Origin of the sequence: Brucella cytisi (assembly GCF_038433355.1) — a bacterium.
Taxonomy (GTDB): domain Bacteria; phylum Pseudomonadota; class Alphaproteobacteria; order Rhizobiales; family Rhizobiaceae; genus Brucella; species Brucella cytisi.
The window spans coordinates 115,344-173,014 of sequence record NZ_JBCAUP010000001.1 but is presented as its reverse complement, the minus strand read 5'-3'; the positions used below and the strand labels follow the sequence as shown (position 1 = coordinate 173,014).

The following is a 57,671-nucleotide window of genomic DNA, read 5'->3' as shown; positions in this document are numbered from 1 at the left end:
CCACTTCAACGATATACTGGAGTTGATCGCTGCTACGCTGCTTTTCAATTGAGAGCGTTTCGCGTTCTTTTTCGAGCTCAACCAGTTTGCCGAGTTCCAGCGTCACATCAAGCTGCGACGAAACGAAGTGATGAAGTTCGCCATTCTCGGTTTTGACCGGGGAGATATGAAGTCGGTTCCAGAACGGCTCGCCAGATTTCTTATAATTGAGAATATCGATCTCAACGGACTGTTCGGCTTCCAATGCCGTATGGATGATCTCGACATGTTTCGGGTCTGTGCCAGGGCCTTGAAGAAAGCGGCAGTTTTTCCCGATGATCTCGTCGGCCTCGTAACCAGTGAGGTTCTGGAAGGCCTCGTTTGCAAAGATGATCGGATTGTCCGGCAGACGCGGATTTGTGATGAGCATTGGCATGGGCGTCAGTTCAACCGCTGCCGTGAAGGGATTCGCTTCCTGGGAGAAAGATGCTCCCAAAACTTTCACGGACGGCTGTGCTCTTATTGCCAATGCAAACCCCACTCGCTGAAAACGCTTACAAGCTGTCCTAATTCACGCAAGTTATCTCATTGTCGCTTAATTTGCGAACAAAAATAATGGAATAGCTCGAACGAAAACATTGGCTCTTTCGTTAAATCATTGATGGAATGGCCATGCATTGCGACGTGAAAATAAGGCATGAACATAATTTACCGACAATATTCAGCGTGCATTCATAAACGGAAAGCAATGATGGCATCATAGAAATGGAGAAGCACAGGATGAACACCTTCAAAAAGATGATGGCTGGCCTCGTCGGTGCAAGCTTTCTGATCGGCGCAATGGTTCCGGTCTCGGCTGCACCTGTGATGCCAACTGCGCCTGCGGCAAGTAATGAGAATGTTCAGCAGGTCCGCGATGACCGCTGGCGCCGCGGGCCAGGACATGGAAACTGGGGTGGACACCGACCTGGGTATCGTCCGGGCTGGCATGGCCGTCCTCATCGTCCGGGACCTGGCTATTGGAATGGACACCGCGGTTATCGGCACTACCGTCATGGCTATCGTCGCAGCAATGACGGGTGGTGGTATCCGCTCGCAGCTTTCGGCGCTGGCGCAATCATCGGTGGTGCGATCGCAGCTCCGCCACCCCCACCGGTCTATCGCGCGCCTGCTTACGGTTACAGCAACTCGCATGTCCAGTGGTGTTATAATCGTTATCGGTCCTATCGGGCTTCCGACAACACTTTCCAGCCGTATAACGGTCCTCGTCAGCAGTGTTATTCGCCATACTGACAGTGGAAATTTGTTAAACTCAATGAAGCCGCCCTTCATGGGCGGCTTTGTTTTTGTGGACTAAGTTTATCAACTGTATCCGTGAGTAATTGTCATCCATATCTGTGCATTCTAAAAGGCGGCGGGATAAGATTCCGGGGTGCATTTGTTGAATCGCTTTCGGTCTCCCCATTTCATAACGAAGCGCTAAAGGAGACGGGATGCGCCAGATTTTACCCAAGGCTTTGGCCGGTATAGTTATACTCGGCATACTGAGCGTAGTACTTGGTTCCTGGTACACGATTGACGAAGGTGAGCGCGGCGTTGTTTTGCGCTATGGGGCGGTTTCCGGTGTTGCACAACCGGGGCTGGGCTTCAAAATTCCGGTGATCGATTCGATTGTGCGAATATCGGTGCAATCCAAGGCTGCGATCTATAACAGCATGGAAGCCTATAGCCGCGATCAGCAACCAGCTACGATGAACCTGTCGGTCAATTATCGTATTCCGCCAGACCGTGTGGAGGAAGTCTACGCGACCTACGGCGGTGAAGACGGCCTATTGTCCCGCCTTGTCGAGCGACGCGTTTTTGAGGAAAGCAAGACTGTTTTCGGCAAATTCAATGCTGTGGAAGCCATTCAGGAGCGTAGCCGACTCAATCAGGAAATTGCGGAGGCAATTCAGAGCAGTGTACGCGGTCCGGTTATTATCGACACGGTGCAGATCGAGAATATCGATTTTTCGGACTCCTATGAGCAGTCCATCGAACAGCGTATGTTGGCCGAAGTTGAAGTGCAGCGTCTCCGCCAGAATGCAGAGCGCGAAAAGGTACAGGCTGAAATCACCGTGACGCAGGCAAAGGCGCAGGCAGACGCACGCCGTGCCGAAGCTCAGGCTCAGGCCGATGCCGTTCGTCTGCAGGCTGAAGCCGACGCAGAAGCGATACGTGTAAAGGGCGAGGCGGAAGCAACCGCGATCAAGGCACGTGGCGATGCACTGCGTGACAATCCGGGTCTTGTCGCACTGACGCAAGCAGAACGATGGGACGGTCAGCTGCCAAGCACGATGCTACCGAATGGAGCAATACCCATGCTGAACCTGAGCAATTCCCAGACGCAGCAGAAATCACCTGACTATTGATATAGTTGCAGAGCGACCAGCTGGGTCGTGACTGTCACGTTTGACGCACATCCCGAAAAGCGTTTCATCCTTTTTGGGATGTGTTCTACCCTCCGCGCTGGTCATAACCTTCGACGCTTTCTCCATCCATTTTCTGGCGCAGGTGCTGCTTTAGCCTCATGATCTTGTCTGCGTCCCATCCGGTCACGTCGGTGACTTCCAGCCACGCATTGACATAGTGTTCCGGAGCATAAACATGCCCGTGTCCTATCGGCGTGGCGGTTCCAAAAGCCATATCTAGTGCCAATTGCAGCATGGTCACGACAGGATACCACCGCAGTTCCGGTGAAACATCCGGTCCGCGCGGTGCCTGCATCCAGTCAGGTTGACGATAGAACGATAGACTGTCGAAGAATGTCACCGGATCGCTGGCATATTGCAGATACACCACCCGCAACGGCCCCCAGCGGGTTCCATTTCCCAGCGCTTCACCATTCTGATTCATGAAACGGGCAAAGGAGCCGTCTCGGAACACTGGTAGCCATTCTGGAGTTCCAGGGTTTCTTCGTCGGGTCATGGCTTTCCAGTCCCTGCTCGGGAAAGGTGGCCCGCTCCACAAGGCACCGTTGATTGGATCGTCAAGCATTTCGAAAAGCTCGGCTGAGACTTCAGAATTCATCGCCCCAAGGCTCAAGCCATAGAGATACAGACGTGGGCGCTGATCGTGCGGAAGTCTTTTCCAGTAATTATAGACGGTTATGAACAGAGCTCGGGACGCTTCTGCTCCGTATTCGGGTTGGAACAACAACGACAAGGGACTGGAAAGATAGGAATATTGCATGGCAACGCTGGCCACATCGCCATTGTGCAGAAACTCCAGTCCGTCCATGGCTGCTGGATCTACCCACCCTGTACCGGTTGGAGTGATGACGACCAGCACAGAACGTTCAAAACCGTTCTGACGCTTCAGTTCCTCAAGTGCCAGTTCGGCTCGTTGTTCAGGCGTATCGGCTACTTGCAGACCTGCATAGACCCGTATCGGGTCTATAGCCATTTCGCCAGTCAAGGCAGCAATATCGGCAGATCCGGGACCCGAGGAAACGAACTCACGTCCAGCTCGCCCAAGCTCGTTCCAATGCAAAAGCGAAGCGGCGCTGCCAGTCTCGTTCGGTGATGTCGGTTGTGGGCGATCCGGTTCGATCAGAGCGTCAAACTCGCGAAACGAACGATCCAGAACCTTGAAAGTGGACTGGATGAGCAGGCCGTTGGCGATGGTCCAGATGAGCACAACAGTGATCGTAACGCCCAGGACATTGGCTAACCGGCGAGGCATAATGAGTTGTACTTTAGCGGAGACGAATTTCCCCAATAGAATGAGAAGGCGAACCAGAATTAGCAGAACCAGAAATGTCAGCACAGCTAACGCGGAGACACTCATTGGATAGGCGCTGGGCACCGGCTCCATATCCATGACTGCACGAACTGAGTTCTGCCAGCCCGCGGCAAAATAGAGTGCTACGACGGCCACGGCGAGACAAACCAAACCCACCACAAGATTGGCCCGACTGCGCAGGCGATTCCGAGGTTCAGGCAATTCCAGATAATGCCATAGCCAGCGCCACAATACGCCGATGCCATAACCGGCTCCGAAGGCGACACCTCCGAGAATTCCCTGCATGACGTAGGTTCGCGGGATAAGGCTGGGGGTGAGGGCTGCGGCGAAAAACAGTGTTCCGAGCGCGATACCCACGCCGGACAAGGAACGTCGGAAATGAGAAAATGCCTTGGTGGCCAGAGACATGAAGCACCACGCAGATTAAGTCATCGGAATGAAACTAGCTGTAGCAAGAGCGGGCGGCAAGGCCCGGCACGGAGAAGCAGGAGCTGAATAGCCCTGGTTAGGCACCTCGCGATTCAGAATCGCCCTTCTGCTCAGGGTGTTAAGTATCCAAACGAGCATGAAAAGCGCCTGTTTACCGGCATATGGAAGAGGCGGTCTGGCATGGAGTATCCCAGACCTGTGATTTTTTTGAATTTATGTTGAAGAAACCTGATTTTATGGTGTTGACCAATCCGTAAGCCGCCCTTATGTTCCGCCGCACTTCCGGGGGCGATTTGCTCCTACAGGGAGCGCGTAGCTCAGCCGGTAGAGCAACTGACTTTTAATCAGTAGGTCCAGGGTTCGAATCCCTGCGCGCTCACCACTTTCTCTTCAAATTGGTTCATTTCACCTTTGTCGCAGTGACTTTGCATTGCAAGAATGCCATGAGCGATCATGACCTTGCGTAGAAGAATTGTTGGCGATCGGTCGGATACCGCCCTTTGGGTTGTATCGCTGACCTTTGTTATTCTTCTGCAAGGGCTAGTAACGGCATACGCGCAGGCTTCCATGGCGGCGTGGAGCGCTGGTCCCTCGTCCGTGATCTGTTCAGTCCATAGGACGCAGGCAGATGCAAACGCTCCCCTTAAAGATCTCGCCAGACATTGCTGCTCGACCCTATGTCAGGCCGCATGTGCCATTGGGACAGGATTGACAGAACAGCCGGTCACCGTGTCTTTCGATTCGATTGTTGCGAAAGACACGGTCGCTTTTCCTCTCGCGGTTCGCGCACCTCCTGGTCAGTTTGTTACGGCTGCTCAAGCCAGAGGGCCTCCCGCTTCGCACGATCTTTGAAAACGACGCCGCCGCCCCGCGACGGCAATTTCATATCGTTTGGAGATATCGATGCAAAATCATGATTTTATCGCGGCAGCCCAGGCTGGCTGCCCACGCACTGCGCTGTGCTTCGACTGCTTTTCAAGGAGGGTTCCATGACGGATACGCTTCTTGAAGGAAAAGCTGGGGTACAAGCACGGCCGAATACCACTAGTTCTGCGAACTCCGGCTTCCAGGCCTTCATCACACGGCTTCATTTCTATCTCGGCCTGTTTGTTGGTCCTTTTATCTTGATTGCAGCTGTGACGGGCACGCTTTATGTGCTGACGCCTCAGCTTGAAAACTACATCTACCGCGACCAGTTGCGTACCGCATCACTTGGAACCTTGCAGCCATTGGCGGACCAGGTGAAGGCGGCCGAAGCCTTTATAGGCGAGGGCCCAAAACTTTTTGCCGTGAGGCCTTCAATTGCGCCCGGCTGGAATACACGGGTCATGTTCACCCAGCCTGGATTGGGAGAATCTGAAAGCCGGGCAATCTTCATCGATCCCGTCACGCTGGCCGTAAAGGGCGACCTCGTTGCCTATGGCACAAGTGGGACCTTGCCGTTTCGCGCGGGGATCGACTACCTACACCGCAATCTGATGCTTGGGGATTTTGGGCGTTACTACAGTGAACTCGCTGCATCCTGGCTGTGGATCGCGGCTCTAGGCGGCACTCTGCTTTGGTGGTGGAATCGGAAGATCCGGCGAAAACAAAAACAAACGAAAAATCTCCACCTGAAGACCCGCCGCTTTCACAGTCAGGTCGGTATCTGGATAGCTGTCGGTCTTTTGTTCCTTTCGGCAACCGGCATGACCTGGTCGCAATTGGCGGGGGAAAGGATTGATCAGTTCAGAGCGGCGGTTGGCTGGATTACGCCTTCAGTTTCGACAGTTCTGAATAAGGCGACAGAATCTAGCCAAGAGAGTGCGCATCAGGACCATGGCGGCATGCCGATGCCGTCCGGAACAGGAGATGTGCAGGATCATGTCAGACAGCTGGATAGTGTTTATCTGGCTGCACAACAGGCAGGCCTCGATTCGCCGATGCTTGAAATCCGACTGCCCCGTTCATCGGATCAAGGCTGGCTGGTGCGTGAATATGACCGTTCCTGGCCGACACAAGTGGATACGGTTGCTCTCGATCCCCGAAATATGGAGGTTATCAGTCGAGCTGACTTCGAGAGTTTTCCGCTTATCGCAAAATTGATCCGCTGGGGTATCGATCTCCATATGGGTGTCCTGTTCGGGGTAACTAATCAGATCGTGATGGCTGCGCTCGGCCTCTCGCTGATTGTGATGATTGTCTATGGCTATCGCATCTGGTGGCAGCGTCGCCCGCCTGCCGGATCAATGCCCAGAACGTTGATTGCAAGCTGGAGACGTCTCACTGCCGCGCAACAGATTGGGATCGTAATCGCTGCTGTATTTGTAGGTTGGACGCTGCCATTGGTCGGTATCAGTCTGATTGCATTCTTGCTGGTTGATTCCGTGCGCTGGTGGTTTGGCGGTCAAAAACCTGCCGGGCGCTAGATCAAAAGCTGGCGCCCGTCTTCCGGGCGCCAGCTCTGGCTTAATTATCAACTGGCCGGTCGTGGCGGCAATCCGGCACGGACGCGCATCTTTTCCAGAAGACTGGCGGCAATTGGCTCATAATTTTCATCAAAATGATGACCGCCGGCCAGTTTCATGACTTCCATCCCTTTGAGCTCGGCAGCTGTGCAGGCGGTATCGTCTTCTTCTTCGCCATAGACGCAAACAACCCGATCAAGCGGGATTGTCGAGATAGCAGGAACGACATCCTTGTCGCCATCCATTCCGAGCCAGCCTTCAATCGAAACCTGGAAGGTCGTCGTCGACTCGACACCAAGAAGCCCGATCATTTTCGTCCGGTCCTGTATGGGAGGGTCGAGATATTTCCAGGCAAAGGGGAATGTATCGGCGCCGAATGAGTAGCCCAGAACTGCAACCGGCAATTTGTTCGTCGGGTCGGCCTTCTTGATCATGGCCGTCGTGTCATTGGCTGTTTCTTCCGGCGTTCGTTCCGACCAGAAATAGCGAAGCGAATCCACACCGATCACGTGAACGCCATGAGCCTGCAGCCATTCACCAATGGATTTGTCGAGATCTCGCCAGCCACCATCACCCGAATAGAAAACGGCAACCATATCGGCTTTGCCGCCTTTGGCGGGAAGATCGACGATAGGCAGGGCTTCGTTCTTGGCATCCTGATCCGCCATGGCGACGACATTGTCGACAGCCATTTTCAGCCGAGCAGGAAATTCCGGAGCGGATTGAAGCACGGCGACATTTTCCTGGCGGGCTGTAACCGGATTGTTGACCGGCGATCCGCTGGGACCGACCACAAGGGCAGGGGCGGGAATTGCCGCGTTGAAGCCATAGATGAAGCCGCCATCGGGCGCCTTGGTCGCTTCGGCTTTCTCGGTGCAGGAAGGCAGACGGGTCTTGGCTGGGACCGGATCAAGCGATACGGCGCCTGCAATCGTCGCATCGGGAGAATCCGAGGCTGCGGCATATGCGATGGTAGCGCCTTGTCCAACACCTGTCAGAACGGGATGAAAATAGACGCCCAAATCAAGTCCACGCAGAGCCTCCTTGGCAATGGCTTCGAAATCAGAGTCGAGATAGTTGCAATCGCCATCTTCCTTATCGAGTGCGGCGCGCCACGGGCTAAGCTCGACCGGCAGAACGATCATGTTCCGGGCAAGCATGGCGTCCATGAAGCTTTTCTCCCGGTCGCTCATACCTCCTTCGTCACTTAGTAAAATCGCAAGGCCGACGGGGTCGTTCTTAGGCATGTAGACCGGAATATTGGACAGTCTTTCAGCACTGGCGTGGATGACCGGTTCATCGGAATCGGTGATTTTCGTCCAGAGTCGGGCGAACTTGCCTGTATGTATTGCGCCATACGCGCCCACCGCAGCCACCAACGCCAGTCCAAGAAAAATGAAGAGAACGCGTCTTTTCGTCATTTGCGGATGAACTCCAGAGGACTGCCATTGATGAGGGTTGTGGCATCGAGAAGCGCGCGCGGCGTTTCCAGGCCACCCGGGCAAACCATGTAATGCGGGGTCCAGACTGGATCGAACTTTTCCTTGAAAGCTTTCAGTCCGTCAAAATGATAGAGATCGGCCCCACGCTTGTAGATGAAGGAGCCGAAACGGTTCCAGCGGGACGCCAGCCTGCTACCGCTCAGGCCGGAAAGCGGGGCAGCACCAAGATTGAACCACTTGTAACTTTCTTCCTTGCTGGCCATCAGCAGTTTTGCAAACAGCGCGTCCATCAGAAGCTTGTGTACATTGGGCATGTAACGCATGAGGTCGACGGTGATTTCATACTTGTCCGCACCACGCCACATATTGGCGAAAGCCACGATTTCTCCGTCACTTTTCAGCACTGCGACGTCGAAGCGTTTCATGTATTCGTCATCGAAGTACCCCAGCGAGAAGCCTTTCTCGCTGCCCGACTTGAAATCGAGCCACGCATCGGAAATCTCGCGCAGGCGTGGAATGAGTGGCGGTACGTCGGCCGCCGGAATGATTTCAAACGTAAGGCCGTCCTTGTCGATCTTGCGGTCGGCATAGCGGAATGGCTGGCGACGCGGACCATCGAGCGAGAAATTGGCGAGATCAACGCGGGCGACTTCGCCGAGCTTCAGGGCAATCAGTCCCATATCCAGAAACAGGGGCAGGCTTTGCGGGCCGACACCGTAGAATACGGTTCGCAGGGCAAGCTCGTCGGCCAGTGCGTGAAATGACCATGCAAGCTCCTTAGCCGTCTGTTCCTGGCCTATGGGTTCTCCAAGCGCAATCAGGCTGCCCCCTGATTGCGCATACATGATGAAGGCGCTCTTGTCTGGCGCGAGGAGGAATTGCTTGTCACCAAGCATTGCCAAAGCGGCATCCGTATGTGGCCATTGGGCAACGAGATCCGGCACGACATCAGGTATGGAATAATCCACCTTGCGTTTGCGGTGACCAGCCCGGTTGATAATCGAGTAAAGGCCCACTGCAGCGACCACGGCGAAGACAAGGACAGTCGCACGCAAAAACCGGGGCGCATTGCCGTTCCATGCGAAATCCCACCAGAGGTCATTGGAATATTCCACGTGACGATAGACGAAGAAGCCGAGCCATGTTGAGACAAGCACCGTCGTGCCGACGGTCGCGATCCAGTTCCAGCTTAAATCGAACGGTCCGGAAATCGGGCGGCGATAGAACGAATCCCGGAAGCCCCAAAGTGTGAATGCAGAAATGCAAAGGATGGTCGCTTCTTCCCAGTCAAGGCCTTTGGCGAGGGAAAAGACAGCGCCGCTGAGGAGGAGGATTAGTGCTGCTACCCACGCACGTGCAAGCCGCTTAGACAGACCGCGTGCAACGATCAGCAGCGCGACTCCGACGAGGCTGGCGGCAAGATGCGACATTTCCATGAAAGATTCAGGAACAATGTCGGAGAGCAATTTTACGCGGTAGCGGAGGTCTGGTGTCGCACCGGACACCAGAAGAATGATGCCGCCGAGAAAGATGATGCTGGCAGAAAGGCTCGGGATGAGTGGCTCGACCAGACGTTTGGCGAAGCGCGCCTGCTTGCCGAGCATATGGCGCCGCCGCATGACCTCCCATATGAGAATGCCTGCGGTCGCTACAACGAGCGGCATAACCGTATAGATAAGACGGTAGGCGAGAAGCCCCGCAATTGCATCCGGCTTCCCGCCTAGGCCGAGTCCAGCAATGATTGTCGCTTCAAATGCGCCTAGACCGCCCGGAGCATGACTGGCAATACCCAGCACGATGGCGATGACATAGACCAACGCGAAAACCGCAAAGCTTGGCACTGCGTCGGCAGGCATGAGCACATAGAGTGTAGCGGCAGCTGCGCCCACGTCCACAAGCCCGGCAAAGATCTGGGTCAGAGCGCCTTTTGAGTTCGGCAAGCGCAGACTGAACGAACCCACCGTAAAACTACGCTGTCCATAAGACAGCCAGTAGATCAGCCAGCCGATGCCACCCAGAATGGCGATACCGGCGACGATATCGATTCGGGAATCGATGGTGGAAAGCCAGGGAACATCCTGCGGGTCGATGAGAAGCGCTGCACCGACCATGATGATCAGTGCGAACCAGATCGCGAACCATGATGTCCCGACAATCTTGCCGATATCGGCAAGGCTAACACCCTCCGCAGCATAGATGCGATAACGCAATGCGCCGCCGGTCAGCAGGGAAAACCCAAGCGCGTTGGAGATTGCGTAGCCGGCAGCACCTGCGATGGCAGCGATGCGGCGCGGTATCTGGTTGGGCGCAATCGTATCGACAGCCACCACATCGTAGAGTGCGACGGCTGCGTAGCTCAGAACTGTGAAGAACACAGCTAAACCAAGTGTCGTCCACGAAATGTCGTGGAAGGCAGCGAGTGTTTCCGTGCGAGACGTATTCTGGAGCAGATTCTCCAGCACATAGATCGCCAGCAGCGCAATGGCGATGCCCGCTATTGGAAACAGAAAATGTTGGTATCGCTTGAGCCAGCCAGAATGTCTTGTCGACGTTGCAGGTGGTGTTGAAGGCACTTCATCATCAATAAGGCTCATAGGAACGTCGTCCAGTTGGAGCAATATATTATAAATCGCGCAATGATCTCGATTTAGGGCGAACTTGTGTTCGAGCGAGATGCCGCATTGAAAATATTCTAAGTAGAGCAGAATCTAGTCTATATAAGCCTGTGGTTTGGCCAGCCGCTTGATGAACTGAAAGAGGTGTTGGTGCTCGATATTTCATATATGACCGCAGCCGGAGCCGGTGCACTGTCGTTCCTGTCGCCCTGTGTTCTCCCGCTCGTGCCGCCTTATCTGTGTTATATGGCGGGCGTGAGCGTTGAAGATTTTCGCGCAGATAAGGCGACAGCCGTTGCCGCCGCGCCTTCAGCGCGCCGTTCGTTGGCATTTGCGGCAATTTGTTTTGTTCTCGGTTTCACAACTGTTTTTGTGGCGCTCGGCGCTGGAGCTTCGTCCATCGGCGCCTTCCTGCGCGCATGGCAGCAGGAGATCGCAATCGTTGCGGGCGTCGTCATCATATTGATGGGACTGAACTTTCTTGGCATCTTGCGTTTCTCGTTCCTGTCCCGCGAAGCTCGTTTTCAGGCACGCAACGCTCCGGCATCGCCGCTTGGAGCCTATGTCATGGGACTGGCATTCGCCTTCGGCTGGACGCCGTGCATCGGGCCTGTTCTTGGGCCGATTCTGACGCTTGCAGGCGGCAGCAGCACGGTTGGTGAGGGCGCGTTATTGCTGGCAACCTATTCGCTTGGCCTTGGCATTCCGTTTTTGATTGCCGCCCTTTTTTCCGGCGCATTCATGCGGTTTCTTTCACGTTTCCGCGTGCATCTCGGCAAGGTGGAGAAAGCAATGGGCGCGCTTCTGGTCGCTGCAGGTGTCCTGTTCCTGACCGGAGGCATGCAATCCTTCTCGTTCTGGCTGCTTGAGAATTTCCCCGCGCTCGGACGGTTAGGTTAAAGGTTTGGCAGCAGCCCGTAAGTTTTCATAGACGCTTTGATGTTAAGAGCGAAAATCATCTCAATTTTCTGGACGATACCATGACAGACCGTACCTGCCTTTCCATCGTACTTGCTGCTGGCGAAGGCACACGCATGAAATCTAACTTGCCCAAAGTACTGCATCAGGTGGCAGGCTTGCCGCTGGTCTCTCACGTGGTCAAGGCAGTTCAGGGCACCGGCAAAAGCGATGTTGCGCTGGTGGTGGGGCGTGGCGCCGACGATGTGCGGGCGGCAGTAGAAAAGAATGCAGGTCCGGTGTCGGCCTTCGAACAGAAGGAACGTCTCGGCACTGCGCATGCGGTTCTCGCTGCGCGTGAAGCAATAGAAAGCGGTTATGACGATCTGCTCATCGTGTTTGGTGACACGCCGTTGATTGAGGCGCAATCTCTGCAGAAAGCTCGCGAACGACTGGCCGAGGGTGCAGACGTTGTCGTTATCGGTTTCCGTCCGGACAATCCGCACGGCTACGGTCGCCTCATCGAGAAAGGCGACAAACTTGTCGCCATCATTGAGGAAAAGGACGCAACCGAAGAGCAGAAGCAGATCGGATTCTGCAATGGCGGGCTGATGGCGGTTCGTGGTCAACACGCCCTGGCGCTTCTGGATGCGGTGGACAATAGCAACGCCAAGGGCGAATATTATCTGACCGATATTGTCGCCATCGCCCACAGTAAGGGCATGAGCGTGACGGCCATCGAAGTGCCTGTTGATAATGTCATCGGCATCAACAATCGTGTTGAACTGGCAGAAGCCGAAGCCATCTGGCAGGATCGCAAGCGCCGCGAGATGATGCTTGCGGGCGTGACGCTTATTGCACCTGAAACTGTTTTCTTTTCGCATGATACGCTGATCGAAGCCGACGTCATTGTTGAGCCGAACGTGTTTTTTGGTCCTCGCGTGTATGTCGCGACGGGTGCCTTGATCCATTCCTTCTCGCATATGGAAGGTGCTGACGTTGGGCCGAAGGCCGAAATCGGGCCGTTTGCGCGGCTGCGCCCGGGTGCAAATCTTGGTGAGAAGACCAAGGTTGGCAACTTCTGCGAAGTGAAAAATGCCACCGTGCACAAAGGCGCGAAGATCAATCACCTAACCTATATCGGCGATGCGACTGTGGGAGCCTCCAGCAATATCGGCGCTGGCACGATCACCTGCAATTACGACGGCTACAACAAATACAAGACGGTGATCGGCGAAAACGCATTTATCGGGTCGAACAGCTCACTGGTCGCGCCGGTGGAAATCGGCGACAATGCTTATATCGCCTCAGGCAGCACGATTACCGACAATGTCCCTGCCGATGCGCTGGCTTTCGGTCGTGCCCGGCAGGAAACAAAAGAGGGACGGGCGAAGATCCTGCGAGAGAAGTACGCTGCCATCAAAGCGGCTAAAACCGCGACCAAATAAGTCGTCCAATTGTTTAATCGAACGGCAATCCCCTGGGTTGCCGTTCTGCGTTAGAATCTTTAAACCGCAAAACAACACGCCTGAACGTCGGATTTGGAGCAGCCTATGTGTGGAATTATCGGCATCATCGGAAATAACGAAGTCGCTCCGCTTCTTGTGGATGCACTGAAGCGACTTGAATATCGCGGCTATGATTCTGCCGGTATTGCCACACTACAGAATGGCAGGCTCGACCGGCGCCGTGCGGAAGGCAAGCTGGTCAATCTGGAAAAGCGCCTGGCCGGAGAGCCGCTTCCCGGCGTTATCGGTATCGGCCATACCCGTTGGGCTACGCACGGCAAGCCTGTGGAACGCAATGCGCATCCGCACATTACCGATCGTCTCGCGGTCGTCCACAACGGCATCATCGAGAACTTCGCCGAGCTTCGCACCATGCTTGAGGCGGAAGGCTACAAGTTCCAGACGGAAACCGATACCGAAGCGGTTGCGCATCTGGTGACCCGCGAACTGACAAAGGGCAAGTCTCCGGTTGAAGCCGTGCGCGACAGTCTGCCGATGCTGCATGGTGCCTTCGCACTCGCTTTCCTGTTTGAGGGTGACGAAGAACTCTTGATCGGAGCGCGCCAGGGGCCTCCACTCGCCGTCGGTTACGGTGAGGGCGAAATGTTCCTCGGTTCCGACGCTATCGCACTTTCGCCTTTCACGGATACTATCGCCTATCTCGAAGATGGCGACTGGGCCGTGCTGACGCGCAAGGGTGTGATCGTTTACGACGAAAACAACAGTGAAGTTGAGCGGCCGATCCAGAAGACGCAGACGGCGAATATGCTCGTCTCCAAGGGCAATCACCGTCACTTCATGCAGAAAGAGATGTTCGAGCAGCCGGAAGTCATTTCCCACACGCTCGCCAATTATCTCGACTTCACGACGGGCAAGGTTCGTCAGGAAGCCATTGATATCGATTTCAGCAAGATCGATCGCCTGACGATTTCTGCTTGCGGTACGGCCTACTATGCGGCTTCTGTTGGCAAATACTGGTTTGAGCAGATCGCGCGTCTGCCAGTTGACAGCGATATCGCTTCCGAATTCCGCTATCGCGAAATGCCTCTTTCGAGGGATTCGCTGGCGATGTTCGTGTCCCAGTCGGGCGAAACAGCTGATACGCTGGCGTCGCTACGCTACTGCAAGTCGCAAGGATTGAAGATTGCCGCCGTCGTGAATGTCACCGGCTCGACCATTGCGCGTGAATCCGATGCTGTCTTCCCGACGCTTGCGGGCCCAGAAATTGGCGTTGCTTCCACCAAGGCCTTTACCTGCCAGCTTTCGGCCATGGCCTCGCTGGTAATTGCGGCTGCAAAATCGCGTGGCGCAATCGATGATAAGCGGGAACAGGAACTGGTACGCCAGCTTTCCGAAGCGCCGCGTTTCATCAACCAGGTTCTGAAGCTTGAAGACCAGATCGCTGCGGTCTGCCATGAACTGGCCAAGGTCAATCATGTGCTTTATCTCGGTCGCGGCACGTCTTTCCCGCTGGCGATGGAAGGCGCGCTGAAGCTCAAGGAAATTTCTTATATCCACGCTGAAGGCTATGCCGCTGGCGAGTTGAAGCATGGCCCGATTGCGCTGATCGATGAAACCATGCCGGTTATCGTTATCGCGCCGTCTGATCGTCTCTATGAGAAGACGGTTTCCAACATGCAGGAAGTTGCAGCACGCGGCGGTCGCATCATTCTCATCACCGACAAGAAGGGCGCTAAAGCCGCAAGCATCGATACGATGGCAACCATCGTTCTGCCGGATGTGCCGGAATTCATCACGCCGCTCGTCTATGCGCTGCCGATCCAGATGCTGGCTTATCATACAGCCGTTCTGATGGGGACGGATGTCGATCAGCCACGCAATCTCGCAAAGTCGGTAACTGTCGAGTGAAATCAGCTTATTATAGCAAAATCTTGATAAGTTAATAGAAATGGCGGCTGATGGCCGCCATTTTGCTATCCTGCTCTCAGGAGCCTGATCGCTTCGTCGCGCCCGAAAAGATATAGCAACACGCGCAGTGCTTGTCCGCGTTCGTATTCCAGATCTGGATCGCTTGTCAGAATATAGCGCGCATCCTTGCGGGCGATTTCCAGAAGATCACCATGCGCTTCGATGGAAGCCAAGCGGAAGCCTGGAGTGCCGGATTGCCGCGTGCCGAGCAATTCGCCTTCGCCACGCAGTTTCAAATCTTCTTCCGCGATACGAAAACCGTCTTCCGTCTCGCGCATGACCTTCAGCCGGGCTTGTGCGATTTCGCCCAGCGGGCCTTTGTAAAGCAGCAGGCAGGTCGACGGTTTGTCGCCGCGCCCCACGCGACCGCGCAGCTGGTGCAGTTGCGACAGGCCGAAACGTTCGGCATGTTCGATAACAATGATCGTCGCATCGGGCACATCTACGCCGACTTCGATCACAGTGGTCGCGACCAGTACCCGCGTTTCGCCCTGCTTGAATGCCCGCATGGCTTCGTCTTTTTCAGCCCCGCTCATGCGGCCATGGACGAGACCGATGCGATCCCCAAAGACGGGTTTGAGGCTTTCGAAACGTTCCTCCGCCGAAGTCAGTTCAACGACTTCGGATTCTTCAACGAGCGGGCAAATCCAGTAGATTTTCTGTCCTTCTGCCACAGCTTTTCGGATGCGCTCGACAAGTTCACTCATACGCTCCATTGGCACAATGGCGGTCGTAATGGGCTGGCGTCCGGCAGGCTTCTCGGTCAGTTTCGACACGTCCATATCGCCAAAGGCGGTGAGGACGAGGGTACGCGGAATGGGCGTAGCCGTCATGACCAGCATATCCGGTGCAGAACCCTTTGCGGTCAGCATCAGGCGTTGGTGCACGCCGAAGCGATGCTGTTCATCGATGATGACCAGAACGAGGTCGTGATACTCGACCTTTTCCTGAAACAGCGCGTGTGTACCGATGACGATATCGATTTCGCCAGTTTTCAATCCTTCGAGAACTGCATTCCTGTCACGGCCCTTTTCGCGACCGGTCAGAAGGGCGGCTTTCAATCCCGCTTTCTCCGCAAGCGGCGTGATGGTTGCAAAATGCTGACGGGCGAGAACTTCCGTAGGCGCCATGAGTGCTGACTGTCCACCAGATTCTGCGGCGTGGGCCATGGAAAGCAATCCAACGACCGTCTTGCCGGAGCCGACATCGCCCTGCAAAAGCCGCAACATGCGCTCCGGCGATTTAAGATCTGTGATGATTTCGCGAACAGCCTGATCCTGCCCCTTGGTCAAGCGATAGGGCAGGTGGCGCATGATTTCGGCGACGATGCGTCCCGTGCCCTCCAATGGACGACCGGAAAGCCGCCGTGTTTTAGCGCGAACAAGGGCGAGTGCCAATTGTCCGGCCAGAAACTCGTCATATGCAAGCCTGCGCCGCGAAATGCTTTCAAGCGCGATATCCGACGGGTCTTCCGGCAGGTGAAGCGTGTTCAGCGATTGCTGGAAACTGGTGAAGCGCTCCCGCGCCAGCAACGGGCCGTCGATCCATTCCGGCAGCGGGGGCACGCGGGCCAGTGCTTCCTTGACGGCGCGCGCCAATGTCTTTGGCGACAGACCCGCGGTCAACGGATAGACCGGTTCGACCATCGGCAGATTGGCTGCATCTTCCAGGCTCGCAATATAGTCCGGGTGGACCATGGAGGCGCGACCGTTGAACCATTCCACCTTGCCCGAGACGATGACAGTCTCACCTTCAGGCAGCATTTTTTGCAACCACGGCAATTGCGCATGGAAGAAGGTCAGCGCGATTTCGCCGGTGTCGTCATGAGCGAAGACGCGATGCGGAACATTGCCACGCCCGGGTGGTGCAGGCTGATGCTGGTCTACGATGACTTCCAGCGTGACGATTGCACCTTCCTGAGCAAGCGCGATACCAGGCCGATTGCGTCGGTCGATCACGCTGTGCGGTGCCAGAAACAGGAGCTGACCGACCTTGGGCTCCGCGCCCGGTATGTCGGTGCCAAGCAGTTTGCCAAGCAGGGCGGCAACCTTCGGGCCAATGCCGGAAAGCGAACGAACGGAAGCAAAAAATGGATCGAGCATGGATGGGCGCATGGGCTTGAGCATTAACTGCTTCGTCCTGCGGTGCAAGGGCGGTGCACAATCTTTCTGTGCTCTTTTTGTTCTTGTTGGATAAACGGGTTCCCGTTTGCGGCGCAGATGCTATATACCAGCAGCAATTTGAATGATTGGAGCTTACCGAGGATGACTGGCAGCACATTGGCGACGGAAAATCTGGATGTACGGCGCCGCAAGCTTCTGTTTCGGGCGTGGCATCGCGGTATGCGCGAGATGGATTTGATCCTCGGGCAATATGCGGATGAATATATTGTCGGCTTCACCGATCCGCAGCTCAATGAGTTCGAGCATATTCTTGAAGTGCTTGACCGCGATCTTCTGAAATGGGTGACGGGTGAAAGCCCGATCCCGACCGATTACGACACGCCTCTGTTCCGCGATATTGTCGCGTTCCGCGACCGCATAGAATTCTGAGTTCAAGGTTCCCATGCCCGTTTTCAGCAAACTAGGTCTCAAGTCCTCCAGCGCGCTCGGGGCAAATCGTCATATCGTGATCGACGGCGTTGCCGACGGTTACGAGGCGTTCTGTCTTATTCGTCTGGCGGAAGAGATCGGCGAACGCGGGCCGATTATGTATATCGTGCGGGACGGGCAACGCATTGCCGATCTGGAGCAGGTCTTGAGTTTCGTGGCGCCGGATATGCCGGTTCTGCATCTGCCTGCTTGGGACTGCTTGCCTTATGACCGCGTATCGCCCGGCGCAGACGCATCGGCACGTCGGCTCGCCGCACTCAGTGCGCTGTCCCAGCTTAAAAAGGCACCGCATCCGGCCATCATTCTCACCACAGCCAATGCCGTTCTGCAAAAGCTGCCGCCGGAAACAGCGATCGCCGAACAGGTGATTTCGGCGCGTCCCGGCAACCAGCTGGATATGAACGATCTGGCATCCCGGCTGGAGCGCAACGGTTTCGAACGTGTTTCCACCGTGCGTGACATCGGCGAATTTGCCGTTCGTGGTGGTATTCTCGATCTTTATGCACCCGGCGCGGAAGAGCCGTTGCGGCTTGATTTCTTTGGCGACACACTGGAATCGATCCGCGCTTTCAATCCGGCTTCGCAGCGTACCACGGGCACACGCAAGGAGTTCGTGCTCCAGCCGATGAGCGAAATCACGCTTTCGCCGGACATGATCAGCCGTTTCCGCAAGAATTACGTCGCGATGTTCGGTGCGCCGCAGCGCGATGACGCGCTTTATCAGGCGATCAGTGAAGGTCGTCGCTTTGCGGGCATGGAACATTGGTTGCCGCTTTTCTACGACAAGCTTGATACCGTCTTCGACCATGCGGGCAATATGCCGGTGGTTTTCGATCATCTGGTGCATGAAGCGCTGACCGAGCGCCACACAATGGTTGTCGATCACTACGAAGCGCGGCTGAGGCAGGCCGAAGGCAAGGAGCCGGGCAGTGATGCCGTGCCTTACAAGCCGGTCAAGCCGGAAGCGCTTTATTTAACCCCGTCAGAGGTCGAGAAGCACGCTGAGGCCGGAGGTATGCGCATTGACCTGACGCCATTCGGTGCGCCGGAGGTTACGGGACGGACGATTATTCATGCCGATGTGCACAAGGGCCGCAGTTTTGCCGAGGAGCGCGCCGCTACCGACGTGAACCTGTTCGAAGCGGTGGTGAAGCATATTGCCGAACTGCGTGCAGCGGGCAAGAAAGTGCTGGTTGCTGCCTGGACCGAAGGTTCTCTCGACCGTCTTTTGCAGGTCCTTGATGAACATGGGCTGGAAAAGATCGAGTCGGTTGACCGGCTTTCTACCGTCAAAGCGCTATCGCGTGACAAGGTAACGGCGGCTGTGCTGGCCGTCGAGAGCGGATTCGACGCGGGCGATCTCGTCATCGTGGCCGAGCAGGATATTCTGGGCGACCGTCTTATCCGCCGTTCCAAGCGCCGCAAGCGCGATCAGGATTTCATCTCGGAAGTTGCCTCGCTAAACGCTGGCGATATTGTCGTCCATGTCGATCACGGTATCGGTCGCTTCATTGGCCTCAAGACCATTACCGCCGCAGGCGCTCCGCATGACTGTCTTGAAATCCATTATGCGGGTGATGACCGGCTGTTTCTGCCGGTCGAAAATATCGAGCTGCTCTCGCGCTATGGTTCAGAAGGCTCCGATGCGGTTCTCGACAAGCTTGGCGGTGGCGCATGGCAGATGCGCAAGGCCAAGCTCAAGAAACGCCTGCTTGAGATTGCCGGGCATCTGATCCAGATCGCTGCCGAACGGCAGATGCGCGGTGCGCCGGTGATGACGCCGCCAGATGGTCTCTATGCCGAATTTTCTGCTCGCTTCCCCTATGATGAAACCGACGACCAGCTGACGGCAATCGAGTCCGTGGCGGACGATCTGGCCGCTGGCAAGCCGATGGATCGCCTGATCTGCGGTGATGTCGGCTTCGGCAAGACGGAAGTAGCCCTGCGCGCTGCCTTCATTGCGGCAATGAGTGGCGTTCAAGTGGCGATAGTCGTGCCGACGACGCTCCTCTCGCGCCAGCATTTCAAGACCTTCTCGAAGCGCTTCCATGGCCTACCCATTAATCTTGCCCATGCTTCACGGCTCGTGGGCACGAAGGAACTTACGGCTGCGAAGAAGGGACTGGAAGACGGGACCGTCGATATTGTCGTCGGCACGCATGCGTTGCTCGGCAACTCGATCAAGTTCAAGAATCTCGGTCTGCTCATCATCGATGAAGAGCAGCATTTTGGCGTCAAGCACAAGGAGCGGCTGAAGGAACTGAAGTCGGACGTGCATGTGCTGACATTGTCCGCCACGCCGATCCCGCGCACTTTGCAGCTTGCGCTAACCGGCGTGCGCGAACTGTCGCTCATCACCACGCCACCCGTCGACCGTATGGCGGTGCGCACCTTCGTCTCACCGTTCGATCCGCTCGTCATTCGCGAGACCCTTTTGCGCGAACGCTATCGCGGCGGCCAGAGTTTCTACGTCTGCCCGCGCATTTCCGATCTTGGCGAGATAGAGGAGTTCCTGAAAACGCACGTGCCCGAACTGAAAGTGGCCGTGGCCCACGGCCAGATGGCGCCGGGCGTGCTGGATGACATCATGAACGCCTTCTATGACGGCCAGTATGATGTGCTTCTGTCCACGACCATTGTGGAATCCGGTCTCGATATTCCTACGGCCAACACGATGATCGTGCACCGCGCCGATATGTTCGGTCTGGCACAGCTCTACCAGCTGCGCGGTCGTGTTGGTCGCTCGAAGCAGCGCGCTTTCGCGCTGTTCACCCTTCCGGCAGGTAAGATGCTGACGCAGATGGCGGAACGTCGCCTTAAGGTTCTACAGTCGCTCGACACGCTGGGCGCAGGCTTCCAGCTTGCCAGCCACGATATGGATATTCGCGGGGCAGGCAATCTGCTCGGCGAGGAGCAATCAGGCCATATCAAGGAAGTTGGCTTCGAACTTTACCAGCAGATGCTGGAAGAGGCAGTGGCCACGCTCAAGGGTGTGGGTGAAGTTGAAGATAGCCAGTGGTCGCCACAGATTGCCATCGGCACGGCTGTGATGATCCCCGAAGCCTATGTGCCTGACTTGCAGCTGCGTCTTGGCCTTTATCGCCGTCTCGCCGATCTGGAAGAGCCACAGGATATTGACGCATTTGGTGCGGAACTCATCGACCGGTTTGGTCCGATGCCGGATGAAGTGCAGCACCTGCTCAAGATCGTCTACATCAAGGCACTCTGCCGCCGTGCGAATGTCGAGAAGCTCGATGCCGGTCCGAAGGGCGTGGTCATCCAGTTCCGTCATGCGACGTTCAACAACCCGGTCGGTCTGGTGAAATTGATCGGCGAGCAAGGGTCCATGGCCAAGATCAGGCCGGATCAGAGCATCGTTTTCATCCGCGACTGGCCGACACCGGAGAAACGTCTCAATGGTTCCGCCGTCATCATGACGCAACTGGCGAAGATCGCGGCGGGTTAACCCGCCGCTTCGCGTCTTTTAGCGATCTTCAGAAATCCCCGGCTCAAAGCCTTCAGCCGTCTGGCGAATAGCGTCAGCAAGGACATCTGCCGTCTGAGCGCCCATGACGGCATATTTCTGATCTATGATGAAGCATGGTACGCCGCGCACGCCGATGCGGCTGGCGGTATCGATCTCCTCACGAATCGTTGCCTTGTCTGCCTCACTTTGCAGGAGCCGGGCGACCACTTCGGCATCCATGCCGACGCTTGCCGCAGCATCAACCAGCACTTCGTGGTCGCCGATATCCTGTCCCTGCTCGAAATAGAGCGAGAACAACATACCGACCATCCGGTCCTGCGTATCGGGTGCAGCCTGTGCTGCCCAATGGATGACGCGATGGGCGTCGAGAGTATTTGGTGCGCGGGCGATGGCGTCGAAATCGAAGACGATGCCGTTTTCCTCTCCAAGCTGCGTCAGCTGCTTGTGGATGTCATCAATCTTTCCGCCGGTGCCGAATTTCTCGCGCATGTAGGTCTGGCGATCCTTTCCCTGCGGAGGCAGGGTAGGGTCGAGCTGAAAGGGACGCCAGCGAACTTCCGCCTCCACATCTGGCACCATGGCAAGTGCCGCCTCAAGGCGCTTGCGCCCCAGAAAGCACCAAGGGCAGACGACGTCGGACACGACATCGATAGTTATCTTTCTGGTGGCCATGGCAATGTCTCCATACGAGAACCAGAGGCGTGGCCTCCGGTTGAATATTCATCATATATTGGGTGCATGTAGGGCGAATTACATCAACGTTAAAGCCCGATCATGGCTTTGCGCGCCACCAAGTCGGTAGTTGATAGCCATAGAGCGAAGTCTTCTTTGGATGCTCGATGCGATCCCAGCGCGCTACCCACTGATAGGGCAGGTGGTAAAGCGGAATGTAGTAATCCCCGGAGATAAGCACACGATCAAGTGCGCGGACCGCACTCACGAAATCGGCGCGGCTTCTTGCCGCCAGCAGCGCTTCAATCATCGCATCTACTGCCGGATCGGCAACACCCGGATAGTTGAAACTTCCCTGAACGTCACGCGAAGCTGCTCCCCAGCGCATCCATTGTTCGTTACCAGGTGAAAGCGATCCGGTCAGCGCCCCGAGAATCATGTCGTAGTCGAATGTCTGGAGGCGCTGTTGATATTGGGCATCGTCCACCGTGCGTATTTCGATCGTGATGCCCAGTCGCGCGAGATTACGTTTGTAGGCCAGCGCGACTTTTTCCTCGTCGGGCGAGCGCGTCATGATCTCAAATTTGAGCGGTTTGCCGGAGAGATCGACGGCGAGGCCGTGTTCAAATTGGAAACCGGCTTCAGTCAGCAGATCATAGGCTTTCTTTGCAGGCGTCCGGTCATGACCGCTGCCGTCCGTTACCGGTGGGTGCCAATTACCGTTCATGACATCGTCGCGAACCGCTTCGGGGAATGGTTTCAGCAACTGCTTCTCTTGTTCATCGGCAGGCTTGCCGACGGAGGAAAGCTCCGATCCTTCCCAAAAACTCTGCGTGCGGCGGTACTGATCGGCGAAAAGGTTGCGGTTAGCCCATTCGAAGTCGAACAGCAATCCCAGAGCCTGCCGGACACGACGGTCGGCGAAAATCGGACGGCGCCTGTTGAACACGAAGCCGAACATGTTGGCTGGCGTGCCTTTTTCAAAGCTGTCCTTGATGACACGGCCCTGTTTTACAGCCGGGAAATCATAAAGCTTCTCCCATCGAGTAGGGTTTGCCTCGATGAAGACATCCAGCAGCCCCTTCTTGAAAGACTCAAACAGGGATGTCTCGTTTCGGTAATATTCGATCGTCAACGTATCGAAGTTATTGAGACCGCGCTGCGACGGCAGATCCTTGCCCCAATAGTCAGGGTTGCGCTTGTAGATAATACGCTGGCCGGGCTGCACGCCGGACACTAGATACGGGCCGCTGCCGACAGGCGGTTTCAGGGATGAATTGCCGAAGGTTTCGCGATCAATGGCGTGCTTTGGCAGCACGGGCATCGATGAGGCGATCAGCATCGGAAATTCGCGATCCGACTTGTCGTTGAAAGTAAAGCGAACGGAGCGCTCCCCCGTTTTTTCGATCTTCTCGACCCGACTCATCCGGTTGTTGTAGGGAGGGCGTCCCTTTTCCGTCAGAATGTCATAGGTGAAGAGAATGTCGTCCACCGTCACCGGCTGGCCGTCCGACCATTTTGCTTTCGGGTTCAGGGTGAATTCGACCCATTTGCGGTCCGGATCAACCACAACCTTTTCAGCAAGCAGGCCGTAAAGGGTGAAGGGTTCGTCCCGCGAGCGCTGCATGAGCGTTTCATAAACCAGATTTCCAAGGTCGACATCCCCGAACAGGCCGCGCGCTGTCGTACGCATGCTTTTCAGCACAAATGGGTTGAGACTGTCGAAAGTGCCGACAACGCCCATTGTGATGGCGCCGCCCTTCGGGGCGTCGGCATTTGCATAGGGGAAATGGGTGAAGTCAGCCGGCAGCGCCACATCTCCATGCATGGAGAGCGCATAGTCCGACTGTGCTTCGGCTATCGCCTGCGCCGGCAGCACGCCGACGACAGCTCCGGTAAGGCTCCCAAGAACCACTTTGCGGAGAAAGGCAATCAATCCGTTCAACTTCAATCGTCCATTGTAAATAAGTTTGATGGTCGCCGCCGGGAAGCGTCGATTCGGAACCGAAAACTAGCATGATCGTACATTAAGTGCGGAATTAGGGCGTGTCCGTCACGCGACAGTAGGGGCTAAAATAAAGATTTTGGCGGATTCCGGGCATGGAATGTCGAAACTCATCTGGATTCATACCCCTAGTCGTTGTAACACGGCTCCGGATTGGGCCCGGACAGGGTCCAAATGGGGGCTAAAATCCCCAAGGTCACGCTGTTGCCGCATTTTAAAACCAGTGACGGTCTATCGCTGACTTATAATACAGAACGGGAACTATAGATCAGAGCGTTGAAAGGAACCTGTTGATCATGTCCAGCACTAAGACAATCGCTGCCGCATCTGCCATTGCTGGCGCGTTCGCCCTGCTTGCCTCCGCGACGATGCCTGCATCGGCACAGCAGCCGCCACAGGGCTGGTTCAAGGTTTGCTCGAAGCAGGAAGACAATGACATCTGCAACACGCAGAACATCGTCACTGCAGATTCCGGCCAGCTCCTGACCGCCGTCAACCTCATCGAGATCAAGGGCAAGATCAACCGCAAGATCTTTCAGGTGACCGTTCCTATTGGTCGTCTGATTCCTGCCGGCGTTGGCCTCCAGATCGACAACAACAAGCCGGTCAAGCTTGAATACGGCATCTGCTTCCCAGATCGCTGCATCGCAGAAGCTCCGCTGACCGACGATCTCATTAATGCGCTCAAGAAGGGCGGCAAGCTGACCCTGACTTCGGTCAACTATCAGAACAAGCCGAACCCGATTCCGGTTGCACTCACCGGCTTCTCTGGCGCTCTGACCGGCCCGGCTCTCAAGCAGTCGGAACTGGAAGAACGCCAGAAGGAACTTCAGGACGCCGTCCAGAAGCGCCAGAAGGATTTCGAAGCCAAGATGAAGGCTGAACAGGACAAGGCAAAGGGCGCAGCCAACTAAGCTGCTGTCTGTCCAGTGTGTTATGAAAAAGGGGCGCTTTGAGCGCCCCTTTTTTGAACCATCACTTTAGAAGATAGTGCTATATTAGTTAGAATGTTGCGACTTTACGCGATAGGAACCATTGTCCTGTCGATCAAACATCTCCTCGATCTGAGGATGGCGCAAAGGCTCGCCGCTTAAATCCGGCACCAGGTTCTGCTCCGATACATAGGCGACATATTCGGATTCCGCGTTTTCCGCGAGCAGATGGTAAAACGGCTGGTCGCGATGCGGGCGCGCTTCTTCCGGAATGGACTCATACCATTCCTCCGTATTTGCAAATTCGGGGTCTACGTCAAAGATAACCCCGCGGAAGGGGAATAGCCGGTGCTTGACGACCTGACCGATCTGAAATTTCGCGTGCTTTATCTGTGTCATACCCATGCAACACTATGTAGTTCACCGCGTGACAAATTAAAGTCGGCGGTAACCGGCAATTCTGTCTGTTCGATGTCTCGGATGGTCCGAAAATCAAATTAGCTGGAACGTTTGCCGTCGCTTCGGTGTGGAAGGCTTGGCAGTTTCGGTAGCAGATGCGAGAAACCGCTGCCAGGACGAAGCCCTTCACGCATGAAGAATGCGCGCAGCGGTGCGAATGAGCGGAGCATTTCCAATCCCACTCCACGCACGATCTGCGCCGGAAGCATGCCGGAGAGAAGCGAACGATTGAGCGCATCGACAGAGCCGGTGCGGGCTAGAATATCCGGACGTCTTGCGCGGTCATAGGCGCGAATGACCCGATCTGAGCCCGGGTCGACAGGATCGCTTTCGATAGCCGTGACCAGCGTTTCGACATCGCGGGAACCCAGATTGAGGCCTTGTGCGCCAATCGGTGGAAACACATGCGCGGCTTCACCAATCAGGATCGTGCGCTTGGCTGCAAAGACATGGGGCACGAGGCCGGAAAGGGGCCAGGCTTGCGGCTTGATCTCGAGGTTAATCTTGCCCAGCATGGACTGCATCATGTCTTCGATACGCTGAGCGAGCGTGGCTTCGTCAAGCGCAAGCAATGCTTCGGCGCGACCGGGATTGACCACCCAGACGAGGCTTGAGCGTTTGCCTTTCAACGGCACTTGAGTGAAAGGGCCTTCTTCGGTGTGGAACTCCGTCGAAATATTCTCGTGGTCGACGCTATGCGAGAAGGAAAGCACGACGGCTGTTTGCGGATAGCTCCAGCGGCGTGTGCGGATGCCTGCCGCTTCGCGGGCCATCGAATTGCGCCCGTCGGCTGCCACGACCAGCCGCGTATGCAGTGTGTCACCACCTGAAAGCGTGATGGTTACGTGGTCACCATTGTGGCGGTACTCGATGACGGAGGCATTGATGCGCTGGATATTCGGATTGCGGGAAACGGCTTCAGCCAGCTTCTCGTTCAAAACGGCATTGGGGATATTGTAGCCGAACGCAGTCTCATCGATTTCGCCCGCACGGAAGGTGACGACAGGGCTTCTCACGAGGCGCCGCGTCGCGTCGACAATGCGCATGGAAGCGAGGGGGGCTGCTTCCGGCTCGATATCCGACCAGACGTGCAGTCCTTCCAACAGTCTGATGGCAGGCATCATGAGTGCGGTGGTGCGGCGGTCCCCCTTATCGGTCTCCGGTCCAAGCAACACGGTGCGATAGCCTTTTGCGCCAAGCGCCAGCGCTGCCATCATCCCGGCAGGCCCGCTGCCGCTAATGACAATGTCAGTGAGAGGCTTGTTCACAACAAGATCGTTCATCGTGTTTCATCCCTGGTCCGACAGTGCAGACCTCGTGACCGTTCGCTATGCATATCGCATTGTCTGATGATTCCAGACGGATGCGTTTGAGCTGCACTTAAACCGAATTGCAGGCAAAAGACCATTCTTCCGTGGGATTATGGCGGATTTGCCTCACGCCTTACTTGCTCTTTTGTGCTTATTCAGGGAAAGCTGCTGCAGGATCATGGCTTTTCCTGGGGGAGAAGCTATTCAACGATCTTGAGGGTTGGGGACGTCAGTTTGTTTGGTGTACGCGTTCCCCGTTTGATGAAATGTACTCGCTGCCTTGGGGAATGTCTTGGGCGGGATATGCGCGGCGACAAACTGAAATGGCGGACGGCGTGAAAACCAAACTGACCGGAAAACTCAAAGCCAAAAAAGTCACCGCGCCGCAAGCCAAGGCGTTTTCGGTTCATCTTCTGACGGCATCGGGTTCGTTTCTGGCGTTCCTTTCCATCGTGGCGGCCAGTGATGGGCGCTATACGGCGATGTGGTGGTGGCTGGGGCTGGCGCTTTTCGTCGACGGCATCGATGGCCCCATCGCGCGCAAGCTTGAAGTCAAATATGTTCTGCCGAACTGGTCTGGCGAGCTTCTCGACAACATCATCGACTATGTCACCTATGTTCTGATACCGGCTTTCGCGCTTTATCAAAGCGGGTTTATGGGGACTTATCTGTCCTTCATATCCGGCGCGATCATCGTGGTTTCGAGCGCGATCTATTATGCCGATACCGGCATGAAGACGAAGGAGAACTTCTTCAAGGGGTTCCCGGTCGTCTGGAACATGGTGGTCTTTACGCTTTTCATCGTCAAACCGGGGGAGTGGGTCGCCTTCGCAACGGTTGTCGTATCGGCAATCCTGTCGTTCCTGCCGATCAATTTCCTGCATCCAGTGCGCGTTGTGCGCCTGCGACCACTTAATCTGACGGTTTTCCTGCTCTGGTGTGCCTTTGGTGCGGCTGCGCTCTATTATACTCTGGACGCGCCGTTGTGGGTTCGCGTCGGTATCTCCGTGACGGGCCTCTACATCTACTTCATCGGCGCTGTCATGCAGTTTTTCCCAGGATTGGGGCGGACTGCGACCGTCATCGCGGCTGAGAAAGCCGCTGCCGCAAAAAAGAGTGGAGAAGCATGATGATCAATGCCATTCGCGTCCATCAGACCGGTGGGCCGGAAGTCATGAAGTATGAACAGATCGAGATAGGCGAACCCGGTCCGGGCGAGGCAAAAGTGCGCCATGAAGCCGTCGGTCTGAACTTCATCGACGTTTATTTCCGCACCGGGCTTTACAAGGCAGCCCAGATGCCTTTCACGCTCGGCAATGAAGGCGCGGGCACAGTCATTGCGGTTGGTCCGGGTGTTGAGGGTGTTCGTGTTGGTGACCGTGTTGCCTATGTGGCGACACCGGGCTCCTATGCAGACGAGCGCATTCTGCCAGCGGACCGGCTGGTCAAGGTTCCGGATAATGTCGATCTGAAAACCGCCGCCTCCATGATGCTGAAAGGCATGACGGCGCAATATCTTCTGCGGCGTACATTCAAGGTGGAGCCGGGGCAGACGATCCTGTTTCATGCCGCTGCCGGTGGTGTAGGCTTGATTGCCGGACAATGGGCAAAGCATCTTGGCGCCACCGTTCTCGGCACGGCGGGATCGGAAGAAAAGATCGCGCTGGCCAGAAAGCATGGCTACGACCATGTTATCAATTACCGCACCGAGAACTTTGCCGAAAAGGTGAAGGAACTGACGGGCGGAGCGGGTGTCGACGTTGTCTATGATTCTGTTGGGCGCGATACCTATATGGGTTCGCTCGACGTGTTGAAGCCGCTTGGCATGTTTGCCTGCTTTGGTCAGTCATCGGGTGTCATTCCGCCGTTTGATCTCGGCATTCTGGCGCAGAAGGGTTCGCTCTTTGCCACGCGTCCGACGCTGTTTAATTATATCGCCAAGCGGGCGGACCTCGAAAAGACGGCAGCAGAGCTTTTCGACGTGGTCGGAAGCGGAGCTGTCAAGATTGAGATCAACCAGACCTATGCGCTGAAGGATGCGGGCAAGGCGCATGAGGATCTGGAAGCCCGCAAGACGACGGGAACCACCATTCTGCTTCCATGATCGGGCTTATGATTGCAGCAGTGTGTATATGTCCACCGCTGCTTGCTTTTGGGCTTTTCAAGAGCAGAGTTGCTGGATAAGGTCGCTCAAAAATATAATTTTGGGGAACAATGACAGCGCCTTTAACCGACCGGCCTCTTCTGGATGTCCGCCGGCTCACGAAAGTATTTGGTCAGCTGCGGGCCTGCGATGGTGTCGATCTCACCATCGGGGAAGGCGAAATTCACGCGCTTCTGGGTGAAAACGGCGCCGGAAAATCCACCTTTGTGAAAATGTTGTTCGGCGCGTTGCAGCCACTTGAAGGCGAAATCGTCTGGAAGGGACAACCTGTCACGATAGACGAACCTGCCGCCGCAAGAAAACTTGGCATAGGCATGGTTTTTCAGCATTTTTCGCTGTTCGACTCGCTGACTGCCGCTGAGAACATTGCCTTGTCGCTCGACCGTTCGCTGCCGCTTTCAGACGTTGCGAAGCGTGCGCGTGAGGTTGGCAGGACTTACGGTCTTCCGGTCGACCCGCAGGCCCATGTCGGTGATCTGTCCGTCGGCGAACGTCAGCGTATCGAAATCGTGCGCTGTCTTCTTCAGGAGCCGGATCTCATCATCCTTGATGAGCCGACTTCGGTGTTGACGCCGCAAGAAGCCGACAAGTTGTTTGAAACGCTGGAGCGCCTGAAAGCCGAAGGCAAGTCGATCCTCTATATCAGCCATCGTCTAGAGGAAGTGAAACGCCTCTGTGACCGCGCAACCGTGTTGCGGCATGGCAAGGTCGTTGCGCATTGCGATCCGCGCAAGGAAACCGCCGCGTCGCTCGCCCGTATGATGGTCGGTAATGATATCAATGTTGTAGCACGCAGTCCCATCGCGGCGGCGGTAGATGTCGGTAATGACGCGCTTTTTGAAATCAAGTCACTGTCGCAACCGCCGCGTGGGCCATTTTCGACGGCATTGAAAGATATTTCTCTCTCGGTCGCTGCAGGCGAAGTCGTTGGCATTGCCGGTGTTGCAGGCAACGGGCAAGGTGAATTCTTTGAAGCTGTTTCGGGTGAAGTGCTGCAGTCAAATCCATCGAATGTGCGCATTCGCGGGAAGGATGCAGGCAAGGTCGGTATCAGCGACCGTCGCATGATGGGGGCAGCTTTCGTGCCGGAGGAGCGGCTTGGTCATGGTGCTGTTCCGACCATGACGCTGACCGACAATCTGTTCTTGTCGCGATACAAGACCGACGCAAAGATGTTCTTGCGTGGTGGCAAAATGAAGCTGATCGCAGAGAGCGCGCTTCGATCGGCTGCAAAACGCATCATTGAACGGATGGATGTGCGAAAGAGTGCTGAAAATCCGCCCGCATCTGCACTTTCTGGCGGAAACCTGCAGAAATTCATCATCGGGCGCGAGCTTGATCGCTCACCATTGGTCATGGTTGTGAACCAGCCGACATGGGGCGTGGATGCCGGTGCCGCAGCACATATCCGGCAAGCACTTGTCGATCTTGCGCGCTCCGGTTCCGCAGTTCTCGTCATCAGTCAGGACCTTGATGAGCTTCTTGAAATCAGTGACCGCATTGCCGTGATGAATCATGGCCAGCTCTCCGATCCTCTGCCGATTGTCGATGTAACGCTGGAAAAGATCGGTCTTTTGATGGGCGGTATCTCAGGAGAGGCGGGAGCTGCATGATGCGGATTGAACTCGCCAAACGCCCGCAGCCGTCGAGACTTTTCAGCGCCTTGTCACCATTGCTGGCACTGTCGTTGACGCTGATTTTCGGTGGACTTGCTTTTGCGCTGATGGGCAAGGATCCGTTGCATGCGCTTTATGTCTTCTTTGTCGAGCCTTTGTTCGACATCTGGTCATGGCATGAATTGCTCGTGAAGGCCGCACCGCTGATCCTGATCGCGGTAGGCCTCTGCGTCTGCTTTCTGTCCAACAACTGGAATATCGGTGCCGAGGGGCAGTTCATCGCCGGTGCTATAGCGGGATCGATCCTGCCCGTCATGTTCCCTGATCTGCAGTCTTGGGTGGTTCTGCCCCTGATGATGCTGATGGGGATGGCAGGCGGCGCGGTCTATGCATCCATTCCTGCTTTGCTGAAAGTGCGCTTCAATACCAATGAAATCCTGACCAGCCTTATGCTTGTCTATGTCGCGCAGCTGTTCCTCGACTGGCTGGTGCGCGGGCCATGGCGCAACCCGGAAGGATATAATTTTCCGGAAACCCGTCAGTTCAACGATAGCGCCATTCTGCCGGAAATCTGGAGCGCATCGGGCCGCGCGCATTTGGGCTTCATCTTTGCGCTCGTTGCAGCGGTTGTCGTCTGGCTCCTGCTCAAGCACACGCTGAAGGGTTTCGAGGTCAAGGTGATCGGCCAAAGTCTAAGAGCCGGGCGTTTCGCGGGTTTCAGCGCGGGCAAGATGGTGTTCTTCGTCTTTGCGGTTTCCGGTGCCCTTGCCGGTCTCGCAGGTATCGCGGAAACCTCCGGTGCCATCGGCCAGCTTCGTCCGGTCATATCTCCGGGCTACGGTTTTACGGCGATCATCGTCGCGTTTCTGGGACGCCTCAATCCGCTGGGAGCAATAGCAGCCGGTCTGGTGTTGGCGCTTTCCTATCTTGGAGGCGAAGCTGCACAGGTGGCTATCGGCATCTCCGAAAAATCTGCACGCGTGTTTCAGGGCATGATCCTGTTCTTCGTTCTCGCTTGCGATACACTCATCCTTTATCGCATTCGCTTCATATCCGGTCGCCAAGCGGGAAAGGCCTGATCCCATGGATTTGACGCAGGCTATTCTTCTCACAATTGCAACAGCAGCGACGCCGCTCCTGATCGCTGCCATCGGCGAACTGGTTGTTGAACGTTCCGGCGTGCTCAATCTTGGTGTCGAGGGCATGATGCTGATGGGGGCCGTGTCCGGCTTCGCCATTGCACAAATGACCGGTTCGGCCTGGTTAGGCTTGTTTGCCGCCGTTCTGGTCGGTGCGCTTTTCTCCGCTATTTTTGGCTTTCTGACGCTCATACTCGTCACCAATCAGGTCGCAACCGGGCTGGCGCTGACGATCCTTGGCGTTGGAGCATCGGCCTTGCTCGGCGAAAGCTTTGTCGGGCTTCCTGGTGTCCGGCTTGAAGCCATCCATATTCCCTATCTGACCGATCTGCCGCTTGTCGGGCGGTTCTTCTTCGGACAGGATCCGATCTTCTATCTTTCGATCCTGCTGGTCGTCGGCGTGGCATGGTTTCTGTTCCGCACGCGGGCAGGGCTTACATTGCGCGCCATCGGCGACAGCCATGGCTCGGCCCATGCGCTCGGCGTGCATGTGGTGCGCACACGCTTTCTGGCGGTTTTGTTCGGCGGTGCTTGTGCCGGTCTTGCAGGCGCGCAATTGTCACTCGTCTACGTGCCGCAATGGGTGGAAAACATGACGGCCGGTCGTGGCTGGATCGCACTTGCGCTTGTCGTGTTCGCATCGTGGCGGCCATGGCGCGTATTGATCGGCGCTTACTTGTTCGGTGCGGTGACCATCGGCCAGCTTCACGCGCAGGCGCTGGGCTTTGGCCTGCCATCGCAGTTTCTGTCTGCGCTGCCTTATCTCGCGACGATTGTGGTGCTGGTCATCATATCGCGCAACAAGCGCCTGACGATGATGAATACGCCGGCTTCGCTCGGCAAGCCGTTCGTGCCAGACCGGTAGAACGAACGGCTGAGGGGTAGACGTAAACCGTCCCAAGGGTTTTCGGTTTGGTTAGAGGGTAAAAACAAGGAGTGCAGGGAACATGAAAAAGACGCTTATGGCGATTGCCACTGCGGCGAGCTTTATGCTCGGCGGCGCGGCGCATGCAGAAGAAAAACTGAAGATCGGTTTCATTTATATCGGACCTCCGGGCGATTTTGGCTGGACCTATCAGCACGATCAGGCCCGCAAGGAGCTGGTCGAGGCACTTGGCGACAAGATCGAAACCACCTTTCTGGAAAGCGTTCCGGAAGGTGCCGATGCTGAACGTTCCATCGAACGTCTGGCGCGTGCTGGCAACAAGCTGATCTTCACGACGTCGTTCGGCTATATGGACCCGACCCTCAAGGTTGCCAAGAAATTCCCGGACGTGAAGTTCGAACATGCGACCGGCTACAAGACTGCCGACAACATGTCTGCCTATAATGCGCGCTTCTATGAAGGCCGTTATGTGCAGGGCGTGATCGCCGCCAAGATGTCGACCAAGGGTGTTGCCGGTTACATCGCCTCCGTACCGGTGCCGGAAGTCGTGCAAGGCATCAATGCGTTCATGCTCGGCGCGCAGTCGGTTAATCCCGACTTCAAGGTCAAGGTGATCTGGGTCAATTCGTGGTTCGATCCGGGCAAGGAAGCTGATGCGGCCAAGGCGCTGATCGACCAGGGTGTAGACATCATCACCCAGCACACCGATTCCACCGCAGCGATTCAGGTGGCGCATGATCGCGGCATCAAGGCTTTCGGTCAGGCTTCGGACATGATCAAGTTTGCGCCTGACACGCAGCTTACCGCTGTTGTGGACGAGTGGGGCCCTTACTACATCGACCGCGCCAAGGCTGCTCTCGACGGTTCGTGGAAGAGCCAAAACATCTGGTGGGGCATGAAGGAAGGCCTCGTGAAGATGGCGCCTTATACCAACATGCCGGACGATGTGAAGAAATTGGCCGAAGAAACCGAAGCCAAGATCAAGTCGGGCGAACTGAAGCCTTTCACAGGTCCGATCACGAAGCAGGACGGTTCCGTCTGGCTGAAAGACGGCGAGCAGGCTGACGACAAGACCTTGCTTGGCCTCAATTTCTACGTCGCTGGCGTGGACGACAAGCTGCCGCAGTAAGCGGTTCCATACAGAAACAAAGAAGGGCGCTCAAAGCGCTCTTTTTATTTTCTTACAAAATATTGAAGCTGTTTGTTAAAGCGATAGCTTAAGTCCTTCATGACTATCGGTGAAGCCGAGCGACTGATAAAAACGCAGCGCGTCGGAACGCGACTTATCGGTCGTCAGTTGCACAAGGCCGCAGCCGCGTTCACGGCATTGCTCGATTGCCCAAACGATCATCTGACGGCCCACTCCGCCGCCACGAATATGGCTCGCAATCCGCACGCTTTCGATCTGTCCGCGCCACATGCCCATCCGCGACAGGCCGGGTATAAAGCTGATTTGCATGCAACCAATGATCTCGCCATCACGTTCAACGACAGCCAGGAGCTGATTGGGATCGGCATCGATTGCCGCAAAGGCGCTGCGATAGGAATCCCGCAAGGGGAGGCTCGCATCTTCGCGCTGTGCGCCGAGCGCATCATCGGCGAGCATGGCGATAATTGCCGCCACGTCAGCCGCGGCGGCTTTTCTGATCGCTATGGCAGCTTCTGCCGCCATCAGACCGCGATACCATGCAGATCGTAAGCGTCGCTCGCCTCGATCTTCACCGTTACGATGTCGCCGACGCGTAGCGGGCGGCGCGACTGGATGTGAACGCTGCCGTCGATTTCCGGAGCGTCGTAGCGCGTACGGCCTTTGCCGATTGTGCCGTTTGCTTCATCAATGATGACCGGCAGGCGCTTGCCAACTTTCTTCCTGAGGAGATTGGTCGAAATCTGCTGCTGCTTGGCCATGAAACGATGCCAGCGGGCTTCCTTGATTTCTTCTGGAACCTGCTCAAGACCGAGGTCATTGGCTTTTGCGCCCTTGACCGGTTCATATTTGAAGCAGCCGGCGCGTTCGATCTTGGCTTCATCGAGCCAGTCGAGAAGTATTTCGAAATCTTCTTCCGTTTCGCCGGGATAGCCGACGATAAAGGTGGAACGCACGGCCAGGTCCGGGCAGGTCTCACGCCAGGCCTGAATGCGGCGCGAGGTCTTTTCCTGATGTGCCGGACGGCGCATATTCTTCAGAACCGCCGGGGAGGCGTGCTGGAAAGGAATATCCAGATAAGGCAGAATCTTGCCTTCAGCCATCAGCGGAATGACTTCATCGACATGCGGGTAAGGGTATACGTAGTGCATACGCACCCACACGCCCATATCGCCCAGTTCGCGCGAGAGATCGAGAAACTTGGTGGGAACCGTGCGGTCCTGCCACATCGCTTCCTGATACTTGATGTCGAGGCCATAGGCGCTCGTATCCTGCGAGATGACGAGGATTTCCTTCACGCCTGCATTGACCAGCTTCTCCGCTTCACGCAGCACCTGATCGATCGGGCGAGAGACTAGATCGCCGCGCAGCGCCGGAATGATGCAGAAGGAGCAGCGGTTCGAACAGCCTTCGGAGATTTTGAGGTAGGCGTAGTGGCGCGGGGTGAGCTTCACGCCCTGCGGCGGCACCAGATCGACAAACGGATCGTGCGCGGGAGGGACGGCTTCATGCACCGCGCTCATCACGCTTTCATAAGCCTGCGGGCCGGTGATGGCCAGCACGTTCGGATGACGCTCACGGATGACATCGGGTTCTGCGCCAAGGCAGCCAGTTACGATGACCTTGCCGTTCTCGTTGAGAGCAAGGCCAATGGCTTCCAGCGATTCATCGCGTGCGGAATCAAGAAAGCCGCAGGTATTGACGATCACCAGATCGGCACCGTCATGCTTGCGGGAGATTTCGTAGCCCTCGGAGCGAAGGCTGGTGATGATGCGTTCGGAATCGACAAGCGCCTTCGGGCAGCCAAGAGAAACGAAACTGACGCGCGGTGCGCTCATTGGGAGAACCTTGCAAAATATCGGAAATTGCGCGCGCAATATCACGATAAAGGGGCAACGGTAAAGTTGAGATGATAAAAAAAAGCCGGAGCGCAAAGCCCCGGCTTCCATTCGCAAAGCGGATTTGGCTTACTCAGCCTGATCGGCTGGAGCCGCATTGAGCTGGCCATAACGCTCTTCGCCGATCTTGGCGAGGAGGTCGAGCTGGGTTTCGAGGAAGTCGATATGACCTTCCTCATCCGCCAGAAGCTCATCGAAAAGCTGCTTGGAAACATAGTCGCCGAGTTCGTCGCAGATTTCGCGGGACTTCTTATAGGAAGCGCGTGCGTCGTACTCACCTGCAAGGTCGGCTTCCAGAACTTCCTTGACGTTCTGGCCGATGCGCAGCGGAGCTACGGTCTGCAGGTTCGGGTGACCTTCGAGGAAGATAATGCGGTCAATCAGCTTGTCTGCGTGATGCATTTCTTCGATGGATTCTTCACGTTCCTTCTTGGCAAGACGCGTGAAGCCCCAGTCGTTGAGGAGGCGGTAGTGAAGCCAGTACTGGTTTACAGCGCCAAGCTCGAGGAACAATGCCTCGTTAAGCCGCTCGATGACCTTTGGTTCGCCTTTCATTCCATGAACTCCCGAATTTGTCGCGTAGAGAACGTACACGATCCATGAACTGGACCACGTTTTCGTCCATTTGGTTATGACGAAGATGATACTCTTCAGTCACCCTTATGATCGTTTCCACGACGTTTGGGAAGCAGCCACAGCAACGGCCGCGTTTGGACATGACATTATAGACGGTGCCAGGAACTATAAGTTGCCAGCAATCCTGATCGAGAAGCTCAATAACAACGGCTTCAATGTCTTTATCGGTAATAACGTTACAGCTGCAGACTAGCATGAGGAAGTATCTCCCATGCCCGCAAAGCAGAAATCAGACGCAAAAAGCGTCGACTGGAGAGACTTTACCGGCTCACTCTTTACTTCAACTGGGTAGCTGACCTGAAAAACTGGCAGCTTTATTTCACTCGTGGCGCAAGGCCGAACTGAACCGGTCAATGGTTCCTCCAACTGCAAGGGTTAAAGGCCCGAACATTAAAGGCATTACTTAAGTGGCGTTTATAAAACCCACCAAATTAAGTCAGGTTATGGCCGGTAGGGCTCCGTTCTGTCAATTTTTATGTTTTTGAAATGTTCTAAAAATCAATAAGTTAGAATCATTCTAAATATGAGTTAACTACCCATCTTTAAAAGATAATTGGTGCTTTACTATCGTCATAGCGGCCTCCGAATGGCACCGCTATGACATTATGCGCTATTTCGCCGCACCCTGTGGATAGGCGTTTCTACCGTGCGTCAGGAACCGAGAACGGCGCTGAAGCCTTCAAACTGCGGAGGTCCCAGATAGAGCGGCTTGTTGTCTCCGGCATTGCGATGCGCATCGCGAAACTGTTCGGACTTCGTCCAGGCGACGAAATCATCGCGGTTGCGCCAGACCGTGTGCGAAGCATAAAGCGTGTAGCCTTCCTCTTCATTGGTCGCACCGCGGAGAAGGTGAAAACTCTCGAAACCGGGAAGTTCGGACAGTTTCGAGTCACGGTTTTTCCATACGGTCTCGAAGTCGGCTTCGCTGCCGATGCGAACCTTGAAGCGATTCATGGCTATGAACATTGCTGATCCTTTTCCATCAGGTTTGGGATTGGCTACTTTATATAACTTTTGGCGAGTGCAGCGGTAGGGGCCGCACCCGCCGCGTCACACCTCGGGATCAGAAGGCCGCCGCGGTCAGGTTGGTCGGTCTTCGAAGATGTGACGATCATGAACGAGAGGCGAGAACGCCTCCCAAAGTTTTAGAACTGGAACTGTGTCGAGACGAGGAACGTACGTCCGCGACCAGAACCATAAGTGCTGAGGGCAGGGGTATATTCCTTGTCGGCGATGTTCAGCACCTGAAGCGAGAGATCGACCGTATCGGTGAACTTGTATTTCGCGAAGACGTCGACCAGCGTGTAGGGATCAGTGTCGTTTCCGCTGACGCTTTTGCCGCTCGAAACGTGCTGAACGCGCAGACCGCTTTCGAGCTTGCGCTCGAAGAAACGCGCACCGGCGGTAACCGTTACGACATCTTCCGGCAGATACTGGTTTGCGCCCATGCCAGCTGTCTGCTCAGGCAGTTCAGAGGTGGAATGCGTATAAGCAATGCCACCGAACGCGAAGCCCGCATCGTAACGTGCGTCAAGTTCGAAGCCCTTCACTGTCGAAGTGCCGTCGACATTGATGAACTGACTGTAGTCGGATGCAGCCGTGATGTAATCCTCAACGCGCATCGTGTAGTAATTTGCCTTCAGGCGTAGTCCGTCTTCAGCAGTCAGGATGCCATCGCGAGCGATATTGACGCCGAGTTCCCAGCCGCGCTGCTTTTCAGGGCGAAGATTGGGATTGCCGTGCATTGGCTGCTGACCGGTATGCGCCACACCACCAAGGAATGTTTCCTGCAGGCTCGGCGAACGCATGGAATGCGCATAGGTAATGTAGGGCTGAAGCCAGTCGGTCAGGTTGTAGGCAACGGTGACTTTGGGGCTGAACTCGCTGTCGCTGTTCGAAATCGAGTTGTCGTCGCTCTCGAGTTTGAAATAATCATAGCGGAGACCGGTAACGACCTGCAGAACCTGATAATTCCATGTCGCTTCCGAGAAGACCGCGCCGCGATTGGATGTGGCATCTGTCGGGTTGACGCCCGTTTTGGTGCCGCCAGCGGTGTCGCGGTTGATTTCAAAGCCGTTCTTCCACGCGACTGCCACTTCGCCAAAGGTGAAGCGCGACGTGTTCGAGGCCGTCATGCCGGTGGTTTCGGTCGAAACCTGCCGTCCTACGAAGCTGCCATTGCCGTCTTCCCAGTTCTGCAATGTGCTGTTGTGGTAGAGGTTGACGTCGAGGCCGATGAGATCGTTGTCGGACGGATTGTAGTTGTACTGTGCGAAGAACGTGCGGTTCTGCAGGAACATATCGTAGATCGTATAGGTTCCCGGACGGTAGCCGTTCGCATATGTTCCGTAGTGGTTGTTGTAGAGCACGCCACCAAGCGTCAGCTTCTGGTCTTCGCCAAGGCCGAACTCAGCTTTGAACAGGCCGGAAGTCAGTTCTTCGCCGGTTTTCTCGACGGTCACGCCGTCGCCGTTCTTGTAATCGTTGGAGTCGTGACGGCTGATGGCCGCAACAATTCCGATGGAATTGACGCGGGCGGCACCGGCCAGCATTTCGGAGAAGCCGGTTCCATTGCTGCCCCAGGAAGCGCGGCCGAGAACACCCTTGTCCTTGCCATCCAGAATGACATCATCGACGCCGAGCGTGCGGAAATTGACGCTGCCTGCAAGGCCAGTGCCGCCTTCGGTCGTCACAGCGCCGCGCGCCACGTCGATTTCAGATAACAGGTTCGGGTCGATATAGGCATAGCCCTGCGCATCGTGCGCAGTGTTGCGGTAGCTCTGCGGTACGCCGTCGATCATCATGTTGACGCGGCCGGAGCCTTCAAAACCGCGAATATTGACCGCAACGCCGGGATTGGAAGCATTCTGCAAGGTAAACACGCCAGCGGTGCCGCGCAACACGTCATCGAGCTTCGCGCCGCCGAAACGATTGATCTCTTCGCGGTCAACCCTGCCAACCGGTGCCGCAACGGAAGTCGGCGCCTGAGCGTCGTTCGCTCTGCGAATGGTGATCGTCTTCAACGCGACGCCAGCTTCTTCTTCAGAAGCTTTCTGTTCCTGCGCAAAGGCTTGTGACGTTATCGCCACAAGAATGACAGCAAGCCCCGTGCTCGCCAGAATTGACCGTTTGTGAACCCCACCAGTCGCCCGCATTTCCAATGTTTCCTTCATGACCCAGACGCGCTTCGCCGACCCGATGGGTGACGAAGAAATTAAAAAATTCAATTGTTTATGACTTCCCCCTCGAGAGAAGGCGCGTGCTGGCTGGGAAGAGGATTTCTTCCGGGCTTGCGCGGAAAAAGCGAGATTTAAACTTGACTCGATTATTCCAGTAATGCAGTGATTAATAAACATGACTGTTGATGTCAACAAAACAAATTTGCTGTCATCACCGTGTGGAAAGTCGATGCTGAGGCGAGAAAATGAACAGGCGAATCCATATCGACATGCAGGTGCGGTTACCACGCGGACCCGTTTCCGAACGAGCCGCAAATCGCATTCCTGAAAGCCAGCTCCGCAGCGATTCAACCGGGTCTGTCCCAGCTCAGGCGAAACCTCGCTTCGGCGAAGGCGGTCTTGAGCCGCAATTGAAAACCTATGGCAGCCGCGAACTCTTCGACGGCTCCCGGGAAGTGGGCATAGAGCACGGCGGTTCGCTCTATCGTCTCAAGATCACCCGCCAAGGCAAGCTCATCCTAAACAAGTAGGCAACCATCAGATGACGACCCATTTCAAGCCCTCCCCAGAGCAGATCCTCAAGGCACGGGCTGATAATCCGAAAATGCGCGAACGTGATTTTGCGCAGAGCCTCGGTGTATCAGAAGCCGATTTTGTAGCAGCACATTGCGGACAGGATATAACAGCCCCCATTTCGGCGCGGCGTATTCGCGCCGATGTCGAAACGTTGTTGAACCGCATTGCTGCTGTCGGCGAAATCATGGCTCTGACGCGTAACGAGAGCGTCGTTCATGAAAAGATCGGGCCTTTTGAGAAGACGATCTGGGGCCAACATGCTTCGCTGGCGCTCGGCAAGGAAATCGACCTTCGTATTTTCCCGAAGCATTGGGTTCACGGTTTTGCCGTTGCCAAGCAGGATGGCGAAGCAACGCGTCGCAGCCTGCAATTTTTCGATGCCACGGGCGAGGCGGTTTTCAAGATTCATCTGCGCCCAGCTTCGAACGTTGAAGCCTATGAGGCTCTTGTCGCCGATTTGCTGCTGGACGATCAGTCGCCAGCTGTTGAGACCAGCGCGCTTGCAACAAAGGGACCGAAGGCAGACGTATCGCTTCTCGATATCGACGCATTCCGCGAGCGCTGGGGCGCACTCACCGATGTGCACCAGTTCGTTGGCCTGTTGAAGGATTTCGGTGTGGACCGCCATCAGGCTGTGCATCTTGCCGGTCATGATTTCGCCTGGCGTGTCGATACGTCATCGGTCGAGGCCATGATGAACCATGCGGTGCAGGAAAAGCTGCCCATCATGTGCTTTGTCGGAAGCCGTGGCTGTATCCAGATTCACACTGGCCCAATCCATGAAATCAAGATGATGGGCCCGTGGCTGAACGTGCTGGACCCGACGTTCCATATGCATCTGCGCATCGATCACATCGCTGACGTCTGGGTCGTGCGCAAGCCGACGAAGGACGGGTATGTGACGTCGCTGGAGGCCTATGATGCCAATGGCGAACTGATTGTTCAGTTCTTTGGTGAGCGTCATGAAGGCGAAGCCGAACTGGCCGACTGGCGCATGATCGCGGAAAATCTTCCGCGTCTGCCGCAGTCTTCCGCTGCATAAGGTGACGGCAATGTCGTTCATTTCCTTGCGCTTCAGACGCGGAGCTGCTCTGGCTGCCATCGCTTTGTCGCTGGCAGCTGGTGGTGCTGCACGCGCAGAAGCCGTCGACCATTTCGGCGATACGTCGCGCATCGTTTCCGTCGGCGGATCGCTGACGGAAATCGTCTACGCTCTTGGCGCAGAAAAGATGCTCGCCGCGCGCGACCAGACAAGCGCCTATCCCGACGCGGTAAAGAAGCTGCCGGATATCGGATATATGCGTCAGCTTGCACCAGAAGGTGTGCTCTCGGTCAATCCGACCGGCATTTTGCTCCTTGAAGGCAGCGGCCCACAGGATACGCTCGATGTTTTGAAGAAAGCGTCTGTGCCAATGATCGTTGTGCCGGAAACCTATACCGGCGAAAGCGTCGTCAAGAAAATCGAGATCGTGGGCGAGGCTCTCGGTCTGGAAGAGAAGGCCAGGGCGCTTGCGAGCGAAGTCTCACGCGATATCGAAGCGGCTGAGAAGGCCGCAGCTAGCCACAGTTCGCGCAAGCGTGTACTTTTCGTTCTGTCGGCGCCCGGCGGGCGCATGATGGCTTCGGGCACAGGCACTGCGGCCAATGGCATGATTGAGCTTGCCGGTGGTGAAAACGTCATCACCGAATATCACGGATATAAGCAGCTGACCGACGAAGCCGTTGAGAAGGCCGCGCCCGATATGATCCTGATGATGGATACGGGAGCGGACGGGATGACGCCGGAATCGCTGTTGAAAAATCCCATTATAGCTGCGACACCGGCAGGGCGTAACAAGAATGTCGTTTCGATGGAAGCGTCGTATCTGTTGGGATTTGGACCTCGAACTGGTTCTGCCATTCGGGACCTGTCAGCAAAACTCTATGGCGCCTCTGCAGCGCAATAACATAATCAGACTTGCGGGATTGAAGAGCACGCAAGTCTGATTGTAAGGATTATTCGAAATGACCAGTCAAGGTCGCGTAGCGCGCGAACAGCGCTTTGCAGCGCGTCAATCAGAAAATGAAGTCAACACCTCAGAAGGTGACATCACGGGAGACCGTGCCGCACGTGCACGGTTCACCATCATATTGCTCGCCGTTGCTTTATGCATCGCGGCTTTGTTCAGCCTGACAGCAGGCGCTTCGGATGCGTCCGTGCTTTCGGTTCTGCGCGCTCTGACCTCCTCCAGCGCAGCCGAAGGCGCGGACGCATTCCGTCGCGATCACCTGATCATCATGGAGATCCGCCTGCCGCGTATCGTCATGGGTATGCTGATAGGGGCGGGGTTGGCGGTTTCCGGTGCCGTGATGCAGGGCCTTTTCCGCAATCCGCTGGCCGATCCGGGTCTCGTCGGGGTGTCTGCCGGGGCTGGACTTGGCGCGGTATCGATGATTGTTCTGGGCGGCACTTTTCTTGCTCCCGTTATTGCGATCCTTGGCGTCTATGCCTTGCCTCTGGCTGCATTTCTGGGCGGGCTTGCCAGCACCTTGCTGCTCTATCGTGTCGCGACGCGTCGGGGCCGCACGTCTGTTGCTACCATGCTGCTCGCAGGTATTGCACTTGGCGCCCTGGCGGGCGCTGCGACCGGCGCACTCATCTATCTGGCCGATGATCGACAGTTGCGCGACCTGACATTCTGGGGGCTTGGTTCGCTTGCAGGTTCCACCTGGGCCAAGATTGGCGCTGCGGGACCAATCATCGCCATCATTCTGGTGGTTTCGCCATTGCTTGCGCGTGGTCTCAACGCACTGGCGTTGGGCGAGGCTGCAGCCGGTCATCTCGGCATTCAGGTGCAACGCATCAAAAACATCGCTATCGTTACCGTAGCGGCAGCTACCGGCGCGACTGTCGCCGTTGCTGGCGGGATCGGCTTTGTCGGCATTGTGGTGCCGCATATGCTGCGCCTCAGCATTGGTCCGGACCATCGCTATCTCCTGCCAGCGTCGGCGCTACTCGGCGCTACGCTTCTGCTTCTGGCGGATGCGGTAAGTCGGACGATTGTGGCCCCGGCAGAATTGCCGATTGGCATCATCACCGCACTTTTTGGCGCGCCGTTCTTCCTCTGGATATTGCTGCGCCAACGCGGCCTGCTCGATCTGTGAGGCTATCATGATTGAAACAAAAGCATTGGGCGTAAGCCTGTCAGGCAAGACCATCATCAGCGACATTGCCTTCTCCGCTAATCCGGGCGAGGTGACCGCAATCGTCGGGCCGAACGGTTCAGGCAAAACTACGCTGTTGCGTGCGCTTGCCGGTGACGTCGCTTACACGGGAACAGCCTATCTGGACGGTCGCTCCTTCGCTGAAATCAAGCCGTGGCAGATGGCGGCGCGGCGGGCAGTGCTTCCACAGGCAAGCGCCTTGTCGTTTCCCTTCACGGTCCGCGAGATCGTGAAGATCGGGCTCACCGGCGGCTATAGTGGCGTTTCTCGCGAGGAAGAAAAGCGTTTGCCCGACCTGGCTTTGCAAAGGGTTGATCTCGCTGGCTTCGGCGGTCGGCTTTATCAGGAACTTTCCGGCGGAGAACAGCAGCGTGTGCAGCTTGCCCGCGTTCTTTGTCAGGTCTGGAGGCCGGTTGCGGATGGTGAAGCGCGCTATCTGTTTCTGGACGAGCCGATTTCAAGCCTCGATATACGGCACCAGATCGTGGTGATGGAGATTGCGAGGGATTTCGCGGCAGCGGGCGGCGGGGTGATTGCTATCCTGCATGATCTCAACCTGACTGCCATGTTCGCCGACCGTATTGCGGTCATGAACAGAGGCAAGCTCGATGTGATGGGCACACCGCGCGAAGCACTGACCGACGAGCGGCTCGAACGTGTCTATGAATGCACGTTGCGGGTGGGTGTTCCGCCGGAAAAGGGAGTGCCTTTTGTATTGCCCCAGTCTGCCTATCACGCAGCCGCTGAATAAAAAAGGTCCGGCGTAAAGCCGGACCTTTTCATTTCTAGCTTCGCGCTGAATTATCAGCTCGCTACGCGCTCTTCTTCCATTTCATCGAGACCAAGCAGGTGCCGCACATTCGGGCGCGCCTTGACGAGGTCTGCAATGCTGTACTTCATCAGCACAGCGAAGAATGCATTGAGTGCCTCGCGCAGCGCTGAATTGAGTGCGCAGCTGTCGACCAGTGGGCATTCGGTGGCATCGTTCTCGAAGCACTCTGCCATGGCAAAATTTTCTTCGGTCACACGCACAACATCGAACAGCGAAATGTCCTGTGCTGCACGTCCGAGGCGCACGCCGCCATTGCGGCCACGTACAGTTTCTACCAGTCCATGTTCAACGAGCGGCTGAAGAATCTTGAACAAAAACAGCTCAGAAACGCCATAGGCGCGTGCGATTTCCGGAATGCGGCTGAGCTTGCCGTCATTGGCAGCACAATACATGAGTATACGAACGGCATAATTCGTCTGGCGGGTAAGACGCATCACTGTTCCTTTCAACACGTCTCGGAACAACTGCAACCTCGATGCCGAGGACGCGATGCTCCAATCCTTGAGTTCGCAATTCCAAACCGAAAGCGGTTTATCCCTGTTTCGGAACTGCTCCAAAATTCTGGTCTTGTCGCATTTGCGATCCGGAAAGGTTCAAGGCTCGATCGGATCATGCGCTAAAGCGGATATCTGTTTCTTAACCCACTTTAGAATCATTCTTAAAATATATGAAGTCTTTTCTCACCTTTAAAGGGGAAAAGTTGTTACCGGTATCAAATAACCGCGAGTTCCTCCCAGACCCGCTGCAAAAGCCCATTCTGACCTACTGGCAAACGTCTATCCATTCGGCGCTGACCAGCTCAGCCATTTTGTGCGGAGCGATGCGCACGGCACTGTTGGTCGCTCCGGCAGCGGGCACGACTTCCTCGAAATTCTTCAGCGATACATCGCAGTAAACGGGCAGGGCGCTCGGTAGACCGAACGGACATACGCCTCCGACCGGATGGCTGGTTTCGGCAAGAACGGTCTCGGCATCAAGCATACGAGGCTTGGTTCCGAACTGATCCTTGAACTTGCGATTATCGATACGCGCATCGCCACGGGTGACAATAAGAATGGTCTGGTCTTTGGCGGAAAAAGAAAGCGTCTTGGCGATCTGTCCCGGTTCCACGCCATGTGCTTCGGCGGCGAGAACAACGGTGGCGGTGCTCGTCGGCAGTTCAATCACTTCGATTTCAGGCGCTTTGGCCGCAAAAAAAGCCTTAACGGAATCCAGACTCATAGCTTCCCTTTTTCTTATTTTGATTATTAAACTCAAGTTTAAGCCGCAATATGGCAAAGGACAAGCCCGGTCGCTTCCTTGCGGCGTTTTGGCATTGAATTTCTAACAGATCGAAGTCTCGATCTGCAACAATGCGCCAAGACCGAGAATGGGAAGCAGGTGAGGGGAGTTTGTCTCATAACACGGCTGCCATTGGCCCCGTGTTATGAGGGGCTTTGCGCTTTGCTTCAAAGATCGACAGGGCGGCCGGATGCTTCCTCTTCCAAGGTTACTGCAATATCTGCATTAGCCGACAATCTCACCTTGTCGCCCTCGACGTCGGCAACGAAGCCGAGTTCGATATAGTGATGATGTTCGCTGTGCATACCGGAATTATCGGTTTTCTTCAGCTTGATGCGGTTATCTTCGATGCGATCGACCGTGCCGACATGTACGCCATCGGCGCCGATGACTTCCATATTCTCCTGGATTTTGTGCTGCATGGGGAATCCTCCGTGTTGAATGATGCCGGAACGGCAATCTGCAATTGAGGCTGCGCCAAAGAACTTAGAGCGCATTTAACCGCTGGCCATGGCAGTAACATTGAAAGTTAGGTTTTGGAGGCTGGATCGAGCTATTGTGATCGGTATTCGCTACCGGTTTCGTTCCGTGTTGTTCAGAATGCTGGCAAATGAAACAGTGCACGTTGACGCCGCAAGAAAAACTGCTAAGAAGTCACTCGCTGAGCAATTGGGCGCAAATCGATAGCTTGCTGCGATTTGCTGTTTTTCCAGACTTGTGAAAAGCATAGATAAAACAATTGCCTGGAGGGGTGGCCGAGCGGTTTAAGGCACCGGTCTTGAAAACCGGCGTGCAGGAGACTGTACCGTGGGTTCGAATCCCACCCCCTCCGCCATTTCGGTATAAAATCTAAATACTGGCACTAGCCGCCGCCTGTCGTTTGCAAACCGAAGCCGATCGCGTTACTCCGGTTGCGAGCAACGGGTGCTTCGGTGCAAGCCGCACGGTCCAGAGCCTGCTTCCATCAACATTTCTGCTAAGATGCAAAAAGCCCGCCCCGGTTTGGGGGCAGGATTCGTGTGGTGGTGGCCCGTTCAGAGGCGAATTTCTCTTCACCGTGTAACGTGGGCAATCGCCTCAAGAATAACTTCTGCGACTTCCGACGGTTGGGAAATGTGCGGTGTGTGCCCGGCTGGCAGAATGGTCACCTTAGCGGAGATTTTCTGCGTCATTGCTGTCCGGAGATCTGGTTGGATCATGCGATCCTGTTCACTCACCACATACCAGGACGGTTTCGTCATCCACGCAGCCACGGACACCTTGCCATCGACATTACCGGCGTGGGTTGGGTGCTGTGTAGCGAATATCACCTTGGTTTTTGCAGGTGCAATGTCCTGAGCAAGATGCTGCTGCACACTGCCGATAAATATCATGAAAATTATCACTATCACGACTGCAAACAATGCAATAGATTGAAGAACAGAGAATGTATCAATTCCCATACTTATAAATACTAAAATATAAAATAGGTAAAAAATACCATAAATTTAATTTACGGTCAGTAATTTGTTTTTTTTAAGTAAATGACAGCCATAAAAGTCAATATATATCCATATTTTATTTGAATAATATAGCAAATTGAGGGTGTTTTCATATGAGCCGTGGGTCTGAAAGCCGGGGCACTGTCACACGTGTGTCCATTAGAGCGCATCCCGAAAAGTGTGAAACAGTTTTCGGATAAGATGCGCGTTAAAACAAATATTTAGAGCGCGTTGCGCGCCCACTGCCGGTCGGCACGCGTCAATATCAGTCGTTGCTGTTGCAATCGTATGTGAAGCTTATGATGCTTCTTCTTCGATTACATTCTGTGCGACCTGTTCGATACCACCATTGAAGCGTTCTGCGGCAAGCAGCCCGAGCCACACGGCGATCAGGCAAAGCACAACCGAAAAACCGATATTGAACAGGGCTTTGCCGGGTTGTCCAGTGCGCAGAAGATCCATCGTTTGCAGGCTGAAAGACGAGAAAGTGGTGAAGCCACCGCACACGCCGACCATAAAGGCGAGGCGCCAGATTTCCGGTATAGGAAAACGGCCTTGCTCCAGTGTCAGTGCACCGAAGAACGAGATTGCAAAAGAGCCGACAATATTGATGACGATGGTGCCCCAGGGAAGTTCGCGGCTTATCGGCAGCATCAAGAGGGCCAGCCAGTACCGCGCGACACTTCCGATCGCTCCACCGAGCGCTACCATGAGGGTTGCTTGCATTGTTCTGTGTCCATTTCAATAATGGATAGAGATTAGTCGGTGACGTCTGGAAATTCGATAGAATATCTCACTTCGAGAGGTCTTGCGACGCACTCTTCTCCTGTTTCAATTCAAGCAGGAGTCATCAGCCAATTGCTGGCAGTTTCGGGAGAACCCCATTCCCATCATGTACGGCGAAAGCTGTCATTGATTTATACTGAAATATCGGACTGTTCGTCAATGTGATGGGCGCGGATGCGGCGCCCATCCCGATCACAAACCGGTAATCAGTTCAGCGCGCCGCTCTTGCGGCGTCCCAGCCGCCGTTTCACCGCGTCGCTGGCGCGATAGATGAACGAAGCGGGTGCAGGCAAAGTGCGCCGCATGAAGGCGACCTTGCGCAGATAATTGTCGATTTTCCAGGTTGCCCATGTGCCGCCCCGGAAATAGGCAACGTCGCCAGCCCGCAAGGTGCGCGTGCCGCCGTCCGCGTCGGTGACGTGCACTTCACCTTCCAGAATATAGACGGTTTCATCCCAGCCGAAATACCAGCGGAAAGTGCCTGCGGTGCAATCCCAGATGGCCGTATAGGCGGCTCGGTCCCGGCTTGCCGATTGCTCGCTGGAGCGCGCCTGCGGAGTGCCGTCCAGCACCCAGTCAGGATTGATCGGTGCGGGTTTCAGTTCCATTTCCATTGCATTATCGGAGACCACAGCTGGTCCCGTGGGCGCAACGAAACCCCTCGGCATCGTTCGAGTTACAGCAAGAGCGGCACTTGCAAGCATGAATTTCCAAGCCATGATTTCCCCCGAATGGCAGTCATCTTTCCAAATAACGGCTAATCGTCAGGAATGCGTTAAAGGCTTGAAAGAAACGATCTTTCCCCGCAACTCATGCGAGACTCGGAATTGGCTCTAGTAATTATTTTATGTCTTTGATTTTACTTTGTATTCACAGAAAACGAAAAACGGAATTCGGTTGTTGCTTCAAACAGGCGAGAGATAGAAACGCCACCGGAAATTGCTCCGGTGGCGAGGTGTCATGCTGCAACTATGCCGTCACGGCGGGCAGGCAGTTCGAAGAGGCGGGCACCATTGTCGGTTCCTTTTTCTTGGTAACCAATGATCTTGAACCATTTTACGATGTCGGATCGGTCGAGCCAGCTTCGTGAATGGATTGGCAGATCACCTGCCAAAGCCTGAATCTGCCGGATATGCTGCTTGCAGAAACGCACGGTATTTCGGTTGAAAAACTCTTCTTTCGCCGCAAAAAGCGTATCGGTGGCACCGTCGCCCTCATGCCAGGCGATGATAGCAACCACCTTGCCGTCCTGCAGCAAAGCATGTGCACGGCCTTCCCGCAGGTTCATCATCAGGTTGTCATAGGCGGCTTTGGTATCCTTGCCGGCGGCGATATATTCGATCGCCATACGCCTCGAAAGGTCGTGAAAAACGCTTTCAAGATCACCGACAGTCGCTGTGCGTGCCTTCATTTTTCTGACCTCCCTTCGTTTCACTTCAGTCGCGTGCAAACCGCGACAGCACCATAATGGCCACTTCCGGCCATCGCTTTCAACGTGAAAAGCCGCTGCCAGTTCCGGTCAGGCGAACCCAATTCAGCTTTGATGGGTGATCGTGACTGCAACACCGGGCAATATGTGGCGGGCGGGGGATTGTCTTCACGTGATTGTGAAAGCTGCCCGCGCCTCGGCGTCATTCAACCGGATTTTCGTCGCTCTCCGGGCCTTTTCGGATTGCGCTAAGGCTCTAGTCTTATAGCGAACGCAGGTTGGTTATGCACAACTAGGGTACAAGTTGTTTGAACAATTCTGAAGGCTTGTGTATCCAGAGCGTATGTTTCTCATCTGCGTATCGTGGAATTTTCTCGGAAACACCTCCAAAAGTCTTACCCACCTAATCGGCAGGAAACGACAATGACCGACCTTCCCGGATATCCGAGTCGTCGCAGTTTTCTGAAAGCCTCCGCGGCAAGCGTGATGCTTTCAGGGCTCGCTGTCTCAGCCAAAGCGGAACCACAAACTCCCCCGGTTCCACTCGAAGAATATGAACGTCAGTATTTCAACGAAGTCGAATGGGCTTTCATTCTCGCCGCAACGGCAAGACTGATCCCGTCTGAAGGCGATGGTCCAGGCGCTATCGAAGCTCGCGTTCCTGTCTTCATCGATCTCCAGCTTGCCGGTGATTACGGTCGCGCGGATGACTGGTACATGGTTGGTCCCCACGATGCGTCCGCCGATCCGACGCGTGGCTGGCAGACGCCGCTCAACCCTGCGCAGATTTACCGGCAGGGTATTCCTGCCTTCAATGCGTGGTGCGAGCAGAAGCATGGCGCTGCGTTCTCGGCCTTGACCGCGGAACAGCAAGACGCTGCGCTGACCTCGCTGCAGAAGGGGGAGGTCGGCTTGCAGCCTGAACTGCGCGACTTCTTCACAGTCCTGTTGCAGAATACCAAGGAAGGCTATTTCGCCGATCCGATGTATGGCGGCAATCACGGCATGCAGGCCTGGAGCTATATCGGCTTCCCCGGCGCGCGCGGCAGCTACAAGGAATGGGTCGAACGCTACAATGTTCGCTATCCGCTGGGCCCTGTTTCGATCAAGGGCGAGAGGGCTTAACAATGGCACGTCAGGAAAAGAAAAAAGACGTGGTCGTCGTCGGCCTCGGCTGGACCGGAGCTATTCTGGCCATGGAACTGGCGCAAGAGGGACTGGAGATCGTTGCGCTGGAACGCGGGCATGACCAGAACACGGTCCCCGATTTCAAATATCCCAACATGATCGACGAGCTGAAATATGGCGTGCGCCTGAAGTTGATGCAGCGCGCCAGCCAGCAGACGGTCACGATCCGACGCAACGAGAATGAAGTTGCATTGCCGTATCGCAGTTTTGGTTCGTTTCTGCCTGGCAACGGCGTTGGCGGAGCGGGCACGCACTGGAACGGTCTGAACTGGCGTCCGCAGCCGGAAGAGCTGCGCCTGCGCTCTTATGTGCAGGAGCGCTGGGGTGAGCAGATCATTCCGGAAGACATGCTTCTGGGCGATTATCCGATCCGTTACGACGAGCTGGAACCGTTCTTCGACCGTTTCGAGCGTATTGCCGGTATTTCCGGCAAGGCTGGCAACCTCAAGGGCAAGATCGCCGAAGGCGGTAATCCGTTTGAGGGATGGCGCTCAAACGACTATCCCATGCCACCGATGCACACGACCTGGGACGGCCGGAAGTTTGCCGATGCCGCGCAGGGCATGGGGTATCATCCGTTCCCGTCGCCTGGCGGAATCGCGTCGACGGCCTATGTCAATGAATATGGCATGCAGATGGGGCCGTGCAACCATTGCGGTTTCTGCGAGCGCTTCGGCTGCTACCAGTATTCCAAGTCTTCGCCTCAGACAGCAATTCTCGATGCGCTGAAACGCATGCCGAACTTCTCCTATCGCACGGAGTCGGAAGTTCTGCGTGTCGAGATGGCGCCAGATGGCAAGACGGCTACGGGCGTGACCTATTTCGACGAGGCGACGCAGGAGGAAGTGTTCCAGCCCGCCGATATCGTTATTCTTGCGTCCTTCTCGCTCAACAACGTGCATCTGGCGCTGCTTTCCGGCATCGGCCAGCCATACGATCCGGCAACGGGCGAAGGTGTGACCGGGCGTAATTATGCCTATCAGATGAATGGCGGTGTGACGCTCTTCTTCAAGGATGAAGAGTTCAATCCGTTCATCGGCACCGGCGCGAACGGCATGTGCATCGACGATTTCGGTGTCAACCAGATCGATTTCGGACGGGAAGGCTTCATCGGCGGTTCGTACTGGCGCGCAGGCCAGACCAACGGCCAGCCGATCCGCAGTATGCCACTGCCGTCCGGTACGCCGGGCTGGGGCGGTGCATGGAAGAAGGCCATTGCCGAATGGTACGGCCATGCCATGTCCATCGGCAGCCATGGCTCGCATATGGCTTACAGGACCAACCATCTCGATCTGGACCCAACCTACAAGGATCGTCACGGTCGCCCGCTCATGCGCATGACCTTCAACTGGAATCCGAATGATATCCGGATGACCCAGTACATGAAGACCAAGATGGAAGAACTGGCCAAGACGATGAACCCGGACCTGATGCAGTCGTCCTTCAAGAAGGAAGGCGCGCAATATGATGTGCGTCCCTATCAGACGACGCACAATACGGGTGGCCATAGCATGTCGGAAAACCCGCGTGAGGGCGTGGTCAACCGCTATTCGCAGGCATGGGACAAGCACAATGTGTTCATGACCGGCGCGGGCAATTTCGTGCAGAACACGCAGTACAATCCGACAGGCCTGCTCGGCGGGCTTGCCTATTCGACTGCGCATGCGATCCGCACGCAATATCTGTCCAATCCGCGTCCGCTGATCTGAGGAGAATGGTGATGAAAACTTTTCTTCGCATAATCGGCGCTCTGGTCGTCATCGGTATTGTCGCGCTGCTGGCCTTCATCTTCGTGCCGGTACAACTGACTAAACCGACCAAGGAACTGGCCGCAGACTGGAAGCCTGTCGAAGGGCAGGGCCAATATGTCATGTATGCCTCTGACTGCATGGCCTGCCATACGGCGGAAGGCGGTAAGCCCTTTGCCGGTGGCCGCCCGATTGCAAGCCCGATGGGTACGATCTGGACGACCAACATCACTCCGGATAAGGAAACCGGCATTGGAAACTGGACACTCGATCAGTTTCGCGCCGCTCTCTATGACGGCATTCGTGCCGACGGCTCGCATCTTTATCCAGCAATGCCATATGAGAACTATCGCAAGCTGACGGAAGAAGATGTCCGCGCTCTGTATGATTATTTCATGCATCAGGTGGAGCCGGTGAACAATGTCGTTCAGGAAACCAAGCTCGGCTTCCCGTTCAACATGCGTTTCGGCATTCGCGCCTGGAACTGGCTTGCTCTCGGTCAGGAAGCGGGCTTCAAGGCCGCCGGCAAGTCGGAAGCAGAGGATCGCGGACAGTATCTGGTCGAGGGACCGGCACACTGTGCTGCCTGCCACAGCCCACGCAATTCGCTGATGGCACAGAGCGGCACGCAGGTCGGTGACAAGGACTTCCTCATCGGCGGTGTCGTCGATGGCTGGAACGCTCCGTCTCTACGCGGCGCCAATTCCGCTCCACAGAAATGGTCCATCGAGGAACTGGCAACCTATCTCGCAACAGGCCGCAATTCCCATTCAACGGCCAATGGCGAAATGGGCCTCGCGGTCGAACATTCGCTGCAGCATCTCACCGATGCAGACAATCTGGCGATGGCGGCTTTCCTGAAGGGGATCGACGGTGCAACTGTCGAAGTGCCGCAGAGCTTCGCTTCAAAGGCGTCGATGGCGCTGCCAGCGGCTCCGGCCGATGCGGCCGGTGAAGCAACGACAAAGATGCTGACGGAAGCTTCTCCGGATATGCCTCTGGGCGCACGTCTCTACATCGATAACTGCGCCGCCTGCCACTTCGTGACGGGCAAGGGCGCGCCGGAAATCTTTCCTGAGCTTGCCGGTAATGATCTTGTGACAGGTTCGGAGACGAAACCGCTGATCTCGATCATCCTGCATGGAGCCGAGGTTCCGTCCACGGCGAAGCGTCCGATGCGTCTGGTGATGCAGGGTTATGCCGACCGCCTGTCGGATGATGAAGTCGCCGAACTGGCAACATTCGTCCGCTCGGCATGGGGTAACAGCGCAGGGCCGGTAAAGGCGGCAGATGTCGCGGCGGTCCGCAACAGCCAGGGGCACTAACAATAGAACGGCGGAACGAAAGTTCCGCCGTTCTGCTATCTAAGCCGCTTCGATATCGCGCATCGGCGGGTTTCCATAGAAGCGGCTATATTCGCGACTGAACTGTGACGGGCTTTGATAGCCTACGCGATGGCCAGCCGTACCAGCATCCAGACGCTCGACCAGCATCAGCCTGCGTGCCTCGTTCAGACGCAGTTGCTTTTGATACTGAACCGGCGTCATTGCCGTAATCGCCTTGAAGTGATGATGAAATGACGACGCGCTCATATTGACGTGTTCGGCAAGCTGTTCAATCCGCAATGGCGCTGCGAAGTTCTGCCGAAGCCACCCGATAGCCCGTGCTATCCGGTTGGCCTGACTGTCGGCGGTTGCGATGTTGATCAAACGCTCGCCGCCGGGACCAGTCAGGAGGCGATAAAGGATTTCCTGTTCGATCAGGGGGGCCATCACCGGAATATCCTCGGGATTGTCAAGAAGGCGCAGCAGGCGCAGAGCCGCATCCAGCAGTCCAGCAGGCGCTGCATTGACGGTAATGCCCCATTGATCGCCATCTGCCATCACGTGCCTGCGAACGTCGGCGCGCCCGATCAGGTCGGTAAGCTTTTCGCTGTCGATGGCAAGCGCCAGACACAGATGTGGTGCTTCCGGGCTAGCTTCGACCACCCGCCATGTGACGGGCAGGTCCAGCGACGTCACCAGATATTCGCCCTTGGTATAATTGATCGTCTCGGAGCCGAGACGCAGGGATTTCGCGCCCTGCAACACCATGGCGAGACAAGGCCGATAGCTGCTGTGGCACGGTATGCTTGGCGTCGTCCGCCTGCTGATCCCCAGACCTTCGATCGGTGTTCGGTATTCGCCGTCCTGTGCGGTGAAACGCTCCGCCAGCGCGGCAAGTTCCTCGTAGGTGTCGTTCAGTGACGTCATAGGTGATCCGCTTCAGATGAGATAGAATACAGCAATTATTGATCAGGCAGGCATGCATCGGCAATCGCGAAGCAGGCAGTTTTGCAGGATCGTGCAAGAAGCTTGCAGGATCGGTCTACCGCTTCTGCCCTTGCTTCCGGCATATTCTGCCTGCTTCCCCAATCCAATAAATGGAGTCTATCATGGCCATAGCAAGAGGTTACGCTGCTACGGATGCAGATGAGCCGTTGGTTCCGTTCACTTTTGAACGGCGCGAGCCCAATGCAGATGACGTGGTCATCTCGATCCAGTATTGCGGCGTTTGCCATTCCGACATCCATACCGTCCGCAATGAATGGAAGAACGCAGTTTACCCCATCGTTCCGGGGCACGAAATCGCAGGTGTCGTCACCGCCGTCGGTGATGCGGTTACCAAGTTCAAGGTCGGCGACAAGGTCGGCGTCGGCTGCTTTGTGGATTCCTGTGTTGGCTGCGCCAGCCGGGATGTCGACAATGAGCATTATCTTCCGGGCCTCATCCAGACCTACAACACCTTCGACACCGAAGGAAAGGCGCGGACGCAGGGCGGATATTCCGACCATATCGTCGTCAAGGAAGGCTATGTCCTTTCCATGCCTGACAATCTTCCGCTTGATGCGGCAGCACCGTTGCTCTGTGCAGGCATCACCCTCTATTCGCCGCTGCGTCACTGGAATGCAGGTCCCGGCAAGCGTGTGGCGATCGTCGGCATGGGTGGACTCGGACACATGGGCGTCAAGCTCGCCAATGCCATGGGCGCGCATGTTACGGTTCTAAGCCAGTCACTTTCCAAGAAGGAAGATGGCCTCAAGCTCGGCGCCCATGAATATTATGCAACCAGCGACGCAACCACTTTCGAGAAACTGGCGGGATCGTTCGATCTCATCATCTGCACGGTTGGCGTCGCCATCGATTGGAATGCCTATCTTGGCCTGCTTAAGGTAAACGGAACGATGGTTGTCGTTGGCGTTCCCGAAGACATGGTGCCGGTGCATGCGTTCTCGCTTATTCCCGGCCGCAAGTCGCTTGCAGGATCGATGATCGGATCGATCAAGGAAACGCAGGAAATGCTGGATTTCTGTGGCGAGCACAACATCGTTTCGGAAATCGAGAAGATCAACATTCAGGAGATCAACGAAGCCTATGAACGCGTTCTGAAGAGCGACGTGCGCTACCGCTTCGTCATCGATATGGCTTCGCTGGCAGCCTGAAATCGATAATCTGCGCGGCGCCAGATCGCGGCGCCCCGCAGATCATTTTCATTCAGCCTTGGTTACATCGTTATCGGCGCCGGAGATCGAGATCGTCGGTTCGGCGGAACCACCTGCAAGCGACCAGGTCACCTGATGGTTCGCGCCGCTGACATCGAACTGCGAAGGTCCATCGACCTTCACGTTGACGATATTCTCCGCGCCGGAAACCTCCAGAATTGAAGGATCTGTTCCTTTCTTCAAGGTGGCGGTTACCTGATTGTTCGACACTTCAACGATCAGATTTTGCGTTGCTCCGCCCGAAACCGTGTTGTCCGTGCCGGATACCGAAAGCTTCCGGGCGTTTTCGAACGTCACTGTATGAGAAACGCCATGTATGGTGACATGGCCGCATTCTCCCTTGAGCTTGACGTTATTTTCCGCACCGTAAATCCCGACATCGCCGGAGGTGCAGGTGATTTCCCTGCCGAGGCCCACGCCTTCGATTGTCTGTTCGTCGGCGAAAGACGATGGTGCTGCAAGAAGTGTCAGGCTGCCTGCCAGCAATGCAATTTTCAACATCTCGACCTCTTTTACCAAAGCCATGTATGGCGATTATTAACCATAGCTCATCTGTTCTGTATAGATATGGCATCATGTCGACCGATGGTTGATCGATTTAAACATATTGCTTATCGCTTATTATCAAGAGCTGAACTACACTTGGCTATGCAGCGGGGGAAGTGCAGCTTTGGGACTCGACCAGAACACTTTGTTTTTTGCGACAGGTATCTGCTCTCTGGCAGTAGGGCTGACGATTCTCAGCGTCTGGTATCAGAACTCGCGTGACAAATTTCTGCTCTGGGGCTGCCTTGGCATGATCCTGCTCGGCACGGGGGCAGTACTCTACTATGCGGGGCCTTTGCCGCTGGCTACGGCCTCCATTGTCGCCTTCGGTCTGGAGAGCGTCGGTTTCATCTTCCTGATTGTCGGGTCACGGCAGATTTCCGGACGTCCGATACAACGGAGCTTTCTGGTCGTTCTGGCGATTGCTGTCATATGCGCGACGACGCTGCCCATTCTGGCCGGACAGATGGGCACGGGCACGGCGATCTTCAACCTGACTTCGGCCCTGTTGCTCCTGCTGACGGCGAAAGAATATTTCCATGTCTATCGGGAAGCGCCGGTTCCGGTCATTGGCATGATCGTTCTTTATACCCTGACAGCGATTTCATTCTTTCTGTGCGGCGCTGTCATCCTGCATCAACAACAGTGGGTCATGACTACGATCCCAAGCAATTGGGCTGAAGATATCAATGCCATCACCGCAATCATAGGCATTACGGGCATTGGTGCGCTGTCGCTGAATTTCACCCAGTCGCGCATTGCGCGTCGTCATGCCAACGAGGCGCGCACCGACAGCCTGACCGGATTGCTGAACCGGCGCGCGCTTTATGACGTGCTGGACGATAATGAACTGCAGCTCGGGGATTCAGTCGTGATCTTCGACCTTGATGCTTTTAAATCCATCAATGATACGCATGGCCACATCGTCGGGGATGAAGTGCTGTACACGTTCTCCGGCGTTCTGCGTAATCATGTCAAAGGTCAGGCTCTCATCTCCCGCATCGGCGGTGAGGAGTTCGTTCTGATCTTGAGGCAGAAACATAATAGCGATGTTCTTGCCTTGGCTGACACGATCCGAAAAGCCTTTTCGGCGATCGTGTTCGAGGCTTCGGCTGGAGATTTCTCAACGACGACCAGCGCAGGTATCGCTTTCTGCATGCCGGGTAACGAAGATTTCCAAACGGTCTTCCGCAGGGCAGATGCCGCGCTCTATCGTGCCAAGCATCTGGGCCGCAACAAGGTCTGCACCGAACTGCACAGTGTCGCTTGAACTTCTTTCAAATGAAAAGGGCCTGAAATCAGGCCCTTTCGCTTTTCATTCCGTCATTACATCACGTACCGAAGCGCTCTTCGCTGAGCGCCGCCGCCATCAGAGCCTTGGTATAATCTTCGCGCGGGTGATCGAAGACCTGTTCGGTATCGCCCTGTTCGACAATCTTTCCGTTCTTCATCACAATCACATAGTCCGAAACGGCCCGCACGACCGCCATGTCGTGGCTGATGAAGAGATAGGACAAGCCGTGGTCTTTCTGCAGGTCGCGCAACAGGGCGACGATCTGCTTCTGCACCGAACGATCGAGCGCGCTTGTCGGTTCGTCGAGCACGATCACGCGCGGTTTCAGGATCATCGTGCGCGCAATGGCGATGCGCTGGCGCTGGCCGCCGGAAAATTCGTGCGGATAGCGATTGCGCATGGCCGGGTCCATGCCGACTTCCCGCAGGGCCTCCTGCGCGCGGCGATCACGCTCTTTCGCCGAAAGGTTCGGTTCGTGGATCAGAAGCCCTTCGGTGATGATGCGTCCCACCGTCATGCGCGGGCTGAGCGAGCCAAAAGGATCCTGAAAAACGAGCTGCAATTCGCGGCGTTTCGGACGCATCGCCTGCGATT

At 55.8% G+C, this 57,671-nt stretch carries 50 protein-coding genes, 2 tRNA genes and 1 riboswitch (2 of these 53 cut by a window edge); of the genes, 27 read left to right on the top strand and 25 right to left on the bottom strand.

Annotated elements, in window-relative coordinates; genetic code table 11:
- Positions 1–508, bottom strand: the 5' end (the start) of a protein-coding gene (locus AAE521_RS00765; protein ID WP_374864427.1) for an HWE histidine kinase domain-containing protein. Its footprint begins 968 nt before the window's first position; 508 of the gene's 1,476 nt are visible here — the first part of the coding sequence; it begins with the start codon at positions 506–508; its stop codon lies off the left edge, out of view.
- Positions 509–759: 251 nt separating this feature from the next.
- On the opposite strand from AAE521_RS00765, the gene AAE521_RS00760 reads away from it, so the two are divergent.
- Both AAE521_RS00760 and AAE521_RS00755 read left to right on the top strand, forming a co-directional pair.
- A complete protein-coding gene (locus AAE521_RS00760) occupies positions 760–1,272 on the top strand; it encodes a BA14K family protein (protein WP_071634075.1) in 513 nt (170 codons plus the stop codon).
- Positions 1,273–1,472: 200 nt separating this feature from the next.
- Positions 1,473–2,390: a prohibitin family protein gene (locus AAE521_RS00755; protein ID WP_071634076.1), complete on the top strand. Its 918-nt coding sequence runs from the start codon at positions 1,473–1,475 to the stop codon at positions 2,388–2,390.
- Between the two features lie 85 nt (positions 2,391–2,475).
- Here AAE521_RS00755 and AAE521_RS00750 read toward each other — a convergent pair whose 3' ends face one another.
- Positions 2,476–4,170, bottom strand: a complete 1,695-nt coding sequence (locus AAE521_RS00750) for an alpha/beta hydrolase (RefSeq protein WP_071634077.1) — start codon at positions 4,168–4,170, stop codon at positions 2,476–2,478.
- Positions 4,171–4,497: 327 nt separating this feature from the next.
- Between AAE521_RS00750 and AAE521_RS00745 the strand changes: the two genes are divergently transcribed.
- Positions 4,498–4,573 (top strand) — tRNA-Lys (locus AAE521_RS00745).
- 607 nt (positions 4,574–5,180) lie between these two features.
- Positions 5,181–6,599 carry a PepSY-associated TM helix domain-containing protein gene (locus AAE521_RS00740; RefSeq protein WP_071633729.1) on the top strand — a complete coding sequence of 473 codons (1,419 nt, stop codon included), beginning with the start codon at positions 5,181–5,183 and terminating at the stop codon, positions 6,597–6,599.
- Between the two features lie 47 nt (positions 6,600–6,646).
- On the opposite strand, the gene AAE521_RS00735 is transcribed toward AAE521_RS00740, so the two are convergent.
- Positions 6,647–8,059, bottom strand: coding sequence for a virulence factor family protein (locus tag AAE521_RS00735; RefSeq protein WP_342060257.1), 1,413 nt, complete (start codon positions 8,057–8,059; stop codon positions 6,647–6,649).
- Positions 8,056–10,674, bottom strand: a complete 2,619-nt coding sequence (gene mprF, locus AAE521_RS00730) for a bifunctional lysylphosphatidylglycerol flippase/synthetase MprF (protein ID WP_342060256.1) — start codon at positions 10,672–10,674, stop codon at positions 8,056–8,058. Before mprF ends, AAE521_RS00735 begins: the two co-directional genes overlap by 4 nt.
- A 171-nt stretch (positions 10,675–10,845) precedes the next feature.
- Between mprF and AAE521_RS00725 the strand changes: the two genes are divergently transcribed.
- The 3 genes from AAE521_RS00725 to glmS all read left to right on the top strand — a co-directional run bounded on the left by AAE521_RS00725 (position 10,846) and on the right by glmS (position 14,969).
- Positions 10,846–11,595, top strand: coding sequence for a cytochrome c biogenesis CcdA family protein (locus tag AAE521_RS00725; RefSeq protein WP_012093029.1), 750 nt, complete (start codon positions 10,846–10,848; stop codon positions 11,593–11,595).
- Between the two features lie 80 nt (positions 11,596–11,675).
- Entirely contained in the window at positions 11,676–13,040 is a 1,365-nt protein-coding gene (gene glmU, locus AAE521_RS00720; protein WP_342060255.1) for a bifunctional UDP-N-acetylglucosamine diphosphorylase/glucosamine-1-phosphate N-acetyltransferase GlmU, read from the top strand.
- Between the two features lie 105 nt (positions 13,041–13,145).
- Positions 13,146–14,969 (top strand): glutamine--fructose-6-phosphate transaminase (isomerizing), encoded by a 1,824-nt coding sequence (gene glmS, locus AAE521_RS00715; RefSeq protein ID WP_342060254.1) that lies wholly within the window; start codon positions 13,146–13,148, stop codon positions 14,967–14,969.
- Between the two features lie 65 nt (positions 14,970–15,034).
- On the opposite strand, the gene recG is transcribed toward glmS, so the two are convergent.
- Positions 15,035–17,155: an ATP-dependent DNA helicase RecG gene (recG, locus tag AAE521_RS00710; protein ID WP_342060253.1), complete on the bottom strand. Its 2,121-nt coding sequence runs from the start codon at positions 17,153–17,155 to the stop codon at positions 15,035–15,037.
- A gap of 138 nt (positions 17,156–17,293) precedes the next feature.
- Here recG and AAE521_RS00705 point away from each other — a divergent pair, with 138 nt between their 5' ends.
- Entirely contained in the window at positions 17,294–17,581 is a 288-nt protein-coding gene (locus AAE521_RS00705) for an FAD assembly factor SdhE (protein WP_071633725.1), read from the top strand.
- A gap of 13 nt (positions 17,582–17,594) precedes the next feature.
- The gene (gene mfd / locus AAE521_RS00700) at positions 17,595–21,107 is read left to right on the top strand and encodes a transcription-repair coupling factor (protein ID WP_342060252.1); all 3,513 of its coding nucleotides are present in this window, start codon (positions 17,595–17,597) and stop codon (positions 21,105–21,107) included.
- Between the two features lie 18 nt (positions 21,108–21,125).
- Here mfd and AAE521_RS00695 read toward each other — a convergent pair whose 3' ends face one another.
- Both AAE521_RS00695 and AAE521_RS00690 read right to left on the bottom strand, forming a co-directional pair.
- A complete protein-coding gene (locus tag AAE521_RS00695) occupies positions 21,126–21,800 on the bottom strand; it encodes a DsbA family oxidoreductase (protein WP_029927370.1) in 675 nt (224 codons plus the stop codon).
- A gap of 100 nt (positions 21,801–21,900) precedes the next feature.
- Positions 21,901–23,751 carry an extracellular solute-binding protein gene (locus AAE521_RS00690; protein ID WP_374864426.1) on the bottom strand — a complete coding sequence of 617 codons (1,851 nt, stop codon included), beginning with the start codon at positions 23,749–23,751 and terminating at the stop codon, positions 21,901–21,903.
- A gap of 350 nt (positions 23,752–24,101) precedes the next feature.
- Here AAE521_RS00690 and AAE521_RS00685 point away from each other — a divergent pair, with 350 nt between their 5' ends.
- The gene (locus AAE521_RS00685) at positions 24,102–24,719 is read left to right on the top strand and encodes an invasion associated locus B family protein (RefSeq protein WP_010658835.1); all 618 of its coding nucleotides are present in this window, start codon (positions 24,102–24,104) and stop codon (positions 24,717–24,719) included.
- 84 nt (positions 24,720–24,803) lie between these two features.
- Here AAE521_RS00685 and hspQ read toward each other — a convergent pair whose 3' ends face one another.
- Together hspQ and AAE521_RS00675 are read right to left on the bottom strand one after the other, a co-directional pair.
- The gene (gene hspQ, locus AAE521_RS00680; RefSeq protein WP_010658834.1) at positions 24,804–25,142 is read right to left on the bottom strand and encodes a heat shock protein HspQ; all 339 of its coding nucleotides are present in this window, start codon (positions 25,140–25,142) and stop codon (positions 24,804–24,806) included.
- Positions 25,143–25,234: 92 nt separating this feature from the next.
- Entirely contained in the window at positions 25,235–26,479 is a 1,245-nt protein-coding gene (locus AAE521_RS00675; protein WP_342060251.1) for a UbiH/UbiF family hydroxylase, read from the bottom strand.
- A gap of 350 nt (positions 26,480–26,829) precedes the next feature.
- Between AAE521_RS00675 and pcsA the strand changes: the two genes are divergently transcribed.
- From pcsA to AAE521_RS00645, 6 genes are all read left to right on the top strand, one after another.
- Complete coding sequence (pcsA, locus tag AAE521_RS00670) at positions 26,830–27,636, top strand: phosphatidylcholine synthase (RefSeq protein ID WP_029375958.1); 807 nt, start codon at positions 26,830–26,832, stop codon at positions 27,634–27,636.
- On the top strand, positions 27,636–28,610 hold the full coding sequence (locus tag AAE521_RS00665; protein WP_071633720.1) for a quinone oxidoreductase family protein: 975 nt from the start codon (positions 27,636–27,638) through the stop codon (positions 28,608–28,610). The genes pcsA and AAE521_RS00665 overlap by 1 nt, the downstream gene beginning before the upstream one ends.
- Before the next feature lie 110 nt (positions 28,611–28,720).
- Positions 28,721–30,283, top strand: coding sequence for an ABC transporter ATP-binding protein (locus tag AAE521_RS00660; protein WP_342060250.1), 1,563 nt, complete (start codon positions 28,721–28,723; stop codon positions 30,281–30,283).
- Complete coding sequence (locus tag AAE521_RS00655) at positions 30,283–31,365, top strand: ABC transporter permease (RefSeq protein ID WP_342060387.1); 1,083 nt, start codon at positions 30,283–30,285, stop codon at positions 31,363–31,365. The genes AAE521_RS00660 and AAE521_RS00655 overlap by 1 nt, the downstream gene beginning before the upstream one ends.
- Positions 31,366–31,369: 4 nt before the next feature.
- The gene (locus tag AAE521_RS00650; protein ID WP_029927385.1) at positions 31,370–32,290 is read left to right on the top strand and encodes an ABC transporter permease; all 921 of its coding nucleotides are present in this window, start codon (positions 31,370–31,372) and stop codon (positions 32,288–32,290) included.
- 82 nt (positions 32,291–32,372) lie between these two features.
- Positions 32,373–33,440: a BMP family ABC transporter substrate-binding protein gene (locus tag AAE521_RS00645; RefSeq protein ID WP_071633718.1), complete on the top strand. Its 1,068-nt coding sequence runs from the start codon at positions 32,373–32,375 to the stop codon at positions 33,438–33,440.
- Between the two features lie 75 nt (positions 33,441–33,515).
- Here the strand turns inward: AAE521_RS00645 and AAE521_RS00640 are convergent, their stop codons facing one another.
- The 6 genes from AAE521_RS00640 to AAE521_RS00615 all read right to left on the bottom strand — a co-directional run bounded on the left by AAE521_RS00640 (position 33,516) and on the right by AAE521_RS00615 (position 39,219).
- Positions 33,516–33,983: a GNAT family N-acetyltransferase gene (locus AAE521_RS00640; protein WP_071633717.1), complete on the bottom strand. Its 468-nt coding sequence runs from the start codon at positions 33,981–33,983 to the stop codon at positions 33,516–33,518.
- On the bottom strand, positions 33,983–35,296 hold the full coding sequence (gene rimO, locus AAE521_RS00635; protein ID WP_342060249.1) for a 30S ribosomal protein S12 methylthiotransferase RimO: 1,314 nt from the start codon (positions 35,294–35,296) through the stop codon (positions 33,983–33,985). The genes AAE521_RS00640 and rimO overlap by 1 nt, the downstream gene beginning before the upstream one ends.
- 129 nt (positions 35,297–35,425) lie before the next feature.
- Positions 35,426–35,911, bottom strand: a complete 486-nt coding sequence (gene bfr / locus AAE521_RS00630) for a bacterioferritin (protein WP_010658824.1) — start codon at positions 35,909–35,911, stop codon at positions 35,426–35,428.
- Positions 35,877–36,188: a (2Fe-2S)-binding protein gene (locus AAE521_RS00625; RefSeq protein WP_012093011.1), complete on the bottom strand. Its 312-nt coding sequence runs from the start codon at positions 36,186–36,188 to the stop codon at positions 35,877–35,879. Before AAE521_RS00625 ends, bfr begins: the two co-directional genes overlap by 35 nt.
- A gap of 455 nt (positions 36,189–36,643) precedes the next feature.
- The gene (gene hmuQ, locus AAE521_RS00620) at positions 36,644–36,958 is read right to left on the bottom strand and encodes a heme-degrading protein HmuQ (RefSeq protein WP_342060248.1); all 315 of its coding nucleotides are present in this window, start codon (positions 36,956–36,958) and stop codon (positions 36,644–36,646) included.
- A gap of 179 nt (positions 36,959–37,137) precedes the next feature.
- A complete protein-coding gene (locus tag AAE521_RS00615; protein ID WP_342060247.1) occupies positions 37,138–39,219 on the bottom strand; it encodes a TonB-dependent receptor domain-containing protein in 2,082 nt (693 codons plus the stop codon).
- A gap of 272 nt (positions 39,220–39,491) precedes the next feature.
- Between AAE521_RS00615 and hemP the strand changes: the two genes are divergently transcribed.
- The 5 genes from hemP to AAE521_RS00590 are packed head-to-tail and all read left to right on the top strand — an operon-like array spanning position 39,492 to position 43,702.
- Complete coding sequence (hemP, locus tag AAE521_RS00610; RefSeq protein WP_371264656.1) at positions 39,492–39,701, top strand: hemin uptake protein HemP; 210 nt, start codon at positions 39,492–39,494, stop codon at positions 39,699–39,701.
- A gap of 11 nt (positions 39,702–39,712) precedes the next feature.
- Positions 39,713–40,789, top strand: a complete 1,077-nt coding sequence (locus AAE521_RS00605; RefSeq protein ID WP_071633713.1) for a hemin-degrading factor — start codon at positions 39,713–39,715, stop codon at positions 40,787–40,789.
- Between the two features lie 10 nt (positions 40,790–40,799).
- Positions 40,800–41,693, top strand: coding sequence for a heme/hemin ABC transporter substrate-binding protein (locus tag AAE521_RS00600; protein WP_342060246.1), 894 nt, complete (start codon positions 40,800–40,802; stop codon positions 41,691–41,693).
- A 58-nt stretch (positions 41,694–41,751) separates the two neighbouring features.
- Complete coding sequence (locus AAE521_RS00595; RefSeq protein ID WP_071633711.1) at positions 41,752–42,891, top strand: FecCD family ABC transporter permease; 1,140 nt, start codon at positions 41,752–41,754, stop codon at positions 42,889–42,891.
- Positions 42,892–42,898: 7 nt separating this feature from the next.
- Positions 42,899–43,702, top strand: a complete 804-nt coding sequence (locus tag AAE521_RS00590; RefSeq protein ID WP_071633710.1) for a heme ABC transporter ATP-binding protein — start codon at positions 42,899–42,901, stop codon at positions 43,700–43,702.
- 53 nt (positions 43,703–43,755) lie between these two features.
- Here the strand turns inward: AAE521_RS00590 and rirA are convergent, their stop codons facing one another.
- From rirA to AAE521_RS00575, 3 genes are all read right to left on the bottom strand, one after another.
- Positions 43,756–44,217 (bottom strand): iron-responsive transcriptional regulator RirA, encoded by a 462-nt coding sequence (gene rirA / locus AAE521_RS00585; protein ID WP_071633709.1) that lies wholly within the window; start codon positions 44,215–44,217, stop codon positions 43,756–43,758.
- Positions 44,218–44,545: 328 nt separating this feature from the next.
- The gene (locus AAE521_RS00580) at positions 44,546–45,004 is read right to left on the bottom strand and encodes a YbaK/EbsC family protein (protein WP_010658814.1); all 459 of its coding nucleotides are present in this window, start codon (positions 45,002–45,004) and stop codon (positions 44,546–44,548) included.
- Positions 45,005–45,231: 227 nt separating this feature from the next.
- On the bottom strand, positions 45,232–45,486 hold the full coding sequence (locus AAE521_RS00575) for a DUF2171 domain-containing protein (RefSeq protein WP_071633708.1): 255 nt from the start codon (positions 45,484–45,486) through the stop codon (positions 45,232–45,234).
- A gap of 323 nt (positions 45,487–45,809) precedes the next feature.
- Between AAE521_RS00575 and AAE521_RS00570 the strand changes: the two genes are divergently transcribed.
- Positions 45,810–45,899: transfer RNA gene (locus tag AAE521_RS00570), tRNA-Ser, on the top strand.
- Between the two features lie 217 nt (positions 45,900–46,116).
- Here AAE521_RS00570 and AAE521_RS00565 read toward each other — a convergent pair.
- From AAE521_RS00565 to AAE521_RS00550, 4 genes are all read right to left on the bottom strand, one after another.
- Entirely contained in the window at positions 46,117–46,437 is a 321-nt protein-coding gene (locus AAE521_RS00565) for an alpha/beta fold hydrolase (RefSeq protein WP_342060245.1), read from the bottom strand.
- Between the two features lie 405 nt (positions 46,438–46,842).
- The gene (crcB, locus tag AAE521_RS00560) at positions 46,843–47,271 is read right to left on the bottom strand and encodes a fluoride efflux transporter CrcB (RefSeq protein WP_071633707.1); all 429 of its coding nucleotides are present in this window, start codon (positions 47,269–47,271) and stop codon (positions 46,843–46,845) included.
- A 108-nt stretch (positions 47,272–47,379) separates the two neighbouring features.
- Positions 47,380–47,443, bottom strand: a riboswitch (Fluoride riboswitch).
- Positions 47,444–47,537: 94 nt separating this feature from the next.
- Positions 47,538–48,050: a cupin domain-containing protein gene (locus tag AAE521_RS00555; protein ID WP_071633706.1), complete on the bottom strand. Its 513-nt coding sequence runs from the start codon at positions 48,048–48,050 to the stop codon at positions 47,538–47,540.
- 239 nt (positions 48,051–48,289) lie between these two features.
- Positions 48,290–48,742, bottom strand: a complete 453-nt coding sequence (locus tag AAE521_RS00550) for a hypothetical protein (protein WP_010658808.1) — start codon at positions 48,740–48,742, stop codon at positions 48,290–48,292.
- A 441-nt stretch (positions 48,743–49,183) separates the two neighbouring features.
- Here AAE521_RS00550 and AAE521_RS00545 point away from each other — a divergent pair, with 441 nt between their 5' ends.
- Genes AAE521_RS00545 through AAE521_RS00535 form a run of 3 tightly spaced genes read left to right on the top strand, consistent with a single transcriptional unit; the run spans position 49,184 to position 53,021 of the window.
- The gene (locus AAE521_RS00545; protein WP_012093000.1) at positions 49,184–49,885 is read left to right on the top strand and encodes a gluconate 2-dehydrogenase subunit 3 family protein; all 702 of its coding nucleotides are present in this window, start codon (positions 49,184–49,186) and stop codon (positions 49,883–49,885) included.
- A 2-nt stretch (positions 49,886–49,887) separates the two neighbouring features.
- Entirely contained in the window at positions 49,888–51,657 is a 1,770-nt protein-coding gene (locus AAE521_RS00540; RefSeq protein WP_342060244.1) for a GMC family oxidoreductase, read from the top strand.
- Between the two features lie 11 nt (positions 51,658–51,668).
- A complete protein-coding gene (locus tag AAE521_RS00535) occupies positions 51,669–53,021 on the top strand; it encodes a c-type cytochrome (protein WP_342060243.1) in 1,353 nt (450 codons plus the stop codon).
- A gap of 39 nt (positions 53,022–53,060) precedes the next feature.
- On the opposite strand, the gene AAE521_RS00530 is transcribed toward AAE521_RS00535, so the two are convergent.
- Positions 53,061–53,948 (bottom strand): AraC family transcriptional regulator, encoded by an 888-nt coding sequence (locus tag AAE521_RS00530; protein ID WP_010658804.1) that lies wholly within the window; start codon positions 53,946–53,948, stop codon positions 53,061–53,063.
- 182 nt (positions 53,949–54,130) lie between these two features.
- Here AAE521_RS00530 and AAE521_RS00525 point away from each other — a divergent pair, with 182 nt between their 5' ends.
- Complete coding sequence (locus tag AAE521_RS00525) at positions 54,131–55,177, top strand: NAD(P)-dependent alcohol dehydrogenase (protein ID WP_342060242.1); 1,047 nt, start codon at positions 54,131–54,133, stop codon at positions 55,175–55,177.
- Between the two features lie 48 nt (positions 55,178–55,225).
- On the opposite strand, the gene AAE521_RS00520 is transcribed toward AAE521_RS00525, so the two are convergent.
- Entirely contained in the window at positions 55,226–55,738 is a 513-nt protein-coding gene (locus tag AAE521_RS00520) for a DUF3060 domain-containing protein (protein WP_010658802.1), read from the bottom strand.
- A gap of 169 nt (positions 55,739–55,907) precedes the next feature.
- On the opposite strand from AAE521_RS00520, the gene AAE521_RS00515 reads away from it, so the two are divergent.
- Positions 55,908–57,053, top strand: coding sequence for a GGDEF domain-containing protein (locus AAE521_RS00515; RefSeq protein ID WP_342060241.1), 1,146 nt, complete (start codon positions 55,908–55,910; stop codon positions 57,051–57,053).
- Positions 57,054–57,114: 61 nt separating this feature from the next.
- Here the strand turns inward: AAE521_RS00515 and AAE521_RS00510 are convergent, their stop codons facing one another.
- On the bottom strand, positions 57,115–57,671 hold the 3' portion of the coding sequence (locus AAE521_RS00510; protein ID WP_342060240.1) for an ABC transporter ATP-binding protein. It continues 1,048 nt past the right edge of the window; the window shows 557 of its 1,605 coding nt (coding positions 1,049–1,605); its start codon lies beyond the right edge, outside the window — the gene reads right to left on this strand; it ends in the stop codon at positions 57,115–57,117.

Coding starts and splice junctions, on each gene's coding strand:
- AAE521_RS00605 (WP_071633713.1), top strand. CDS start 39,713: ATGACGACCCATTTCAAGCCCTCCCCAGAGCAGATCCTCAAGGCACGG.
- pcsA (WP_029375958.1), top strand. CDS start 26,830: ATGGCGGACGGCGTGAAAACCAAACTGACCGGAAAACTCAAAGCCAAA.
- AAE521_RS00595 (WP_071633711.1), top strand. CDS start 41,752: ATGACCAGTCAAGGTCGCGTAGCGCGCGAACAGCGCTTTGCAGCGCGT.
- bfr (WP_010658824.1), bottom strand. CDS start 35,911: ATGAAAGGCGAACCAAAGGTCATCGAGCGGCTTAACGAGGCATTGTTC.
- mfd (WP_342060252.1), top strand. CDS start 17,595: ATGCCCGTTTTCAGCAAACTAGGTCTCAAGTCCTCCAGCGCGCTCGGG.
- AAE521_RS00695 (WP_029927370.1), bottom strand. CDS start 21,800: ATGGCCACCAGAAAGATAACTATCGATGTCGTGTCCGACGTCGTCTGC.
- AAE521_RS00625 (WP_012093011.1), bottom strand. CDS start 36,188: ATGCTAGTCTGCAGCTGTAACGTTATTACCGATAAAGACATTGAAGCC.
- AAE521_RS00655 (WP_342060387.1), top strand. CDS start 30,283: ATGCGGATTGAACTCGCCAAACGCCCGCAGCCGTCGAGACTTTTCAGC.
- AAE521_RS00600 (WP_342060246.1), top strand. CDS start 40,800: ATGTCGTTCATTTCCTTGCGCTTCAGACGCGGAGCTGCTCTGGCTGCC.
- AAE521_RS00660 (WP_342060250.1), top strand. CDS start 28,721: ATGACAGCGCCTTTAACCGACCGGCCTCTTCTGGATGTCCGCCGGCTC.
- AAE521_RS00650 (WP_029927385.1), top strand. CDS start 31,370: ATGGATTTGACGCAGGCTATTCTTCTCACAATTGCAACAGCAGCGACG.
- recG (WP_342060253.1), bottom strand. CDS start 17,155: ATGCTCAAGCCCATGCGCCCATCCATGCTCGATCCATTTTTTGCTTCC.
- hspQ (WP_010658834.1), bottom strand. CDS start 25,142: ATGGGTATGACACAGATAAAGCACGCGAAATTTCAGATCGGTCAGGTC.
- AAE521_RS00565 (WP_342060245.1), bottom strand. CDS start 46,437: ATGATATTTATCGGCAGTGTGCAGCAGCATCTTGCTCAGGACATTGCA.
- AAE521_RS00555 (WP_071633706.1), bottom strand. CDS start 48,050: ATGGCTTGGAAATTCATGCTTGCAAGTGCCGCTCTTGCTGTAACTCGA.
- AAE521_RS00740 (WP_071633729.1), top strand. CDS start 5,181: ATGACGGATACGCTTCTTGAAGGAAAAGCTGGGGTACAAGCACGGCCG.
- glmS (WP_342060254.1), top strand. CDS start 13,146: ATGTGTGGAATTATCGGCATCATCGGAAATAACGAAGTCGCTCCGCTT.
- mprF (WP_342060256.1), bottom strand. CDS start 10,674: ATGAGCCTTATTGATGATGAAGTGCCTTCAACACCACCTGCAACGTCG.
- AAE521_RS00755 (WP_071634076.1), top strand. CDS start 1,473: ATGCGCCAGATTTTACCCAAGGCTTTGGCCGGTATAGTTATACTCGGC.
- AAE521_RS00735 (WP_342060257.1), bottom strand. CDS start 8,059: ATGACGAAAAGACGCGTTCTCTTCATTTTTCTTGGACTGGCGTTGGTG.
- AAE521_RS00665 (WP_071633720.1), top strand. CDS start 27,636: ATGATCAATGCCATTCGCGTCCATCAGACCGGTGGGCCGGAAGTCATG.
- AAE521_RS00535 (WP_342060243.1), top strand. CDS start 51,669: ATGAAAACTTTTCTTCGCATAATCGGCGCTCTGGTCGTCATCGGTATT.
- AAE521_RS00540 (WP_342060244.1), top strand. CDS start 49,888: ATGGCACGTCAGGAAAAGAAAAAAGACGTGGTCGTCGTCGGCCTCGGC.
- glmU (WP_342060255.1), top strand. CDS start 11,676: ATGACAGACCGTACCTGCCTTTCCATCGTACTTGCTGCTGGCGAAGGC.
- AAE521_RS00675 (WP_342060251.1), bottom strand. CDS start 26,479: ATGAACGATCTTGTTGTGAACAAGCCTCTCACTGACATTGTCATTAGC.
- rimO (WP_342060249.1), bottom strand. CDS start 35,296: ATGAGCGCACCGCGCGTCAGTTTCGTTTCTCTTGGCTGCCCGAAGGCG.
- crcB (WP_071633707.1), bottom strand. CDS start 47,271: ATGCAAGCAACCCTCATGGTAGCGCTCGGTGGAGCGATCGGAAGTGTC.
- AAE521_RS00685 (WP_010658835.1), top strand. CDS start 24,102: ATGTCCAGCACTAAGACAATCGCTGCCGCATCTGCCATTGCTGGCGCG.
- AAE521_RS00640 (WP_071633717.1), bottom strand. CDS start 33,983: ATGGCGGCAGAAGCTGCCATAGCGATCAGAAAAGCCGCCGCGGCTGAC.
- AAE521_RS00645 (WP_071633718.1), top strand. CDS start 32,373: ATGAAAAAGACGCTTATGGCGATTGCCACTGCGGCGAGCTTTATGCTC.
- AAE521_RS00520 (WP_010658802.1), bottom strand. CDS start 55,738: ATGTTGAAAATTGCATTGCTGGCAGGCAGCCTGACACTTCTTGCAGCA.
- AAE521_RS00550 (WP_010658808.1), bottom strand. CDS start 48,742: ATGAAGGCACGCACAGCGACTGTCGGTGATCTTGAAAGCGTTTTTCAC.
- AAE521_RS00575 (WP_071633708.1), bottom strand. CDS start 45,486: ATGCAGCACAAAATCCAGGAGAATATGGAAGTCATCGGCGCCGATGGC.
- AAE521_RS00590 (WP_071633710.1), top strand. CDS start 42,899: ATGATTGAAACAAAAGCATTGGGCGTAAGCCTGTCAGGCAAGACCATC.
- AAE521_RS00760 (WP_071634075.1), top strand. CDS start 760: ATGAACACCTTCAAAAAGATGATGGCTGGCCTCGTCGGTGCAAGCTTT.
- hmuQ (WP_342060248.1), bottom strand. CDS start 36,958: ATGTTCATAGCCATGAATCGCTTCAAGGTTCGCATCGGCAGCGAAGCC.
- AAE521_RS00545 (WP_012093000.1), top strand. CDS start 49,184: ATGACCGACCTTCCCGGATATCCGAGTCGTCGCAGTTTTCTGAAAGCC.
- AAE521_RS00530 (WP_010658804.1), bottom strand. CDS start 53,948: ATGACGTCACTGAACGACACCTACGAGGAACTTGCCGCGCTGGCGGAG.
- AAE521_RS00750 (WP_071634077.1), bottom strand. CDS start 4,170: ATGTCTCTGGCCACCAAGGCATTTTCTCATTTCCGACGTTCCTTGTCC.
- AAE521_RS00525 (WP_342060242.1), top strand. CDS start 54,131: ATGGCCATAGCAAGAGGTTACGCTGCTACGGATGCAGATGAGCCGTTG.
- AAE521_RS00705 (WP_071633725.1), top strand. CDS start 17,294: ATGACTGGCAGCACATTGGCGACGGAAAATCTGGATGTACGGCGCCGC.
- rirA (WP_071633709.1), bottom strand. CDS start 44,217: ATGCGTCTTACCCGCCAGACGAATTATGCCGTTCGTATACTCATGTAT.
- AAE521_RS00580 (WP_010658814.1), bottom strand. CDS start 45,004: ATGAGTCTGGATTCCGTTAAGGCTTTTTTTGCGGCCAAAGCGCCTGAA.